We start from the raw sequence: 57,671 nt of genomic DNA on the forward strand, positions 1-57,671 counted from the left end.
CGTGCCACCAATATAAGAAATCCTTGTACAGTGTTCGATTTCCTGTAATAAACTAATTTTTAGAGATGCCCTTTAGTAAAAAACTGCAGTCTCCCTCCTTGTATTTTAGAAATTGCCCGGCAAAGTGTTATACTGAGCCTTCCAATCACCTAAACACGAAATCATGGCAGACGCGAAAGACATCGACGACAGTCTCGAATTCCTGAGGTATTTTGAAAAATACACGCAAAATCCCGATCTCGGGGTACTGGTGCAAGAAAAATTGAGCCTGGATAAAAAATGCCTCGATCTTGGCCACAATAAATTGCGGGAGGAAGATTTTAAAGCATTGGCGGCAATCGAACCCCTGTGTCGGTTGGAATCCCTGAATCTGAACCAAACGGGTTTGACCTCTGCCGGATTAAAACATCTGGTGGGAGCAAAAATATTTTCCAACCTGAAAATTCTTTCCCTGGCCAACAACAACCTGGACGACGAAGGAATTTTCTACCTTTCCAAATCGGCCCATTTATCTAACCTTTCAGAGCTCAGCTTGAACAGCAACGAGATCGGTATGCTGGGCGCAAAAGTTTTGTTCTCCTCTCCAGTGGTTAGCGGATTAACAAAACTGGACCTGTCGCATAATCGCATCGAGCCACTGGGAATCAAGGCTATTTCCGAAGCGCCGCAAAAACTGCCCTGGCGCACCCTCAACCTCCGAGACACCTGCCTGGGAGACGATGGCTTGAAGCAAATCGCCAAACACGTTTGCCTGGAGGAACTGGAAACCCTGGACCTGTCGGACAACTCCATCACTTTCGCAGGACTGGAAGCTCTGGCCCGGTCCAATCCGTTTCCAAAAATCAAACGCCTGATTCTCAACAACAACCCTGTGGGCGACGACGGAATTTATGCACTCGCCCAGTCAGACGCTTTTTCGACACTGCAGGAATTGACGCTCCTCAATGCTTCCCTGACCACCGACAGCGCCATTTCCCTGGCCGAATCCAAAACCATGACCGGCCTGAAACTGTTGGACCTGAACAACAACGATGTTCGCGCAGAAGGGGTGAAGGCCCTGGCGCAATCGGCCAATATGAAGGGGTTGGAAACTCTGGATCTGGGTGAAAATAAACTTGGCCCGGAAGGGGCCACCGCCCTGGCGGAAAGTGAACATTTTTCCAACCTGAAACATCTGCGTCTCAATAACAACAGTATTATGGATAAGGGAGCGATTGCCCTGGCCGGTTCCAAAACTCTTGTCCGCCTGGAGGCGCTTTTTCTGGAAAACGAAAATTGGATTCATGCTCCGGGAACCCAGGCTATCGCAAAATCTCAATCCCTGTCCAGCCTGCGGAAGTTGGTGCTGACACTGAATGCGATCGGCGATGAAGGCGCCCAGGCCCTGGCAAATTCCAGGACTCTCGCCGGTCTCGTCAACCTCAACGTCGCCGGAAACAAACTCAGCCCCAGCGGCGACAATGCCCTCATTCATTCGACCACCCTGGTCAATCTGAAAACTCTGGAGATCGTTTGAACCTGCGCAAAGGATAGAAAATAAAATTAAGGCGCTGTAGAGGAATTTACCTTATCAAGGAAAGATTTATTTTTGCGCGCGGCCTTTAAGTTGTTATTGACCGTTTCCAGACTGCGGGCCATTCCCTCTTTTTCAAAAATTGCTTGCGCCTTTTCAAAATATTCAATGGCCTGATCATATTCTTCCTTGGAGCTTAGTGCCGCTCCCAGATTGTTCAAATCACGCGCCACCTGCGCGTGAACCGGTCCCAGCGTTTTTTTATTGATGCTAAGGGCTTTTTCAAAGTTCACGATGGCCTGATCAAAATCCCCCTTTGCTCTTAGGGCCGAGCCTAAATTATTCCACAAGGCCGCCAGATTGGGGTGGTCTGGCCCATGAACGGCCACATAACTCTTGGCCGCCTTTTGGTAATACTCGATGGCCTTTTCACCATCACCTTTTTTGCGCCATATTTCACCAATCTGGCTGAGTCCAAAACCCACTTCCGAATGATTGAAACCGTAATTTTTCTGGTTTCTCTCTAAAGCTTTTTCAAAGTAATCCAGTGCCTTGTCCAGCTCGCCTTTCGCCAGCCAGGCGGAACCGAGGTAATTCCAATTTTCCGCAAGATCCGAATGATCCTCCCCTAAATGCCTGATGGCTCCCTGCACCGCCTTTTCCCAGTTCGCGATAGCCTCATCATGATCCCCGTTTCGGAATCGAACCAGACCGAGATGAGTCCATATCTGAGTGACCAACGGATGATCCGGTCCTACGGATTCCAGAAAACTGTCCCGCGCCTTTTCGTAATACTCAATGGCCTGCTTGTTGTCCCCCCGTTTCCGAGCCTCATCGCCAAGGTTATTCCAGTGATCCGCTATTTTAGGATGCTTGGTTTCGAGGGCTCGCAATTGGTTGCCAGGGGTTTTCTGAAGATATTGCGAAGCCTGATCAAAGTCTCCTAAAATTAACAAATACAAACCGGTTTCTCTCATATGAGTTGAATTATTTGGGGACAGCCGAACAGCGCTTTTATAATTGTCAAGTGCATTGCCGGAATCGAAATTTAGCTCATGAAACTGCGCTTTGATAAAATGGTCCTGCGCCCTGGCCACCGGGTCTTCGCCAACTTTCTGTCGATATAGAAACGCCAACGCCTCGTCAATCTTTCCATCGTCAATGAACTTCAGGGCTTCGGCACGATTCGTTCCCATTAATTCAGTTTGCAGGCGGCGGATCACCTCTTCAATGCGAATGACTTCCGCATCGGCAACCTGCCGGACTCTGGGGTCGGGCTCTGAACCCAGCAGTTGCTGACGCACCCAAAGATAAAGCGGGTCGCCGCGTCCCCAGGGTCTCGCCATTTGCGGATGACTTTTCATGAAACCCTGAGCCGTATGAAAATTGGCAACCGCTGAATCCTTTTCAACAATTTTTCCAATGGTCATGATTGGTACCATTTCGAAGCCCGAAGCGTAGTCTCCTGTTTCGCCCATGCTTTTAGGCTCAAATCTCTTTTCCCACCGGTCATTCAATGTAACTAGAAATTTTCTCAAACCCAGAGGGTCACCGCGCACAGAATTCGGGCAATGATGGGAAACAAAGTTGAGTAACCTCCCCCCTGAATTCGGCGTAGCGAGCAGGATGATATTTCTCAAGGGGGTCATATGATCGAGATGATGGTGCTCGCTCAATATAAACTCCCGGACCACGCCGCCGCCCAGACTGTGCGCCACAAATGAAATAGATTCATAACGATTTTTTTCCAACAACTCGTTCACCGTTTTCCGCAATTGCCTGGCAATTTTTGGAATCTCCAGTGGAGCGTCACAGTGACTCTTATATCCAAACGACAAAACATCCATTCCTTTTAAGGAGGAGTCTTCAAAAAGGCCCTGAGGCCAATAAAACTCCCCTTCTCCGTTTGTCCGTGTCCAGGTTTTGACAGAATCGCCCTCCAGGCCGTGAACAAAAATCACCAGTTTATCGGCGCGGGAATTTTCAAAATGCAGGGAACTTCTCGACGGCCCGACGGAATGAGGCTGGGAGGTGGCACAACCGAGAGAAATTAAAAGAACTGCGATTATTAAAAACCGAATTCTTTGCCATGGAAACAGGCGGAATGGATGGAAGCGCATGTGAGTTCCCATTTAATTCTTTGGAATGAGGGATTATCAAAAATCATATCACATTTGATGGGAACAGCAAGATCACATTGTGGAATGCTTTTTGGGGAACGATCAACCCGCAAACTGTGGCGGCCTTAATCGGCGATGCTTCTCTTTTGGGCCAGCAAATTGAAGGTATTTTGCGTGCCCAGCAGGTGGGTGGCCAGAAATGCAGGCAATCCGTAACGACGCGAGCAGTACTTTTCTACATCAATGATTTGCAAGCCTTCGGATTGCAACACGTCTATCAACCCGTTGGGGTCGATGCCTCCAAAGCGGCGCTGGTAATCGGACAAATCATAAGCCTCTTCAAACAGCGGAATCCTGCGGGCTTTCATTTCAAACTGGTACGCCGTCTCGTCTAAACGAGCGATTCTTTTATGCAAAAGATATCGGAATGGGGATGTTATCTCCTGCTGGAGCGGCTCAAAAAAGACCCAGAACAATCCGCCCGGCGGCAACTTCCTGCAAACTTTGCGGACCAGTGACTGGTAATCGTAAAGATGATGCAGGAGGGCGGACATGACGACAGCGTCGTAGGTTTCCACATCGGTTTCGACAAACTCCTCCACCGCCATGACGGAAAGGGACGACCGGCTCATCGATGCGACAGGAATTTTCCCCTTCAAGCCTGCGACCATTTCCTTGGAAAGGTCGACCCCCGTCATGCGATACCCTTCGGCCAGCAGTTTGAGATAGAGGTATCCCGTACCACAACCCAGATCGAGGATGCGAGATTCCTCATTGCCCAATCGAGCGCATAACTGATGGATGGATTTTCTTAAGATTCCGGTTTGAAAAAAATTGGTCTGTTCCGGGTGGCGGGAGAGATAAGACTCTCCTTCCAGTGCATGGACGCGGCGGTTTTCGGCAAGGACTTTTTCCTGCAAGTCATGGTTTTTTGCCAGATCTGCGGTCATTACAAAATTATCCTGATTCAAGCGTCGGCGCCCGGTGCAATGGCGTAGAAAAATCGTTTTGTTGTTTTGCCGGTTTCACATTCGTTGCAGTTTTTGCAGGTATCGGGAAATTCTCCGGAAAGGTGCTGTTCACGCAACTGTTCAATGGCACGTCCGCGCCATAAATCGGTCACGCGATCCTGCCAGGCATTGCCGAGAGCAAGTTCTGCGTTGTAGTCGACACAACAGGGGATCACCGTCCCGTCCCAGAGCACCACCAGCTTGCCATAATCCTTGCCGAAGGGTTCCGGGCATACGTCCTTTCTCGGACTTTGAATGAGCTTGGGTTGCTGGCGCACATGGTCGACGATGGTTTCCCAATGGGCGACATATTCCTCGACATCCTGCTGGGTATCCTCCTCCACCGTAAAGACCACGCCCATGCCCAACTCCGGCCTTCGCGATTCTTTCCTCTCCTTGAGCCTGAGAATGTTTTTTTCGATTTTATCCAGATTGACGCCGCGAATTTTTTTGAAGGTTTCCGCCGACCCGTCGATGGAAAAACGAATGATGCTCAACGGGCTGTCCACGATGTTATCGATCATCTTGTCTGTCAGCAACGTCCCGTTGGTGTTCATGACGATGTGCCGAACCCCGGCTCGATGGGCGTAATCGAACATGCGGAAAATATCTTTGTGCAGGAGCGGTTCGCCCCAGTTGTGCATGCACAGGTGTTCCAGGTCGGGGGAATCGTCGATCACCTTTTTAAAAAGATCGAAACTCATAAACCCTTCGTCACGGTTCATCCCTTCGGTCACAAAACAAAACGTGCACCGCAGGTTGCAGGTGTTGGTCGGTTCGATGATCAGGGAGGTCAGATTTTTTATTTCCATCAGTCGATCACCTTTTCAACTATATAGTCCGGTCGGTTTTGAATCTGCATATGCACGCGCCCCAGGTATTCCCCGAGAAACCCGATGGAAAGAAGCTGCACGCCTGCGAAAAAAGCGAACACCGCAGAGAGGACGACAAACCCCTCAATCAAAACTCCCTGAACGATCCGTTGGTAAAGCAGAAACATCATGACCGCAAAACCCAGCATCGCACCGAACAGCCCCATATAGGTCACCACCCGCAGAGGAAAATTGGAATAGCCGGTGATGAGATCCCAGGTGAGTTGAATCAAGTTCAAAATGGAATATTTGGTTTGCCCTTTTTGGCGAATATGATGTTCCACCTGGATTTCCACCGAAGGCAGGCCCATCCAGCTCATCAGCACCGCCATATAACGGGACTGGTCGCGACAGGCCTCCACTTTTTCTATCACGCTACGGCGCATCGCGCGGAAAGAGCTGAGATTCAACTTGAATGCGCCGCCAAAGAGAAGCTGTCCAAACCAATGCAAATATCGGGACCCTAAGACCCTGAACAACCCATCCCGCCGTTTCTCAGGAACCGTGGTCACCAGATCCACATCAGCGGTGAAGGCATTGAGTAGTTTGGGGATCTCTTCCGGCGGGTGTTGTAAATCCGAGTCGAGTTGCACCAAGATGTCGCCGCGACAGAGACGAAACCCGGCAAGCACCGCCGCCTGCTGACCGAAGTTGCGTGTGAATTTCAACAACCTGAGAGCGTCATTCTGTTTTTTTAATTCCCGAAGCGCCGCAAACGAGCCGTCGGTACTGCCGTCATCGACAAAAATAATTTCATAGGATTTTCCAAGCCCCGAACAAACGGTTGTCAGGCGAGAAACCAACTCCGGCAAAATCAGCGCTTCGTTATAGACAGGAATCACAATAGATAGTTCCACAGGCTGACTATTATCCATTGCAGTTTGGCTGCGCCACAAAATCTTTTCCGCCTACCTTTTTAAAAGTCTCGACCCCCGATTGAACCCGGATCATCTCCGGCCCCACACTCCCTATGTATTCCGACTGGCAGCAACCGAGACAACCGGGGAAAATCTTTTCCTTTTTCAAAAGACTGCGGAAGGCCTTCGCCTTTTTTGAATGCCAGGGAATGTTCCCGCCCGCATCACTGATATTGCCCAATCGGACATGCGGACAACTGAACACATCGCCATAGGCGGTCACCGCGACCTTGGACCAGGGAATATAGCATCGGTAATCTTTATAGGAACTTTCATTGGAATAGTAGCGGACGATCTCCTCCGGGGTGATGTAGTTCGGGGAAAACCGGAGTTTGGTCCGGTAATCACGGCTCCGGCTCGTCAACTTTGCCAGTTGTTCTCTGAGAACCACCGGCGATATCTCACCCACCGGTTTTGGCGAAACCCGCAAATGCTGGTCCTGATCGTAATCTTTTGCGTGCCAATAAGTCGCTGGATTATCCACAACAAAATTGCAGACATTCACCCCCAGGCTGTTGGCGTAATCGTAAAGCGGGACCAGATCCATGACGTTGGACCGGTTGATGACGCAGGTCAGGTGTACCAAAGGGTAACGGCTATTCAATTCCGTGCGCCTTTTTATGAACCGCTCCAGCCCTTCCGTAGTTTTTCGAAAAGAACCGGCAACCGTGGTGATTTGGTCGTGCAGGGCTTCATGCCCTTCCAGAGAAACTCCGAGATAGAAAAATCCCGAGCCCCACAAACTCTTCAGCCGCATGTCCAGCAGTTGTTCCACCGTCTGCTCGGTGAGCAGCGTCCCGTTGGTGATGGCGTGCACCTTGTGCCCGGAGGAAGCGAAACGTAAAATATCCATGAAATCGGTTTTCATGAACGCCTCCCCGCCGGTGAAAGTGACCAGGGTTTGTCTGGGAAGCGAGGCGACCGCCTGTTTCACTTCTTCGGCAGACATTTCGTTTTTATATTTTTTTTTGGATTCAGTATCTTCGATGATGCCGAGATAGTGGCACATGTCACAGCGCAGGTTGCACCGGTAGGTCACTTCAAAAAAAGCCTGGAAGGGCGGAAAAGACGATTCCGGCCGCAGATAAAACGGAATGAAAGAATAAATCCTGGGGATTATTTTCTGAAGAAATTTAAAATCCAGCATAGCCACTTTTTTTAAAACTTTAGAAATCCCTTTTTAAGACGTCTCCGGTTGGCAATCGCCGTCATTGGGGTTCACTCCGGTTAAAATCGCCTGGCTCTGCGCACCCATATTGAACAACAGGTCGATCACCGAAAGATGGGGAACAAAACCGGGATACCGTTGCTTATAAACCGGGTGCTGATAGTTCTGCGTCTCCAGAGTAATTCCGTTTTGGCGGAATTCCTCTTCCGAAAGATAATTCATCGCCGCATCCCCGGTCAAATAATGCGTCGCATCCAACTTCCGGCAGATGGCCAGTATTTTTTCCCCCTTGACGGCTTCCATTTCCATTTCCGAAGCCCTCATAATAAGCGTCTTTATATTTAACGCCGCCTGCAAGATCTGCAAAGTTTCAAAGCAGAGATCCAGCAGAAAATCCCATTGTTTATTATATACCGACTCCAGAGCGGGAAAATATAAATCGAAAAAAGGTGCCTGACCGTAATTGGCGCGGATGGCTTCTTTGTGTTTGCGTCGCCAGGGAACGGAATTATCGATCCGGGTTTCTTTCAGCGATTGTTTGAACTGGCTCTTTTGCAGAACCGGAACGGTGAGCCAAGCCCACCCCTCCCGCGTGCGGATCTTATTACGGTTACGCCAATCCCGCCGGGTGAACTGCACATCGTCTAAAAAAACAAACGTGTCGGCGCGGATCATCTGATCGAAAAACCCCAGCCACGGCAAATAGGACGGTTGCAGAATACTCAAACGCATCGAGGATCAATAACCAAAAATGCGTTCGATCATTTTGCGCCCCAGAGTTCCTTCATCCACAGAAACTTGCTCCACCATTTACGGTTGCCGGTATAAAAATCAACCGTGCGCTTGAGCCCTTCACCCAAAGATATTTTCGTCTCCCAGTCGAGCAGGCGTTTGGCTTTATCCGTACTGGAAATATGTCTGGAAACCTGTCCGGGGCGGTCGGTGACGTATTCAATCTGACTCTCCGGAACATCCAGAATATTCAGAATTTTTCTGGCGATCTCGTTGATGGACGTATCGATGCCGGTGCCCAGATTGATGGTTTCTCCAATTACCTTTTCCCTGTCCGCATGCAGGATGCGGGTCAAGGCCTCACAGGTATCTTCCACAAAGATCCAGTCACGGGTGCTTTCTCCCGATCCGTGCAGGGTCAACGGCTGTCCTTCGAGAGCGCTGACAATAAAGTTGGGGATCGCCTTTTCCAGATGCTGGCACGGGCCGTAGTTGTTGAACGGGCGCACGATGACCGCCGGAATATTATAAGTTTGCATATAAGAATAGACCAGCCGGTCGGCTCCCGCCTTGGCCGCCGCGTAAGGGCTCATCGGGTTGAGCGGATGCTCCTCATCCATCGGGCTGGCAACCGAAGTCCCGTAAACTTCCGAAGATGAAATGTGAACGAACAACTCCACAGGATGATTGACGATGGCATTTGCTAATACTTGTGTGCCGATGACATCGGTCTCAAAAAACAGGGAATTGTCGTAGATCGATCGGGTCACATGCGATTCCGCCGCGAAATGCACGACCATATCGCTTTTGGCGACCAGGGAATTGACGATATCCGGGTGGGTGACGTTGCCGTGATAAAACTGAAAATGGCCGTTTCCTTTGATGCCTTCGGCAATGCTGTCCAGATTACCGGCGTAGGTCAAGGCATCCAGCAGAAGGATTTTATAACCGGGATAATGCTTGTGCAGGTAGTTGATGAAGTTACTGCCGATAAACCCTGCGCCGCCGGTTACCAGGATAGTTTTTTCTCGGTCACTCATGATCGCTCGCGGGTAAGAGGAAAATCGACATAATCTACCATAACTCCTTAACGGAATTAGTGGAGTGGGCCATTAGCCCAGCGTGACGCTGGACCCAATATTAACGTGCTATGGATTTGGAGTTTTGACAAAAGTTTCTTTTTGAGATGCATATTAGTTTATCTATGCCATCGGTGGTTTTAATCACCCCTCCCAACCTCTTTTTAGCATTTATTCCCTTCCTTGCAAGGGAGGGGTTAGGGGAGGTCATATCATCCTGACCAGTTCCTTAACGCTTTTTTCGATGCCCTCGGCCACCTCCGAAATGCTCTGCCCCAGCATATAAGCGGGAGTCGATACGATTTTGTTTTCCTTATCCACCACAATATCCTGAACCGCGCAATCCTGATGATGACTGCCCATTTTCTCGATTTTTTCTGAGATGTCACGGTCGTTGCCGATGGTGAGGGTGGGATGCTGGGATTCTCCCTCGTAAATTTTCGCGAACAGGGCCGGAGCGATGCAGGCCACCCCTTGCGGCTTTTGCTTTTGGGCAAATTCTTTAACGAGGCGCATCACTTCCGGGTGCACATCGCAGTTTTCCCCTTTCACAGCGAAATTGCACAGGTTTTTAGCGGCGCCAAAGCCGCCGGGGAAAAACAACGCATCGATATCGTCCGCTTTCACCGTGGCGATGTCCACAATGTTGCCGCGGACAATGCGGGCCGCCTCCACCAGCACGTTTCGCGTTTCACCTTGCATTTCTTCACCGGTCAGGTGGTTGATCACATGCATCTGATCCACATCGGGAGCCATGCAGACAGCCTCCGCCCCCGCCCGGTCAATCGCCAGAAGGGTGATGACCGCCTCATGAATTTCAGCGCCATCGTAAACACCGCACCCAGACAACACCACGCCTATTTTCTTTTTCATAACATGCCCCCTGCCAATGAATTAACTTGTGGATTTTGTGGATGATTTTATCACAAAACTCCCGTGTCGGCGGGCTCTTCTCTCAGCCTTTAAAATGATTGGTGATCGGCAGTCGCCGGTCCTTGCCAAAAGCCTTGGGCGTGATCTTGATGCCAGGAGGCCCCTGCCGGCGTTTGTATTCATTCATGTCCACCATCCTCACGATCCGTTGCACCTCCTGGGATGAAAGCCCAAGCCCGAGCAATTCTTTCATGGACCGATCCTCTTCAATATAACGCGCCAATACCTTGTCCAGCAGAGGGTAAGGCGGCAGAGAGTCCGTGTCCTTCTGGTCGGGGCGCAATTCGGCTGTGGGTTCGCGGATGAGAATATTTTCCGGAATCACTAATTTTTGATCGCGCCTGTTGACCCACCGCCCCAGTTCATAAACCCAGGTTTTAGGCACGTCTTTTAAAATCGCAAAGCCCCCGGCCATATCTCCGTACAGGGTGCAATAGCCGACGCTGATTTCACTTTTATTGCCCGTGGTCAGCACCAGCCAGCCAAACTTGTTCGACAGGGCCATCAACAAATTTCCGCGAATCCGGGCCTGAATATTCTCCTCGGTGCTATCCGCCGATGCGCCCTGAAACACATCCGCCAAAATACGCTCATAAGCCTCCATCGCGGCTTCAATGGGTAACGTTAGCGTCTCGATATTCAGGTTCGCCGCCAGTTCCAGGGAATCGTTCACGCTCTCTTTGGATGTGTAGGGTGAGGACATCAAAACCCCCACGACATTTTCCGCCCCCAGCGCGTCTTTGGCAATCACCGCAGTCATGGCGGAATCCACCCCGCCGCTCAAACCGATGACCACTTTTTTGAATCCGTTCTTCGTTATGTAATCGCGGGTTCCGAGAACCAGGGCCTCGTACACTTCCTCTATTTCCTCCCGCCGCCTGAACTCCCGCGCAGGCAACGTTTTTTTGCAATGGCCCGGCTTATCCTTGAGAGCCGCCCGGTAAGTTTTTATGCCCGCAGGTTTCGCCTTGTTGCCCTTTTTCGTGCGACTTTTGGGTTGCACTTCCAAGTCAACGACCATCATCTCTTCCACGAATGAATTTCCGTGAGCGATCAATTTTCCCGATGGGCCGATCACCAGGCTTTGGCCGTCGAAAACCAGCTCATCCTGCCCCCCCACCAGATTCGCATAAACGACGAACGACTTATATTGTCGAGCGCGGGAGCGGATCATTTCCTCCCGGTACTGGCCTTTGCCCTTGTGGTAGGGGGACGATGAAATATTGAGCAGAACATCGACATTGCCTTCTCCGCACAGCCTTTTTCCCGGCCCGTCGGCGAACCAGATGTCCTCGCACACCGTCACCCCCAGCGTCACGCCTTTTTGCGTGAAGCGCACCAACCCCTCGCCTTCGTGAAAATAACGTTTCTCGTCAAAGACGCCATAATTAGGAAGACGGGTCTTGCGATAACTGCCCAGCAGTTTGCCGTCGGAAATCAGGGCGGCGGCATTATAGAGTTTGCCGCCGACAGGTTCGACGTAGCCAATGACGGCGGTGATGCCCTTAGTGTGAGGAATGAGCTTTTGCAGGGTGGCGAGGTTTTTCTGGACAAACCCTTCCTTGTGCAGAAGGTCTTCCGGCGGATACCCGGTCAGAATCAACTCGGGAAACAGGACGACATCAGCATCCATTTTGCGGGCCTGCTTGATCCCGGCCTTTACCTTGTCGGCGTTGGTCTTGAAATCCCCGACAATGGCATTGATTTGCGCGGTCGCCACCCTGAGGAGGATCGGCGAAGTTGAAGAGACGGATTTTTTTTGTTTGCTTGGTTTTTTTGCTTGCAATGTTCGGGACCCAAAATACGAAGTTCGATGCTCTGAAACCCTTAAGATTCAAATATAGAGCCCCATTTCATGGTTTTATTTGGGACGACTGCCGAGATTATACTACAATGGGGTAAACATCCATTCTCTTGAATTCACCTGCCGATTTATTGGCCGGATTAATTTTTCAGACTCATTAAAAATATTATGGAAAACACCGTAGAAGCCAGCATCAAACATTCGATCACCAAAAACGGCTTTCCGGAGAAAATCGTTCGACTGCCGTTCAAGCCGGTCTATCAGAGTTGCAAGACCCATGAAGCTTCCCTGACCACGGTTCTTAAGAATTTGGAACAGGAAAAAATTTTCGGGAAAATTGCAGGCGACCACATCGAATTCCGCTCTCCCGAAACCTTGCACATCCAGACTGAAAAACCAGTGGAAGACAACCCGATGGATCTTTCCGGCCTGTCGGGGGGCGCCCAGGGCGATCTCATGACCGCCGCCAGAAATTATATGGAAAATATGACGCCGGAACAAAAAGAAGAACTCCAGAAAAAAGTCGATGCCATGAGCGACGAAGAAAAAATGAACATCATGAAATTGATGTCCGAGCAGATCAACCCCCAATCTCCCTGAACCTGAAATTTAAAACCCACTCATGCTGATTTTCGCCAAAGACATTTCCAATAGAGATCATAAACATTCCAGGGAGCCGCAGGACCCTGAACTCAAGGCTTATATGGAGTACCAGCGCAAGCTGTTTCCCTACACCATCGTCCGCGCCGGGATCGATCTGGCTTACAAGGAGCTGGACGACATTCTGGCCTACATCGATAACGACTGCCAACCGCCGCCGGATTCTTCGCGCAAGGAATACCCCGCCGATACTCAACTGTGGTATCGCGCCCGGTTTCCCTGGGCGTCATCATTTTTAAAAATGGAAGACATGCATTTCGCCCTGGTCACGATGGTCAAGGCCATGGATTCGTTCCGCACTGAGGAAATCCCCAACGCCTACCATATGGCGATTCTTTATGATGCGGTGCATAACATCGTGACCGTCTACAACTCCCTATTGCAGGAAAACCCCAGTCAGGCGCGGGACATTCATCTGAGCAGTGACGTTCCAGTCAGCTTCGATGATTTTGTCAACAACTACTGGCCGCATCTGGATTTCATGATCCTGTCGCAACCGGACTTCCCGCACGCCGCTCACATGCAGCGCAACCGGGAAATTGAAGAGGAAATCAAAGACCTGATGGCCGACGGCATTGAGCCGCTGAAAGCGTTGGAACAAACAGCCGGGAAGTTTGATTTGCAATACACCACTCTGGCGTTGCTGAGTCGGGACACGGTAAAAACAGAATATCTGGACTTAAAGTCGGAGTTGCAACGCCAGGAGACTTACGCGGGGTTGTATAAAGATTCGGACGGAAAAGTTACAGTGATCGATGCGTCCTATCAGGGAAATTGTGAGCTGGCGAAAAAGACCAGCGGACCACTGGCATCAACCAGCATGACGCCGGACTCAACACTGACTTCCGGGCGTCCTTTATCGGACCCGGAGTGACAAAGCAAATACAGGCCTGTTGACGAAAAAAAGATTTATGGTTATCTCTAAAAATTAGTTATTTATCGGTGGCACGGGCTTTCCAGCCCGTGTGGACAGGCTGGAAAGGCGGAATTAAATTCCGCACTTCCGTATAACCTTTAAGGGCAGGTCGCCTGTCCTACTAAAAAAAAGCCGCCTCCTTAGATACCCTTATTTGAAAAAATTCCCGAACTGAGAACCCAACCAGCTGCTGGTTTGTTTTTGGCCTCGTTTCTGCTTTTGCCTTGGCTTTTGAACTATTGGGAGCGCCGCCGTATCGCCGACAGATTTCACCCGCGCATTTTTAAGCCGGGGTCGGGCCTTCCTCTTCCCAGCCTTTCTTTTTTTACTTCTCTCTTGCTTTAACTTGGCCTCTTCTCGCAACGATTCCCTGGAGGGTCGTTTGACCTGTTCGGTATTGGATGTTCCCAGCGGACCCCAGAAACTGGCAAACCCTCGCAAACCGGCATGCGCTCGACGCGACCCCTTGGCGACCTTGATGAGTGCAAAATTTTCATCGAACACATTGGTCACAAACGGTCCCGATTCGGGGCCGGACAACATTTGCGCCACCGTATTGCCCTTAGTGGGTGAGGGTTGATTGCCAAAGAAATAATTGTCCTTCAGAGTATTGGTGATGTTCACCGTTCTCTCGGTGGAAACCTCCGAGAGGGTTTTCCCAAATTCCGGCAGAAACAAACTTCCCGAATCCCGGTTAGTGAACGTCTTGGTCCCGTTGGCCGCAATGGCGTTGGTTTCCCCCGTCAAGGCTCCAAGAAAGGAAACGTTGATGTCTCCCGTTCCCGAATGGTTGATATTGACAATGTTCAGGCTGTCGGTTTCAAAGATATTGATTTCACCCAATCCGGTGTTGTTGATATCCACCGATGCGACTTTGGTTTCGATAGCGTTTGCGGTCGCTCCAAAGCCGGTGACGCTGTTAACCACGAGTCCGCCACTCGCCGCATCGATGTCCAGGTCTCCTGTCAAATCACCATCGAAAATTCCTCCTCCCGCACTGAGCGTGACCGCCGATGCCGATGCGCTTGATGTGAAGAGGCCGCCGGTGAGCGTGATGTCATTGCCTGCCGTCATGGTAATCGGTCCGCCAACGGTTTGATTTCCACTGACGATCAGCCCGTTGCCCCCGGCCACATTGACCGTCAACGTGCCGCCAATTGTGGAGCTTGCCAGAGTTAGCGCGTCATTGGTCACCACCGTTGCGTTGGCACCGGCATTCAAACTCACCGGCCCTCCGAAGGTGGATGCATTTGCAAACGTCACGTTAGACGTGGATTTCGTTGCGTTGAGCATCGTGGTGCCGGTGATTTTGGCGCTGTTCAACGCCGTGATGCCATCTACTGTTATATCGCCATTGGTCGCGTCGCCGACCACCAGATTGCCGGCTGTGATTTTCTGCAATTCTCCTCCATCAACAGTCAACCCTCCGGCGGTGGCTCCCAGCCCAATGGTGCCGTCGTTGGAGGCAAGCAAGGTCGTCGTACCTGTGCCGCTGTCGAGTGACCCGGTAAGAATCATGTCCTTACCTTTTATTGATAGAGCGTTGTTGCCCGTTGAAAGATTTCCAGAAACGGTCACATCGTCATCCGCATTAACCGTTAATGCATTAAACGTAGAATTGTTATTGAAGGTGGCTTTGGAACCGGTCTTGGTCGCGTTCAACGTCGTCGTTCCAGTGATGTTGGTGGCGGTAACTCCGTCCACGGTGATACTGCCGTTGGTGTTGTCACCGACAGTTAGGTTCCCCGCCGTGATCCTGCCAAGCTCACCGTCGTCGATGGAGAACGCACCTGCCCCGGCCCCCAACCCAATCGTACCGCCGTTGGAGGCAAGCAAGGTCGTCGTGCCTGTGCCGCTGTCGAGTGACCCGGTAAGAACGATATCGCCGCCGGTGATGGACAACGAATTGTTACCCGTCGAAACGGTCTTGCCAGTAGCGACTGTGAAATCTCCTGTTCCATCGTCATTGGAATCCGCATCAAAGGTTGCCGCTCCGGCGGAGGTAAAATTATTGTTCAAGCTGATGCCGGTCTCGGAACTCACCGCCACCGCGCCCTGGGCGGTGATGTCGCCCAAGGTCGTTGCCAGACTCAGTATGCCGCCGGAAGAAATATTGACGCCATTGGCCAGCGTGATTCCCGTTCCCGCAGTCAAACTCGCACTACCTGTGGAGTTCAGACTGCTGTTTAAAGTTAGACCGCCAGCAGTTGCGGTCAGAGTCGTTGCTCCTGTCCCGGTGATGCCGCCTGTTCCTCCATTCAACACCATGTTGCCCGTGTCCGCCGTCACCGTCGCATTGGCGGCAATGCCGTTTCCGGCGTTCACCGTCAGCGCATTAAACGTCGAGGCGTTGTTCGCAAAGGTCACTTTGGACGAAGATTTCGTCGCGTTCAGGGTTGTTGTCCCGGCGATGTTGTTGCTGTTGGCCGGCGTGACGTTGTCCACGGTGATATCACCATTGGTCGCATCGCCGACTACCAGATTACCTGCTGTGATCCTGCCAAGTTCAGCATCGCTGATAGAAAACGTACCTGTCCCGGCTCCCAACCCAATCGTGGTTCCGGCTTTTGAAGCCAGCAGTGTGGTCGTGCCCGTGCCGCTGTTTAGCGACCCGGTAAGGACGATATCGCCGCCGGTGATGGATAAAGAATTATTGCCCGTCGCTACCTTCTTGCCGGTCGCCACCGTGAAACTGCCCGTGCCGTCGTCATTGGAATCCGCATCGAACGTCGCCGCTCCGGCGGAGGTGAAATCGCTGTTTACCGTGATGCCGCTGGCGGAACTGACCGTCACCATACCCAGAGCATTGATAATACCCGAGGTCGTCGCCAGACTCAGCGTTCCACCGGACGAAACACTGATGCCATTAGCCAGAGTGATTCCCGTTCCCGCACTCAAGCTCGCATTGCCCGATGCGCTTAAATCAGCGTTTAGAGTGATCCCACTTGCCGCGTTCACATTCAGAGTTTTAAATGACGAACCGCTGTTGGCGAACGTCACCGAAGATCCTGCCTTCGTTCCATTCAACGTCACCGCTTCGGCAATGTTATTGCTGTTGGCCGCTGTGATGCCGTCCACGGTGATATTGCCGTTCGTACCGTCACCGATGACCAGATTCTTCGCCGTGATGGCTTGCAGTTCCGTGCCACTGATTGAGAACGTGCCACCCGTGGCCCCAAGACCAATGGTGCCGCCTGTGGAGGAGAGTACTGTGGTTGTGCCATTGACACTGCTCAGAGTGCCATTGAGAATCAGGTCCTGGCCCTTGAGGGTGATACTTCCCTCGCTGGATTCCAACGACCCAAGAGTCAGGTTGCCTCCGGTCGCGGTCAAATTGATGGCCCGGTTGGATCGAATTTTATCGTTGGTGTCGAGAAAGGTGATTCCTCCAATACCCGCTGTCATGGTGAGGGAACCACTGATGTTCAGATTGAGAACGTTGTCCGACAGGTTGTTCATCGTGATGGAGTTATCGGCCAGCAATTCGATATTGGTGTTGCCGGAGAGCGCTTCTAAAGTTTCTTCAAATACGATAGATGTTGTGATCGCCCCACTCGCTCCCCCCGAACCGTTTTTGATGGTTATATCGGTCGGGTCAAGGAGCAGGGTTCCCATCAAGCCATTTGCCGCCGAGGTGTCCGCCCAGCCGTCGAAAAATAATTCCTCTTTTCCCGATACCTCGATAAAGCCGCCGTTGCCCCGTTGTCTACCGCCGCGCGCATAGACCGAGCCGAAAAAGCGCATGCGCCGATCCGCCCAGAAGATACTGCGCCCCCCATCCCCTGACCAGAGCGCATCGTTAAATATAGAAACCCCGCGATCGACAAATACTTCCGATGCGGTGGGGGAATTGCCCTGCCCTTGATAATCGCCGCCCACCAACACCGTACCGCCGCCGCTGTATCCAGAAGCATCCAAAAGTGCGCTGCCAAATAACCCAATACTCTCACCAAACATATGAATCGTACCGCCGGTTTCCCCTTCATTCCTGCCAGATGCGTCCAGCGTTCCTGAAACATCGACCGCCCCCTCATCCCCGCCCCTAAGAATGATGGTGCCATTTTGGTCCTCTATGGTTCGGGCCTGGATGATTCCCGACATGTTGATCACCTGATCGACCACATCGCGGGCGGCATTGACATCCAACCGCACCCTGCCGCCATCGGCATAAATCGCGCCGCTGTTGGAAACTAAAGAAGATAAAACTTCCCCGTCTAAACCAGTAACCTGCTGAGTGATCTGGCTGTTCAGCCCCAGGTTGATCAGTTGATCGCCGTACAAATCCAGGGTGAAAGTATTTCCAGAAGCCAGGCTCACTCTTCCAAGACGCGCTTCGATAACGCCTTCGTTGAGCACGCCAGGGGCCACCAGTGCCACCAACCCACCCTGGGAGGCGGTGATCCGGCCCCGGTTGACGATAATGCCGCCCCGGTCCGATGGAATATTGAAATTTTAATTGCCGGCCATGAAATTTTCGTTGGTGATGTTACTGGTCGTGGCCACCAGCCCGTGCACGTCGATTCTCGACCCGGCGCCGAACAAAATGCCGTTCGGGTTGATCAGCATGAGATTGCCGTTTGAGGTCAGACTGCCGAAAATATCTGACCGCTCACTGCCAGTCACCCGGTTCAGGGTCACTCCGCTGGACGAGGGCAGTTGAAACTCGACCTGTTCGTTAGCACCTATTCCGAACGTGCGCCAGTCGATGATGGCTTTATCCGTTGACTGCTGAATGACCAGCGTATCTGGAGAAGGTTGATTGATAGCAGCTGACCCCGCCTGAACCGTGGGGTCTGAGGGCAGGGCATAGAGCATCGAAGGAAAAATTCCCAGCAAATATGTCATGAACGAGACCAGGAAGATCAGCACGTTGCCGGGCTTGCGTGGCGTCCCGAACACCAGACGGGAACGCCGGGGGGGAGGCCTGGGGCTGGTTTTTCCAGACGGTTTGAAAAGGTCCGGAAAGATCAGCTGGCTGTTTTTAAAAGTATTCATATAATTAACTCAATACCTTGCCGACAGACTGAAAAATACACGGGGGTCCTTGTTCCCCTCCGAGGCCACTTCACGGCCCAGGGGCTTGGCGACCTCCAGATAACCCGAAAGATATTCGTTTAAGTTGAACCGCGTGCCGATCCCTGTGGAGGTCAGATCCTGTTGCCGTGCCCCAGTAGACGTTGGAATCCGACTCCAGACGGCCCCATGGTCAATGAAAGCGTACGCTTGCAGATTGCGCAGAAATTTCATTTTCAACTGGAACGCCCGTTGCAGTTCCAGCTTGAAGGCCACTCCTTGATCCCCGGTGATTTCTGAAGGATCGAACGCCCTGCCAAAACCGGGACCACCGACGCCGAATTCTTCTGAGGCCAGAAGTTTTTCAAAGGCATATTGCCCTGTGGCGGAAAATAACAGCATCCATGCCGGAGCTAATTGCTGCAGACGTTGAATTTTTCCGGTAATTTTGGTGAAATCGCTTTTTCCCTGCGGACGAGACAGGTTGAGAGAACCGGGTTCAGTGGCATCCAGTAGATTCAACCCCTGGCTGATATCGAAACTGAACAGATTCACGCCGCGAAATCGATCGGCGTAATCGTAGACCGCTCCCAGTTGGACAACTCGCAGACGGTCCTCAGAATCCAAAGTGCCTAAAATATCTGTTTTGGTATTCCTATGGGTGTAGCTGAAGTGACCCCGTAAATTCTCGCCACGCGAACGAATGAAGGGATGCGTCAACCCTGTTGAAAAGGTAAAGGTCTCGCCTTCGACATCGAAAACTTCCAGACTCGAACCGGGCTGGGAGTTGCTGAAAGAGCCGGACAGATTGAACATGGTTCCCTCGTTGGTCACGGGAACTTCGTAAAACCCATTGATATAAAATAACTCACCCGGATCGCTAGTCGTCACACCCTGAACCCCAAGGCGTTCGTACCCTCCCATGAGAGAATTTTCAGATGCGCCCGCAAACAATTGAAAGGGACCGTTGAATTTTGTGCCGCGGTTATCCACACCGGCATGGACATCCACCGGCTTGTTTTCAACGATGAGGGTGAGATCGGATGTTCCCGGCTTGTCTTTAGAGGGTGTTAAAACGGATTTTACCGAGACTCCCGGCAAATCATCGATCAACAACAAATAGCGTTCCAGGTCTTTGGCGTGCAGAGGACGCGAGTTCAACAGGCGTTTGCGGTAGGCGTTCAACAGTGATTTCGGGCCCTTCACCTGGCCCTGCACCCACACGTTATCGATGCTCCCCTCCATGATATCCACCCGCACAATGCCGTCATCTATCTTCTGCGCCGGCACAATCGCCTTGCTCAAAATATAGCCGTCATTGCGATACTTCTTGGTGATCGCATCTGCAATGCGGTAGATATGCGCAAGTGTGGTCTGCTTTCCCAAAAACTGGCGATACAGAGGCAAAAACTGGCGATTCTTGTATACGGTAGAACCCCGAATCTGCAAATGTTTCAATTCAAATTTGACCTTTTCCAGTTCCTTTGGGAAAAGCGGGGCCAGTGTATCGGGTTCCACCTGTATCACCGTGGACTGAGGTTGCTCCTGTTTTTCCTGACTTTTTATGAACCGGTCCGGGGCCGCCTGTTTGAACACCCGATCCCGTCCTTCGGGACTGATCTGGGCGTTCGCGTCCATTGCAGACAAAAAAATCCCGACCACGGCGAGAAGAACCACAAAATTAATTTTCAAAAATCTCACTCGGCCTCTTTTTTTCTTTCAATCACTTTTCAATTTCTTATCGGACCCGATTATTCATTGCCAAACGCATTGTCTGCCCTGTTCGCCAAAGAAAATTTGCGGCAATACTCTCAATAGACAAGACATAACCTCTGCATTTCCGGGGCTTTTGTAACATATTGTGTGAATCTGCAATTCACCTGATTCCGGATGGATGAAACGCTGGGTTTCTTTCCGATCATTTACCTATCGGAATAGCGGGATATACTCTTGAGTGACTAAACCATTCAATAAAAAAGCGTTACCAACGGTTTTCCAGCATGTTGGAGCAAGGTCCGTGCCAAATAAGCACACAGCCTGGCACAGGTAAACTTACTATTTTTAAAGGCTTTATGAACCACTTCCCGACCCGTTGGCGAGAAACTTTCAGAAGTGAGGAAAATTGTTCCAACAAGATGAGGAAGAAATTGTCTTAATCCTATTAGAATTACATTTTATGAAAATTAATCAGTAACACCTTATGCATAAAATTCATTTCTGCTATAATAATCAATGACTTAAACAATATTCCTGTCACCTGAAGGGAGTCCCATCCATGGAAAATTTAAAAACCCTGAATATGTGCGATTTCTGCTCCAAAGAAATCACGGTCTGTGGTGCAAAAACCGTCCTGGCAAAAGAAATTGACACCGATCAAAGGCAGTTTACGGCTCTTCTGATGCGGTCATTGCCTGTGATGGATACGAAAGCCCCGTGGATATTTTGAAAAAACAGTTCCACTAAGACCCCCCTGACATCTCCTCTATTTTGTTGACAGACCTGTAACTTCAACTTAACGGGCACGTGATACCCGCCTCCTATACTCCTTGAATAACTTATGGGAATCTTTTGGAGAGCATCCCCAGAGATTCAAAATTTTCAATTTTCAGAGAGGGGTATCATGGCCAACGAAGAGGAATCTAAAAGAAAACTGGTCGAGTTCTTGTGGGTTGAAATCAACCGCGCCATAATCAACTCGGTGGAGGTGAAGTCCTGCATTAAAATCCTAAAGGATTTAGAACTGCTGGACCATATTGAGGATTACAACCTCGTGCTGGACGTCAAGGCTTTGATCGAATTGATTAAAAAGAAAGATGAAAAAGACGATGCGATTCCTTCGAGGGAGGACAAGGATGACGCGTCTCCAGAAACGGGTTCAGCAAAAGCCGAACAGAAAAAGCAACCTGCCAAGGGTTCTTCACAGAAAATCGACGGAAAAAGTTTGACCGAAAATGAAGTTCTGTTTCAAAAACATCTTGAGCGAAATTTCGACGAAAGTTTGTGGCTGAAAAAGGTGGGAATCCGGTTTCTTAATTAACCGTGATATAGACACGAGACTTTCGTCTTTGATATCGCAACCGCGCAATCCAGCCGGTTGCGCATGTCTTTGCCGACGCGCAGATAAAGCAGGGTGAGGAGAAAATCAATCGCCTGCCTTTTTCACATTATCGGCAATTAAAACCACACTGGTTTTGTTGATCGCCAGAAACTCAGCTTCAAACATAAGTTCTCCCGTGTTGACATGATAAACTTTGGCGGCGGTGACCGGAATGAAAGGCCCGCTGTCATGATTCAACATGTCCAGCAACCGATTTTGCGGCAATATAAAAATAGTTCCTTCAATTTTCTCGTTGGTTGTTCGGATGATTGCATCGATTTTTTCTTTTTTTACCACGGCCTTATAAGCCATAATCTTGTTTCCTCTAAAGTTTCCAGTTAGCAAACGACACAGAAAAACATGGGCAAAGTGTAACTGCCAATGATTTCAAAATCCACATAAACCTAGACTGAAAAAACAACAAGACTCGTTTCATCAGGTCAAAAACCGGAACAGTAAATTTACAAAATCAAACCTGTATGCTACGATTTCGCACGCTACAACTTGCACCCCGACTCTCAACAGGAAAACGGGTTTTATCTTTTTCATCGTTCAGCGTCTCCTCCTTGGAAATCAGGACAACACCCCATGAATAAAAAGCCACAACCTTTGAAACCACTTCCGCTCAGGCTCCAGGGAACGGACGGCATCCGCCGGGAAGTCCGGCGGGCTTCATCAAAAGAGTTCTCAGGATTGACCCCGCAACAGGTCTTTCTTGAACGCGGGTTCATCACTGAAGAATTCATGGAACTATATGCCTTTGCTTATGTGGATAACTTAATCAAAAAGGGTGAAGCCAAACCCGGCGACGGATTCGTGGTCGGCTGGGACCCCCGGGATGTAAAGGGAAACTTTACCGGGGCTGTGATTGAGGGAATAAGAAAGGCCAATGCGAACGCCTTGACAATAGGCATCGTCCCCACGCCTCTGGTGCCCAAATACATGCTTTACAAAGAAGCCCAGGGAGGCTTCATGGTCACCGCCTCCCACAACCCGAAAGACCAAAACGGGATCAAAACGTTTTGCGCCTATCGTGGCATGAAGCTGCTTCCAGATAACGATATCGAACTCACCCGCGCCATCCTTTCGATCGACTACCCGGCTTTAAAGAAAGCACCCCTGAAAGGAACTGAACAGGACTGCCGCAATGAAGCGCTGAATTTATTCGCAACGTTCTCCCTGCTCCCTGAAAACTCCTGGTCCGAGCCGCAACCGGGAAAACCCATTGCCTTCACCAACATCGTTCTTGTGGTCGATCCGGCCAAGGGATCGCTCTCCCAAATCGGGGCGGAGGTTTTTCGCAAGGCAGGGTTTGGCCAAGTGATTGAGGTCAATGCCACACTGGACGGCGATGTCAATCTTTGGAGCGGAGTGGCGGACCTTGAGGGACACTCACATATTTCATCGTCAATGATCGATAAACAGTCGGGACATTTTCGCAAGCACAAAGCCGTGTTAAAACTTTTTGAACTGGGCCGGAAACTCAAACCAAAGATTCTGGAAGGAACTAAACGAGTCGCGGGAGCTGTGTTCGATGCCGACGGCGATCGGTTTTACCGGCTGGAATACAACCCCTTTAAGGATGAATTGCTGGTAATGAGCGGCGATGAAACGGCATTCCTGCAGGCCATGTACCTGATAAAAAATGATCCCAGGCGCTACAAAAACACACTGTATATCAATACCGTTGAAAGCGATCTCAACGCGGCGGTTGCGGTAAAAAAACTGGGGCTCAAGCCCAAACTGACTGCTGTTGGAGATAAGTGGATACTCCTGCAAACCGCGCTCCTGCTCGTGGAAGCACGATTTAAAGCGCTGAAGAAAACCTCGGGATGCGCTCTTCCCGCAAGCCTGCAAAAAAAATGGGATACTGTGCGCAAATCGGCCACCCTCAATGTCGATGCGTTTCAGAAACTGGAAGCAACGATTGACGCTCTGGAGAAAAAAAATCCATCGGTAAAATCCGTCGATTATTCGCGCCTTCTAGCCTTTGCCGTGGGAAGCGAGGAAACCGGCCACAACATCACCTCAGGCAGGCTCAATCTGGAATCCGGAAAATCCATGCCGGTGTTTTTTGGCAACGGGCTCAAAAGTGCTCTCAACACCTTTGCCGCTACGGAATATCTTTTTGTGGGAAAAACGCCTCGCGCATATTTCTCCGGCATCCACAAACCGTTCAAACCCGGTTTCAAGGAAACGCTTTACGTTTATTATGTGCAACAAGAAATGTTCCATAAAGATTCCGCCATCTGGAAGCAGATCAAAAAATCCCTTCTGGCCGATGCAAAAACTGCAGGCTTTAGAGGCGGCATTGTGGAATTCCCTGAAGACCCTGACATGTTGTATATTTCCCTGAAACCCGGTTCCAGCAAAAATGCAACCGCTGGAATATTCGTGCGCAATTCAGGAACCGAAAACAAGATCAGCATCAACCTCAGGGGAGATCAAAAAGAAGCCCGCCTGCTGAAAAAAATCGGCGAAAGCGCCATTCGTCTGCTTTTAGGAACGCTCAAGGACACGGGCGACCATTTTTACAAACTGGAGTTGGATGTATTGAGCCAGGTGGCCATACAACCGATGCAGGAAGATGAGTTGGTCCTCGAAAAGCAGTCCCGAACCCGGATAATAGCTGAAATGGGAAAACAGAAGCTGATCGAATTGACCGCAAAAGGTTATCGTTTAACAGCAAGAGGAAAATGGTATATTGCCTCGAATCAAATCGCCTGAAAAATTCATAAACAAGACCCCATGATCGCAATTGAAAATTTTTTTGACCATTTAAAAGACTTCGCCCATGCAGAGATTTTTGCGGACAGCGAATGGGTGTGGGAACCTTTGAAAACCCTGGAGGAATCGATAGCCCGTCTGATCCGGGAAAAGTCGGAGAGCGCCCAGCGGTTGAATTCCCTGGAGGGGACTACGATTTCCGCACCTACCGACCACGGCAATGGCAAAATCGGTAAGAGCCTGTTCGTGAATCAATGGCTGGAAATAAAAGCTCCCATCCTGCTGGAAAATTTAGGAATCTGGATTGGTCGGGGAACCGTCCTTGAACCCTCGGCGATTCTCAAAGGTCCCATGATCATCGGCGAAAACTGCGAAATCCGGCAGGGCGCCTACATTCGCGGCAACGCCATCATTGGCAACCACTGCGTGATCGGGCACGCCACCGAAGTCAAGAACAGCATCATCATGAACCATAGCGAGGCGGGGCATTTCAATTATATCGGCGACAGCATTCTAGGCCGGCATGTGAACATGGGCGCCGGGTCGCAATTGGCCAATTTGCAATTCCGCACCGGGGCGGATAAAGACCGGGAAGAACAAATTTTCCCCGAAATTCCCGCTCTCATCGATGGTAAAGCCATTGCTACAGGCCTCAACAAATTTGGCTCCATCGTCGGGGACAATTCCGAACTGGGGTGCAACGCCGTTCTTTGCCCTGGGGCTCTGGTGGGCAAAGACAACTGGATTCTCCCCAACTCCGTGGTGGCCAAAGGTTATTACCCGCCAAACTCGATTTTGCCCTTCAAAAGCCGAAAATAAAAATTTTCGGAGAAATAATGAATAAATAACATTATAATGATTTCACTAGGAAATAATCCTGACCCAGATATCTAGAAAGTCCATATAATAAAAGCGTTTAGAGCGGGAGTGATGAAATTGGTAGACATGCGAGATTTAGGATCTCGTGCTTCACGGCGTGGGGGTTCGAGTCCCTCCTCCCGCACCAGCCTTCGGGCTGGAGCGACTTTGCTCACGATAGACATGCTACTTTGGCGCTCACTACGCTAAGGTGGTGGCACAGGCATTCTTGCCTGTGCTACTTAAAAACAAAAGCTTAACTTGCTGACTGTGTTTTCCATTTTCAGCAGCTTTTTGACATTAGGGCATCTCTAAAAATTGACAACGACGCCGAATCGCCAATTCAAAGAAGCGTCTTTTGTTTTAGTAGGACAGGCTTTCCAGCCTGTCCGCACGGGCTGGAAAGCCCGTGCCACTGATTTAAGAAACTTTTGCACACGATTCTATTTTCTGTAAAAACTAATTTTTAGAGATGCCCTTAAATAGATTTTGCGCAGCGGAAACCGATGGTGGGATTTTTCATGGCGGGGTAGACAACGTTCCTGAAAGAAATTTGCGCCATTTTTTTATCGCTTGCCCATCCTCCCCCTTTGACGATGCGCAGGGTTTGGGTTTCTGGCTCCTGGCTGGAAGGTGAGTAAGGTGTGCTGACCCATTCCCAGACATTTCCTGTCATGTCCAAAAGACCATAAGGACTGGCCCCTTGTGGGTAAGACCCGACCGGCGCGGCCAGAAAAGAACCGTCTTCGTTTCCCAAAAGGTTGGCCTTTTCGTTGGAAAATTGATTGCCCCAGGGCCAGAGATTGCCGGACTCGCCTGAGGCCGCGGCCACCCATTCCGCTTCCGTGGGCAAACGTTTTCCCGCCCACAGGCAGTATTGATGGGCGCTGACCCAGTCGATGCCCATCGCCGGGCAGTTGGGACAACTCCTGCCTTCGGTGAACGGGGTTTCGTCATACTTGCTGTCAAAATTTTTATATTGGCCGACGCTGATTTCCAGTTGATCCATATAAAATGCCGGAGGATTGATTGACCCGGAAGCGGTTTCGTCCGATCGAAGCGTTCCCCGTGGAAGATCCAGAAGGCTCATCCTGTTGGCGCCGGAACTGATAAGGACCATGAGGGCCCGGTCTTTGGCACTGGAGATGGTCGGCAGGACGATTTTATTACCAGAGACAGGAGGTGGATATCCGCTTTTGCGCGAATAATTTTGTTGGGCCGCCAATGTCACTTGCCCCCTGGGGTTTTTACTGGGTGCCTGGCGGGATGCGAGCGAGAGGGTGTTCCGCTTTTGGGAACGGACCTGCGTTTTCTTCTTCTCGGCGGATAGGCGTTTGCTAAATCCCGCTCCGAGAGGGGGCGGGTTGGAAGCGCAGCCTATATTCAGCAAAAATGCCAGACCAATAATTAAGAGGAGTCTCAACGTGTTTGCAAATCCTTTTCGACCAGGGAATCAAACTTCTTTTTCAGTTCCCGGTACCGTTGATATTCTATTTCAGATTCTTCCTTCATGCCCAATTGTTCATAAGTATAACCCAGGCTGTAATGGGCATTGTGATGCGTGGGATCGAGCTGAATCGCTACCTTGAAGGCCTGCTCGGCATCGTGGTGCATTTCCTTGAAGTTATAAATTCCACCCAACCCGTAATAGCCTTCCGGGTTTTTCGGATTTTTTTGAATGGCTTTCAAAAAGGATTGCACCGCTTCGTCATATTTTTGCTGGTTGGTGTATTCTATTCCCGCCTTGACATAGTCATCGGTTTCCTTTTCGGCGCAACTCGAAAACACCAGCGGTAGAAGCATAAGAAAAATTATTTTTAGAAATCGCACGGCAAAGGGCTCTGGGGCATAAGATCGTGGAAAGAAACCTAACTAACTCAATAATATAACATTGCCGTGCAGCAGTCACCATAATAACTGGAATTTTTCTGACAATTCGCTATAAAAACTCATGCCAGATTTTCTGCAATTAATTCTAGTGATTATTACCCTGGGCCTGACCGCAGGGACGGCGTTTGTTACGTTCAAAGGTTTTGGATTGATCAAAATCGGCTGGCTGAATTTTTCCCGGTTGAAGGATCTTGAAGAACAGACGCAGGGCACGAAAGACCCGCTCCGCAAAAAGGCTCTGCAAACGGTGATAGAACATTGCCAGATCTTGCGCGGCCAATGGATTCTTAAGGAGCCGGATTTAGAGATCGCCGGGAAAACCCTATATTTAGCGGAGGCAATCGCATCCATTTATCATCCCCAATCAGACGCTCCGCTCATGGAAGCGCGTCTGGGTAAACTTTTGGAAGCCTTTCTGGAACTGAAAAACAGAATTGTGGTCTTCAGTGAGCTGAAGGGCGTCCGCAACTTTACCCAGTTCCGTTTGCGCCAGGTTCATTATTTGTCCCGCGCCTGGAAGAAAAAAGAGCAATGGCAGAAATCCCCTGTCGGGCAGGTATTTTCCCGTTATAAAGGCCTGTTCAAATGGCTCTATTTTTTACTCCGCTGTATGGACCTTACTTTTTGGACGTTCAAGATGCTGGGTTATATCCTGCACGACATTGTCCTTAAAATTTTACTGATTCGCTGGTATCTGACCATCGGGGAACTGGTGATCGGGGTCTATTCGGAACGTTCTGAAGAGCCTGAGTTGCGGGCGGATGACCTGCTGGATCAACTGGGCTCCATTCCCGAGCAGGAACCCCCAACGGAGCTTCCCGCAGGGGTCCGTGAAATAGCAGACCGATCGAGAAAGGGTCTGATGTTCCAAATGAGTTCCCTGGAGTGGGAGCAGGCGAAGGAAATTTATTCTTGTCTGGTGCAGGATATTGCCGGCTATCATTTCCCGCAAGCGGAGGAGCCGCTTTATGAAGTCAAGCTGTACCCCTTGATGATGGCGGTCTCCCGCCTTTCCGATGAAGTGGCTTCGATACGCGATCAACCGGTTTTAAAGAAACTCTTAGGAGTCCGTGTCTCGCATCTCTTGTTGGCAAAAGACGCAGTGGATTTTGTCCGCGAAAGCGAGTTTGGGGGGTGGCTGAAAAAATATCCTGTGGGCCGGTTCCTGAAAGTTTCCCGGTTGCTGTATCAGACCTTCCAGAAAAAACATCCCGGTTTTCTGTTCAAAGATTTTGCCTTCTTTCTGGTCAAGGAAGCGGGAAAACGATGGATCTACGTTTATTTGCACAACCGAATAGCGCTGGAAACGAACCACGCGTATCAGGAAACCCCACTACGTGGGGAGGAAGATCGGGCCTGACGCTACGCGAGGCCCTAAACCATAAACTCATAGCTCGTTACTTGTGGATAACCGGTAGGAGACGCGGATGCCGCTGGAGTAGATATCCGACCAATGCGAATTCTGTTTCTGCTCTGGGGTGAACAGATCGTGGAATGAGCAGGAGCGGACACAGTATTCAGACCAATCCAGAAGAGCGTATTGAACGTTCAGTTGCTGAAACCAGATTTCCAGAAGCGCCCGGCTGGGCAAAGTTATCATGCTCAGGTCCTTGCCGCGATAGTCGAAGGATTCCGGCAGGCGGTAATCCTTTTTTTCCGGCTGGGTCAAAGAGACGATCATCAGGGGCAAGTCGAGCGTTTCATCCTTGATGCCTGGATAAACACTGGCGGCGTCTTTTCCCTGGACGGCGGCGTACCCGGCGGTGAAGGTATCGAGCAGGACAGTTTCCCTGGCGACACGGCGCATGAGTTTGAGCAAGCGCAAAGGCTCTGACGTGTAATAGAGCATCCCAAAACAGAACACCGTGTCAAAACTGTTTGCGGGGGTGGATTCGAGGAAATCGAACACGTCTCCGACCTCAAACTGGCAGGCGCTTTTTGGGATATTTTCGCCCTGAAACAAATTCATGCATTTTTCGACCATTTTATTTTCCACATCGATTCCCTGGATATAATGGGCTCCCATCCGGTGCGCCGCGTAGGCGAATGTTCCCATGTGGGACCCGACATCCAATATTTTTTTACCGGCGATCGCGTCTTTTTGCCGACCTAACAGGTTATCAATCCGGGCGTTCAAGCACTCATGATTGTACGGGACGGCCCAGCGATTTTTTCGTGTGTCGGTGGTTAAAAAATTGGAGTCTTCGGGAATGTAGTTTTGAATGGGTTTCAATTTATTTTTATTCTCCATTTTAAGATAGAAAATACCTTTCGTTCTAAATGGTGGGAATGCTATAATGCCGCTGATTCTATAAGGTTTATCTGGAATTGTTCATTCCTTTGAATGGAGCAAAAAACGATTTTAAAAGAAACTTTATCAGCTGTCACTCCCGTAATTTCACCGGAAGAGGAGGAGCTCAAGCTCAAGAGGCGGGACCTGGCTCAATTGGAGCAGGATCTGGCTGAAAAAGAGCTGGGGCTTTCCACCCTCAAGGGTGAGCTTCACCTTTTTGAACGGCGCTACCAGGTGGTAGTGGGCGCCAAGTATACCGAACTCGACGAGGTGAAAGCGCAAATTCTGGAGCTGGCTTCCCGACTCTACCCGCGTTCGGATGAATTTCGCTCTGGAGCGCAGTCTGCCAGAGAACGGGCCCAAAGCTCCGCTGATGAAACCGATGATCTTGAATCGGACTCGCCCCTGGAAGAAGAATTCAAACCCACTGAAAACCTAAAAAAACTGTTCCGCGACGTCGCCAAGAAAATCCACCCTGATTTAACCTCGGACGAGAAAGAAAAAATTCGTCGGCACGAACTGATGGCCCGATTGAACCAGGCTTATGATCGACTGGATGAAGACGCGATTCATGCCGTACTTCTGGATTGGGAAGCGGGACATCAATCGGAAAAAAAAGAAACCCTGGGAACACAGCTGGTTCGAGCCGTCCGGCAAGTTGCGCAGATAAAAAAGCGCTTACAGCGGATTGATGAAGAAATGGCTGAAATAAAAAAATCTGGAATGTATCAGTTGATGAAAAAAATGGCCTCGATTGGAAAAACAGGCGGTGATTTACTTGAGGAAATGGCCGCCGGTGTCGATGAAAAGATAGATTCGATCAAATCCAAAGTGAGAGATCTGGCAGGAGAGTTTGATTAATGAACATCCGGATTGATATTCAGCCCTATGAGTAAAAATGTAATTTCCGCACCTCCATCCCAAGCCGCTTCGGCGGAGTTTTCTCCCGGTAAATTTTCCAATATATCGCTTAAGGGTCTGGACTTCCTTGCCAAAGGGAGCGATGCAACCGACACCGAACTGACCTACCAGAAAACCGATGGTTCCCTCGATGCTATCAGCCCCAGGGACGCGGCGCGCTGGTTTAAAGATGCTGAAATGGGCAAGCCGCAGGCGCAATACAATGTCGGCGTGGTTTATTTCAAGGGCGTTGGCGTGGCGCGGAACAACAAGGAGGCGTTTAAATGGTTCCAGAAGGCGGCGGAAAAAGGTTCCGCCAATGGACAGGGCTTCCTCGGCATCATGTATGAAAATGGTTTGGGTGTCACTCAGGATGATGAAAAAAGTGTCCATTGGTACAAAAAGGCGGCAGAGCAGGGGGACCGCGTGGCCCAGTTCAATCTGGGGCGCATGTATTATTTTGGCAAGGGGGCTGCTAAAGCGCCTGAGGAGGCCGCCAAGTGGTTCTATGAAGTGGCTCAATCTGGGAACGATATCGCCCAGAATATGATGGGTATCCTGTTTGAAAAAGGCGAAGGGGTGCCAAAGGATCTGGACATTTCCGGCAAGTGGTTTCAGCAGGCGGCTTTGCGGGGAAATGAAGAAGCCCAGTTTAACCTCGGCGACCGTTACGAACACGGCAAGGGAATCGCCAAAAACCTGGAAAAGGCGGTGCGCTGGTATTACAAGGCGGCAGTCAAGGGCCTGGATCTGGCGCAATTCAAATTGGGCATGATGTATTTTAACGGTGAAGGCGTTGCTAGAGATACCACGGAAGCGGTTAAATGGCTGTGCAAGGCGGCGGAGCAGGGAAATGAAGAAGCTCAGGAATTTTTAGAAAAGAACAACGATCAGTCCCTTCCCAACGCGGAAGAATTTTTTGATAAAGGCCATTTCTTTTTTGAGCGTGAAGATTATGAAGAAGCGGTGTCCTGGTATCTTAAAGCGGCTCAGCACGATCATGCGGAAGCGCAATTTCGTCTGGGGCGATTGCATGATCGTGGTCGGGAAATTGTGCAGAATTTTGCGGAGGCCCAGCTATGGTATGGCAGGGCCGCAGAACTGGGGCATGCCGGGGCCCGGTATCATCTGGGAGTTCTTCATTTTCTGGGAGAAGGCGTTGCTCAGGATTATGAAAAAGCCGTTTCATTTTTTGAGGCGGCGGCCAGACAGGATATTCCGTCAGCGCAAGTGTTTCTGGGTATGCTGTGCGAAAAAGGCAAGGGTGTGCGGCAGGATTTTTCCGAGGCCGTCCACTGGTACCGTAAGGCGGCGGAGTCGGGGGATGATTCTGGTCAGCTTTATTTGGCCAGAATGTATTACCACGGTCAGGGAATAGCTCAGGATTTTGCGCAGGCCTTGAATTGGTCACAAAGTGCGGCGGCACAGGGTAATCCCAAGGCGCAGTACGATCTGGGGCGCTTGCATTATAACGGCCAGGGGGTGCGGCAGGATTATGTGCAAGCCGTTTACTGGTTTCGCAAAGGGGCGGATGAAGGGCATGACTACGCTCAATTTGCATTGGGAAAGGTGTATTACGACGGCAAGGGAGTGAATCAGAATTTTCAGGAAGCCTATTGCTGGATAGAAAAAGCCGCAGGTCAGGGCAATGCCGGGGCGCAGAATCATCTGGGAACCCTGTTTGAAAAAGGAGAAGGCGTTGCCAAGGATTTTTCCCAGGCGGCCAAGTGGTACGCCAAAGCGGCGGAGCAGGGCAACGCCCAGGCTCAGGATAATCTTGGGATGATGTATTTTGTCGGCAAGGGCGTGCCTCAGGATTATGAAAAAGCGGCGGAATGGTATCGAAAGGCGGCAAAGAAAGGGAGTGCGAGAACGAGCGAAGAACTGGATTTTCTGGATTCATCTGATGACCGCATGGACCCTGTCAAGGTCGTCAAATTCTTGCGCAAAGCCGCAAGGGAAGGTGTCGCCCGAGCGCAAAACCAATTGGGACTCCTGTATGAAAAAGGCGTTGGCGTCGAAAAAAGCTCAAAGCAAAGTGTGAGCTGGTACCTCCGCGCTGCAGAACAGGGCCACGAAGACGCTTTGTATAATATGGGACGGGTGTCCTGCCAGGGAACCTCTCCAGACTATAAAACCGCATTTGGCTGGTATTTAAAATCGGCTGAAGCGGGTAATGCGGAAGCCCAGTATCAATTGGGGAAATTGTATGAAAAAGGGCAAGGGGTTTCTTCCCAGGATTATTTAAAAGCATTTGACTGGTATCTGGTTGCGGCGGAAAAAGGGAACTCCAAGGCTCAATATGCTTTGGGTGTCCTGTATAAACAAGGTTGGGGCGTGGAAAAAAATGAAAAAAATGCTCGCCAATGGCTCCAGCGTGCGGCGGAGCAGGGGTCTTTGCTCGCCTGGGGAGCTCTGCAAAAAATGAAAACCTGCTCATGGATGTAACTCCCTCAAAAACTCATATTGCTGAAATGAGTTTTTCCTTCCGGTATTAGATAAATCCAAAATTTTTTGTCAGGTAATTAATACCAGTCCGACTTAAAACGGACTGGTATTATTAATTTACAGAGGCGGGTTTTTGTGCGCTTGACTATATTGATATATTTCTATATATGGATATAGTTGGAAGGTAGGCAATGAGCTCATTGGGAGATTCGATTGAAAAATTCGTTTTCTATTTATATATGCGCGGTTGTCCTCGGGCTTTTGGCTGGGGCCGCAGGTTCTTCAGCTGTCTATGCGCAAGAACGGACAACGAAAAAAATAACCATAGTGGGATCGACGACGCTTCTCCCCATCGCTACCCGGGCCGCTGAACAATTCGCGGCGAAAAACAATAGAACGGTTTCCATCACCGTCAATGGCGGCGGGTCGGGCGTTGGGGTGCAATCGACCGGAAGCGGCCGCGCGGATATCGGCATGGCATCGCGGGACATCACCTCCGCAGAAAAGCAACGGTTCCAGAAACCCGGATTGCGTATCCTGGTGGTGGGACGCGATGCGGTGGCTTGTGTGGTTTCCTCGGAAGTTTATTCCGCCGGTGTTCGGGCGTTGTCCAGGGAACAGATCGGCGGCATCTACCTGGGGAAAATAAAAAACTGGAAAGTGGTGGGCGGGCCGGACCGGGAAATCGTGGTGATTGATAAGGAGCGGCATCGGGGTACCCGGCATGTATTTATGAAATATGTATTTGGCGATGAAAAGGCCAGAGCTCCCGGCGCCCGTCTGGTCACCGGATCGAATAATGAAGAGCAAAGCAAAATTGCCCAGAGCGATTCCGCCATCGGCATGCTTTCCATCGCCTGGATCAATGCCGATGTGGTGGGGGTCGGAATTCGTGAGGGGGGTGAAATTATCGAGCCGACACTTGATAATGTTCGCGCCAATCGGTTTCCCATCTCCCGCGACCTGAATTTGGTCACTGTCGGCGAACCTATGGGCGTTGTCAAAGAGTTTTTAAACTTTGTTGTGAGCCCGGAAGGGCAGAAAATTGTTTCCGAGAGCGGTTATATCCCGGTTCATTCGCATTGATCGGGCATTTTAAATTTGGCGGGGAAGGTGGATTGCAGGTGAATCGTTTTTTCCGTTTGGACTTCTTTCGGGTGACCACAGCATTCATGGCTCTGGTTTCCCTGGGGTGCATTGCCGGGCTTTTTGCTTTTTTGGTCGTACAGAGTGTTCCCATCCTGGTGGAACAAAAATGGAATTTCCTGCTGGGTCAAGACTGGTGGGCGGGAGAGGTGTATGGTGCGTTGCCCATGGTCTACGGGTCCTGCATGGTGACGGGGCTGGCATTGTTGCTGGCCTTGCCCTTGGCGATCGGTGGCGCGGTTTTTACGTCTGAATTTTTGCCAGCGAAACGGCGCTTGTGGGTGAAGGCGCTGATGGAACTTTTTGCGGGTATTCCTGGAATCATTTATGGCCTGCTGGGGGTCGCTTTCCTGGCAGGCTGGGTGAAAGAAAGTTTTGGCCTGATCGACGGCAACACGATTCTGACCGCAGGGCTGTTGCTGGGAATCATGATTCTTCCCACCATCCTGACCTTATCGGAAGATGCTTTACATGCCGTCCCTGGGCAATACAGTGACACTGCTCTGAGTCTGGGATTGACAAAATTGCAGATGATAACCAGCGCCGTGCTTCCTGAGGCTCTGCCGGGAATCGCTGGCGCCATTTTTCTGGGCTTGGGTCGCGCAATGGGTGAGACCATAGCCGTCATGCTGGTCATAGGCGGGCTCGATAAAATTGCCGACCCCTGGTACGACCTGTTTGCTCCAGCTCAAAGTATCGCATCGAAACTGGGACGGGAAGCGGCGGAGGCCATCGGGACGGATTTGCAGTGGAGCGCCTTGATGGCTCTGGGGATGACCCTGTTTTTGATAGTGATGTTTTTTACCCTGATGGGCAACCTGTTGTTGAAAAGAGTACGATGATTCTGGATAATCTGCTGGAAAAAATGGTGCAGGGTTTATTGGGTTTGTTAACCCTTTTCACGATTTCAATTTTGATTCTTATACTGGGTGCGGTGTTGTGGAAAGGCGCTCCCGCTCTCGACTGGGAGTTTCTCAGCCAGGCGTCCACAAATTTTGGCGCCGGGGGGGGAATTTTTTATCAGATGGCAGGAACTCTGCTATTAATGGCCGGTGCGGTGATCGTCAGTTTGCCGGTCGCATTGGGGGCGGCCCTGTTTCAGACAGAGTATTTAAAATCCGAGCGGCTCAAAAAATTTTTTCGGAACCTGATTCACTCGCTCAATGGCATGCCGACAATTCTTTTTGGCTTGCTGGGCTATATGATTTTTGGGGTGACTCTGGAGACGGGCGTGTCCTGGCTGACAGGAGTTTTGATTTTGGCGGTGATGATCCTGCCGACCTTGCAGGTGAGTTTTCAGCAGGCGGTTGAAACGCTGCCGGAAAAATACCGGGATGCGGGGATGGCGCTGGGGTTGAGCCCTTGGGCGATGATCCGTTCCGTCATCATTCCCCAGAGTCTGTTTGGCATCGTCACCGGAGTGCTATTGGGGCTGGCGCGGGCGGCGGGGGAAACGGCGGCCATCATGTTCACCGCCACGACGTTTTCAGGGATTTTACTTCCCCGTACATGGACCGATCCGGTGCCCACTCTGCAGAGCCACATCCTTATACTTGCGCAGGAGGCCCTGAACCCGGAAGCGGTGGCCCATGCCTGGGGAGCGGGGTTGGTGTTATTGAGTCTGGCATTGCTATTGATTGCAGGTGCTCTATTCTGTCGAAGCAGGATGCTGATGGAGTCGGAACGATGAACAAATTATCACCTGCCATTGAAATACAGAAAGCCAGTATTTCTTATAACGGCAAACCGGTGCTTGCGGATCTTGATATGGTAGTCCCCGAAAAAACCGCCGTAGGGGTCATCGGTCCATCAGGCTCCGGTAAATCCACCTTGTTGCGCACGCTTTGCCGGATGAACGATCGGATTTTTGGGTTTCACGTCCAGGGTCGGATTCGGGTGGGCGGTGGTGACATTTACGAGAAGGGGGTCGATGTTTATCAATTACGGCGCAACGTTGGGATGGTGTTTCAAGCCCCTTGTGTGTTTCCCAAAAGTATATTTGAGAATGCTGTTTTTGCCTTGAAGCGTCTCAGCCCTCATCTCAAGAAAGAATTTCCGCAAATTGCGGAGCAAACGTTACGAGACGTATTTTTGTGGGAGGAGGTCAAGGACCGCTTGCATAAACCCGCTTCCACCCTGTCTCTCGGCCAGCAACAACGGCTGGTCATCGCCCGGTCCCTGACCATTCAGCCTGAAATTCTGTTGATGGACGAACCAACTTCCTCTCTCGACCCAAAATCCTCTGCGGCTATCGAGGCGTTGATCGTTTCTCTAAAATCCCGGCACACGATCGTGCTGGTAACCCACAATCTCTCCCAGGCACAACGGATCACCGATGATTTGATATTTCTGCATCAAGGAAGAATCCGGGAATCAGGAAGCACCGCCGAAATGTTTGAAAACCCTTCCTGTCCAGAAACCAGGGACTATCTGAATCGCCTTACGGATGTTGAATTTGTCTGAACATTAAATTCATTCCCTTTAAATTCCCCGCTTAAACATTTATAATCAGGGCATCCATCCATTATTCGGTCAGGGTCTTGAAAAATAGTAAAGTGAAAAAAAGCAAGGAAATCGATTCATCGCGATCGGGTTATGTTTCGCTGGCAGAGTTGGCCGACGAATTGCGCAAGAAGAACCCCGGCATGATGAAAAAAGTGGAAGCTTTGCAGGTTCCAGAAACATCTTTTTCGAAAATTATAGAAGATATTTATGATTTGCTCCCTTATTCCTGGAACGATTTGGAATCCTTTGAACATGGAGTGGAGCAAATTATTGCTGGAAATTTTGTGCTCGCGATTGATACGCTAAAAAACCTTGCACAGCAAAATCCCGATTGTTACCCGGCCCATCATCTCCTGGGGTTCGCTTTCGGGTGTCTGCAAAAATACAAACAGGAAATGGAATGTTATAGGAAGGCTGCAAGAATTCGCCCGGACTATCCCCAGGTTTATATTGACATGGCCATGTCCTACTGGGTGCAGGGGAAAGAAAAAAAATCTTTTTCCGAGTTCAAGCGAGTGATTCCTCTATCGCCGGATTTTTCAACCGTGGAGTTCTGGCTGCAATTAATTTTCGAACGGTTGGAGCGAAATAAAATTATAACCAGATCACGCAAAAGTGAGGAGCTGGAATCGAAACGGGCAATGGCTTATGGGAGTTGCTTGTTGGGCGTTGCCTATATTGAATATGGACAACACATCGCCGCGAGACACGCCTTCAAAAAAGCGGTTACCCTTTTGCCGGATTTTGCAGAAGCGCAATACCAGTTGGGGTCGATTCATATCAAAAGACTCCGCAACCCCAAACGGGCGGAGAAATACCTTGAACGGGCGGAACAGCTTTTTCTTCAGCAGGGGGATCTGCAACGAGCCAGCCTGGTTCATCAACTCGGCCAACCGGATGAAAAGGTTGCTGATAGCGGCAAGGCCGCTGAGGAATGGTTGAAGGAGGGATTGCGGCTTCAGCAATTGGAAAGGTATCAGGGCGCTGTGGACGCTTACAAGATGGCCATCAAGTATCAGCCTAATTTTGTGGACGCATTCTACAATTTAGGGGTCGCGTATGGCAGCCTCGAAGATTCCGGATTGGAATTGATCCATAAAGCCATCTGGGCGTTCAAGCAGGTGATTCAAATCAAACCGGATTTTATTCACGCCTATTCCGCTTTGGGTGCATCCTATATTAAGCAGAAGGAATATGATGAAGCTTTGAAAATTCTCACCAATGCCCTGGTTCTGGAACCAAAAGAATCGAGTATCTTTTATTATCTTGGGGTGGCAAGCCGCTTGACGGGAAACAATCAGGGGGCGGTGGGATATTTTAAAGATGCTGTCAACCTCAATCCCGGTTCGGTGCAGTCAAATTTTTATCTGGGTTTGACCTTGATGGAAGTGGAGAGATATGCGGAGGCTTGTGAGGTCTTCGAGGCATTGGTGCAGGTCAAGCCTGATTTTGCCGATGTCCATTTTATGCTGGGAAATTTATACACGGAAAAGATCAAAGACTCAGACAAGGCCGTTACCCACCTTAAAAAAGCGGAGAAGCTTTTTGTTAAATTGGACGACAATCCTCGTCTCTCCCATGTTCGGCAGATATTAGCCCACCATCATGTTTGATCGCCGTGCGTCATATGAAATTGAGGGACTCTCAATGGATCAAATAAAAAGATGACTAACCTATGGCAGTCAAAATCATTCAAGCTCACAGCCAGTGGTTTTGCGCTTGCATTTTTGTTGTTGATAGTATCCCTTGGGCGATCAACTGCGGCGACTGCCGTGGAAAAATTGGATCTGCAAAAAATGTCCGCCCATGAGATGGGGGAACAGGCGCTCACGGACTCGTTGTATTATAAATTCGATAAATGGTTTGACGTATTTGAAAGAGAAATCAGTCGCCTGGAAGGTTCCCCGGAGTCTCTGAGTAACCGGATGGAGTTGATGAAGTACAATTTTTATTACTCCGGTCTTTTGGGGGAACTCAGCCACACCCTGGCGTTCACCAGCAAATATAAAATAGAGGCGGTTGCATCTCGATTTATTTTGCACAGTTCACGCACTAAAGAGCTGGCTAAAGAAATTCTGGAATCTCCAGATTTAACGACCGGTCAACAGGCCGAGGCGTATTTGTATTTGGGAGGATCGGAAGGTTATATCGGCATTTTTGAATACGGAGCCGGCCACCTTTTAACGGCCCTGGTCAATGGGTTTCAGGCGGACACCCATTTGGCAAAAGCCCTTGCACTGGACCCCAATCAGGTGGATGCGCATTTTGGTTTGGGAGTTTACCGGTACGGAAACAGTCGCTTGGGCGGTGTGGGAAACTTCATCATGCAGGGGGGCCGTGACATGCGCCAAAAAGGGCTCGATCATATTGAACAGGCCATTCGTGAGAAGGCGCCCTCCATGCCTCTGGCTCTTAAAACGCTTGCCTGGTTTTACATTTCCGAGCAAGTCAACCCTGGTAACAGCGGAATCCCGGAGGGGCAGCAATTGTCTGTTTCCTTGTCCCGCGCCAAGGCGGTGGAGTTTATGGAAACGTTGGAATCGGAATATTTTGCCAATCCCCCCTACCCCGATTTCAAAGGCAACAAGGAACTAGCCATGATGCGGGCCCTGCAATTTATTCTGGATTCCGAATACGCTAAAGCCAAGGTAAAATTTCAAGAAGTTCTGGAGATTGCTGAAGACCTGAAGAAAAACCGGGGGTTTGCCATCAACCCGCAGTTAACCGATTCGATACAGGCGGGGGTCGAGTTTAGAGATCTCATGTTAATGGCTCCCGCAAAAAGTGATGAGGCCGGTGTTCGTTCTGCTTGTCTGAAAGTCACCGATCAACTGAATTTTTTGAACGGCGGGGGAGCCATGGTGGAGTATGATTCCAAAAAAATCCGTGGCGAACTTCATTCTCTTTTTGCCGGCAGGCTTGAGGGAATTTCCCGGCAGATGAATTGTTGACTCCTTTGCGTTAGTAAGACCCCACCTCCTGCCAGAGCCACTTTTTCCATAAATAGTTTTCTCCCCTTTTAGTTTTAAGGCAAGCTGTTGATATTTTGCATGAAATTTTGTCTGTAAGAAGTGTAAGGATTTTATGGACACCCCGACTTCATTTCGAACAGCGCCTTTTAAATCGAGTGCGGATTTTTATGACACCTTCTTTGAGGAGACCTATGTTTAGAATTGAATCGGTAGCGGAGGATGCGGCGGAAGGTAGCGTCAAGGCAATTTACGACGAGCTGAGAGATTCCATGGGCATTGTGCCCAACGTTTTGAAAGTTTTGAGCCTTTGGCCGGAGGGACTGGAATTATATACGGCGCTGGTAAAAACGACGATGCTGGCCAATACCAAACTGACCCGGGCCGTTAAAGAGATGATCGCGTCCACTGTCTCGAAGATAAACCAATGCGATTATTGTTTGGGACATCACAAAAATTTTATGACTCAATATGGAATTTCCTCTGAAATTTCAGAACAGATTGTGAACGATCCGCAAGCGGCGGAAATATCCGACGGAGAAAAAAAGTTGCTTGCCTATGTGGAAAAGGTCACTCGTCATGCCTACAAGGTTTCAGATGCGGACGTTGAGGAATTAAAAAAAATTGGCTGGACGCATGAACAAATTCTGGAGGCGACCTTGGTTGCCGCCTTGTTTAACGCCATCAACCGGTTTGCGGATGCCCTTGGAGTCCAGCCCGAAGCATGAAAAATTTCCTAGATGCAGGTACTAGCAATAAAGGGAGCGTTTTTATGTTTTTCCCTAAGAAATCAAACAAAGCCTTCTTCCTAAGAATAATTTTAGCGGCATGCGCGGTTTTTTTTCTTTCAGGGTTCGACTATTCCAGACACAGCATTCCCGTGAATGAAATATTTTCAGGCGGGCCTCCCAAAGACGGAATCCCTTCCCTCGATAAACCTCTGTTTACAACAGCCGATCAGGCTGAAGGTTATTTGCAGGATGAAGATCGTGTGCTGGGTTTGACAAGAAACGGTCAAGCCAAAGCCTATCCCATCAAAATCCTCAACTGGCATGAGATCGTTAATGATAAAATAGGCAAGCAGCCGGTCGTGGTTACGTTTTGCCCTTTATGCGGTACGGGCATGGTGTTCGACGCTAAAGTTAATGGACAGAGCCTGACCTTCGGCGTTTCCGGTTTACTCTACCAGAGCGATATGTTGCTTTACGACCGCAAGACTGAAAGTCTGTGGTCGCAAATCAAGACAGAAGCGGTGACCGGCCCGTTGACGGGCGCCCGGTTAAAACTTTTATCTTCCACACAAACCTCTTGGGGACAATGGAAGAAAAAATATCCGCAAACCCTTGTTCTTTCACAGAAGACGGGTTTTCACAGGGATTATGACCGTGACCCCTACCGGGGATATGCCATCAGCGAACAGCTGATGTTCAGGGTGAAAAACAGGAACAGCGACTTCCACCCCAAGGAGCGAGTGATTGGCGTGGATTTTGACGGGACCGTCAAGGCCTATCCGTTTTCAGAACTGGCAAAAGCCAAACAGCCGGTGCAGGATAAATTGAATGGCACTCCGGTAACGGTTACTTTCGATAAAAAATCGCAAACCGCCGTGATCCGGGATGCTAAAGGAAATGAAATTCCTTCCGTGGTCGGGTTTTGGTTCGCGTGGTTTACTTTTCACCCGGACACCGATATCTTCAGAAAAAGTCAGTGAGGGAAAAGTTATCGATATTACTTTTTCATCTTTCAGACGGATGAAGGAAAGCAGGTCACTCGCCCCGTAAAAAATAAGGCAGTTCCGTCCGCATCGACTCTTTTTTAAAATATGTAACAAAATCCACTCAGATAGTGGTCCTGCGTGGGTGGAAATCCTACCTTTTTAGTGATCTTCGCACTCTGTCAAATTCTTCAAACCATCAATAACCCTAATATTTAAAAGGTTAACCCTTTGCCTCTCTAATTTGGCAAGAAAATTGCTATTTCTATTTTGCCGGGATTTTCATCGGCGGTTATAGAAATCATTTACTACGGATTGGTTTATGGGAACTCGTTTTAATCTAAATTTACCTCTTAAAAATGCTTTCTCAGGCATGGGACGACAGATAGGATTTTTCATAATCCTCGTGTTGTCTTTTATGCTGGTCGGTTGGTATGTTTTCCAATCTGTTGAGAAGGAGATGAAAAGGAATCTTTCGAATCAACTCACGACTACCTTGTCGGCGAATGTTGAATCCCTCAGACATTGGGTCCGAGAAAAAAAACTGGATGCCGAGGTTCTGGCCAGCCAACCTGAGACCCGTGCAAAAATTCTTTCCTTGATTGAATTATCTAACCGGGAAAACTCAACAGTAAAAGTTCTCCAACAATCCGAGGAACTTCAATGGCTGAGAAAACATCTGGGGGAAGCTTGCAAAAAATATGAATATATCGGATTTGTGCTTCTTGATGATACGGGATTGCAGGTCGGAGCTTTATTGGAAGAACCTGTCGGCAAACGTCAATTGATTGAGCGTTCTGATTTTTTCTATCGCACCCTGCAAGGGGAAACAGTGTTATCCAACCCCTTTGCAGGCGAAGTGGACTTGCCTGACAGCCACGGGGTCTGGCAGAAAAATTGGCCCACTATGTTTGTATCCACACCCGTTCTGGATAATGCGGGTAAGAATGTGGGCGTGTTGGCATTTCGGATTCGGCCAGAGGTCAAATTTACTAAAATACTCGAAGTGAGTCGGTATGGAGATACGGGGGAAACCTATGCTTTTGATCGTGATGGAATCATGCTTTCTGACAGCCGGTTTAATGATCAATTAAAAAAGCTCGGTCTCATTCCTGATGGGCAAGGAATTTCCGCTATTCTCAATCTTGAAGTCCGCGATCCCGGCGGAAACCTGGCGAAAGGATTTGTTCCGGTTACCCCGCGTCACCAACAGCCGTTCACCCGTATGGCCGAAAGTGCGCTAAATGGGAAATCGGGAGTGGATGTGGAAGGGTACAGCGATTACCGGGGCGTTCCGGTTGTGGGAGCATGGACCTGGCTTCCGGAACTCTATTTGGGAATCACCACCGAAATCGATGTGACGGAGGCATTCGGCCCCCTTTATATAATCGCAAGGGGATTCAAGTCAATTATTGGCCTATTATTGTTTTCAACGGTGGTCGTCTTTGGGCAGGGATTGCGGCAATTTCGTGCGGAAAAAGAGCGTAACCTGGCAAAGGAAAAAACTGAACAAAGTGAAGCTAAAATTCGTGCGATTGTTGACAATGTGATTGATGGAATCGTTACCATTGACGAAAAAGGAATCATCCAGGTTTTCAACCCTGCGGCAGTGAAAATATTTGGGTATCGAGCCTCAGAAGTTTTAGGGAAAAGCATCAATATGCTGATGCCGGAACCTTATAAGAGTCAACACGATGAATATATAAAAAAATATGTGGCTAGCGGCAGGTCTGTAGCCATGGGAATGCAACGGGAACTGATTGGACTGCGTGAGGATGGCTCGTTTTTTCCCTTAGAGATCGCGCTCACTGAGTTGATCATTGAAGGAAAAAGATTGTTTACCGGGGTCATCCGGGATATTAGCGAATTGAAACAGCAAAAAGTGGAAATGGAACGAGTGATGAACCAGAACAAACTGATTCTGGATTCAGCAGGAGAGGGGATTTATGGCCTTGATTTGCAAGGAAACACGACCTTTGTCAATCCTGCCGCAGAAAAGATGCTGGGTTACTCGGTGGAAGAATTGCATGGCCAGCCTCAGCATTCCCTGATTCACCATTCTCATGCCGACGGAACCCCTTATCAGCGGGACGAGTGCCATATATACGCCGCTTTCAAGGATGGCAAGGTACGTAACGAAGTCAATGAAGTATTTTGGCGAAAAGATGGCAGTAGCTTTCCTGTTGAATATGTCAGTACACCCATCCATGAGGAAGGGATGATAGTCGGGGCGGTGGTTACCTTCAAAGATATTACAGTGAGGAAAAAAGCGGAAGAGGAACTCGTCCTGGCGAAAGAGAAAGCCGAACAGGCGGAAGCAGAGGCCAAATTGGCTAATGCTGCTAAAAGCGAATTTCTTGCCAATATGAGCCATGAAATTCGCACTCCCATGAATGCCATTATTGGCATGGGAGATTTGCTGGCTGAATCGAAATTAACTGAGGAACAAGAACAACGGGTCAACGTATTCCGTGGCGCTGGCGAAAATCTATTATTACTGATAAACGATATTCTTGATCTTTCCAAAATAGAGGCGGGTCAAATTGAGCTGGAACGAATCGAATTTGATCCTGTGCAATTATTGGAAAAAACCATTGAGATATTAGATCTGCGGGCGCAGGAAAAGGGATTAGAGTTGAATTATCATGTGTCCCCCGATGTTCCGAAATGCTTGTTGGGAGATGCTCATCGGCTCCGTCAGGTATTGATCAATCTGATCGGCAATGCCATAAAATTTACAGAGAAGGGAGAAGTTCTCGTTCATGTGGAAAAAAATCAAGAAACCGACGAGGCGGGGGGATTGTATTTTTCGGTGTCAGACACCGGGGTTGGTATTCCCTCGCAAAACCTGAAAACCATTTTTACCAGTTTTTCCCAGGCAGATTCCTCCATAACCAGAAAGTATGGCGGAACAGGACTTGGTCTGGCAATCTCTAAGAGACTGGTGGAATTGATGCAAGGACAAATTCGGGTGAGAAGTGAGATGGGTGAGGGGAGCCATTTTTCCTTTACGGTAAAGTTTGATGCTGATGCTCCGTCTGAAAAAGAACAACTGGTCATACCTGAAAGGTTGAAAAAAATGAAAGTTCTTCTGGTGGAGCATCGACCCTCCGTTCGTTCGATGATCAAGGACCATCTGTTGGACTGGGGGCTGTGGGTGGACGATGGGGACTGTGGGGAAATGGTTTTAGAGATTCTTCGGCGGTCCCAAATTAATGACGAGCCTTATTCATTGCTATTGGTAAATAGCCGTCTACCCGGAGTGGGAGGCTTTCGCTTACTTGAAAGAATCAGGAACGAGCTGAATATTCAAATTCCCGCTGTGATGATGATGCCGATTGACACGCGCAAAGGTGATTTACAACGTTGCAGAGAGATGGATATGGTGAGTTATGTGTCAAAATTTATCCATCCGAAAAAACTCCTCGAAAAAATTCTGGATACACTGGATAAAAAGGAACCTGTCGCCAAAAAAATGGTAGTAGAAGCGATCCAAAAAGAGAATACTCCTGTAAGGGAAGATGCATTGAGAATTCTTCTCGTTGAAGATTCAGCTGACAATCGATTGTTGATTCAACTGTATTTGAAAAAATCTCCGCATGAAGTGGACACTGCGGAAAATGGAGAGGAGGCAGTACAAAAATTTAACCCCGAGTCCTATGACCTGGTGCTTATGGATATGGCGATGCCGGTAATGGACGGCTACACCGCCACACAAATGATCCGGAAAATGGAAAAAACAAATAATTTACAGGAAACTCCGATTATCGCCTTAACAGCCCACGCCTTGAAAGGGGACCGGGAAAAATGTCTGGATGCCGGTTGCACCGACTATATGGCGAAACCGATCAAAAAAGCTAAGCTTCTCGAAGTCCTTCAGGATTATCAAAAAGAATTAGCCAATGGTAAGAAAAAATAAAGTCTAAATATCCGGATGTTTCTGCCAATCTCCTTTTCTCATATTTTTTAATAAACACTATCCGTCTCACCAAACTCCCCAATAAATTCCCGCATAGGTAAACAGTTAGCCACTTTTAGCGGTATAATACTTTTCAAATGTCTCTGCAGGGATGAAGACCTCGAGAAGATAAGTTTCCCAGGCAAAAAAAGATGTTTTACCACCCGAAGAAGCCATATGTGTTGAACCGAAGTAAATGCCCACCACATTGTCACAGGAGCCAATAATGAAAATCGGATTTGTAGGGCTGGGGAAAATGGGAGCCAATATGGTCGAACGTCTTCTCAAAGGCGGTCATGACGTGGTGGCCTATGATCCGTCAGCGGTGGCGGTGGATGCCGTCGTGGAAAAAGGCGCCACAGGTTTACAATCTCTCGCCGGACTTGTTGCAAATTTACCGGACCGGAAAGTGATCTGGTTGATGGTCCCGGCGGGAAAGCCGGTGGATGAAAATATCGCGGAACTGGCTTCACTGCTGAAAAAGGGCGGCATCATCATCGACGGGGGAAACTCCAACTGGAGGGAAACTCAAAACCGAGCAAAGGATCTGGAAGCTCAGGGAATTGATTTTATCGACTGCGGAACCAGCGGCGGCGTGTGGGGGCTGGAAAATGGATATTGTTTGATGGCGGGTGGCAAGGATTCGGCTTGCGGGGAAGTCGAACCGGTATTTAAAACCCTGGCTCCTCCTGAAGGGTATTTATACTGTGGACCCAGCGGCGCCGGGCATTTTGTGAAAATGATCCATAATGGCATTGAGTACGGCATGATGCAGGCATATGCGGAAGGTTTCGAGATTATGGAAAAGTCGCCTTTCGATCTGGATATTTTAGCCGTCACCAAAGTCTGGCAGAAGGGGAGTGTGGTGCGGTCGTGGTTATTGGAACTTGCCGAACTGGCGTTTACGGATGATCCCAAACTATCCAAAATCAAAAGTTATGTAGAGGACAGCGGTGAAGGGCGGTGGACGGTTCAGGCGGCAATGGATTTTGACGTGCCCGCCCCGGTGATCACGATGTCTCTTTTAGCCCGGTTTCAATCTCGGCAGCCGGACTCATTTGCCATGAAAGTTTTGGCGGCCCTCAGAAACCAGTTCGGCGGTCATTCAATTAAAAGGAAATAACATGAAAAAACCGGGTAACTGCATACTTGTCATTTTTGGCGCATCTGGGGATTTGAGCAGAAGAAAATTGATTCCTTCTTTGTTCGATTTGCATAAGCTTGGTTTTCTTCCGGAGAATTTTTCCGTACTGGGAGTGGGCCGGTCCAAACTTTCGGATAGCAAATTCCGTGACCTCATGGTGGAAAGCGTAGAGGAATTTTCCGAGAGCAAACCGGTTGATGAAGAAAAACTGCAGAACTTTCTGAAAAAATTTCATTTCCTTTCCATGGACTCTTCCAACGGTGAGGATTTTGCAAGATTAAAATCCAAGCTGGAGACTCTGGACAAGCGCTACAAAATCGGTGGAAACTATATTTATTATCTGGCGGTCCCACCCAGCACTTACGAACCCATCATTCAAAACCTCGGGTTTCAGGGGTTGCAAAAGGAAAATTCATACCCCGCGGGTTGGAAGCGTTTGATCATCGAAAAACCCTTCGGGTATGACCTGAAATCGGCTTTGCATCTGATGAAAACCATGACCCGGATATTTCGTGAACCGCAGATTTATCGGATCGATCATTACCTGGGAAAAGAAACCGTGCAGAACCTTCTGGTATTCAGATTCGCCAACGGTATTTTCGAACCCTTGTGGAACCGGAATTATATCCACCATGTCGAAATCACTGCCGCGGAAAGTATCGGCGTTGAAGGGCGCGGACAGTATTATGACGGCGCCGGGGCGCTTCGCGATATGGTGCAAAACCATTTGATGCAGATCATGGGAGTCGTCGCCATGGAATCTCCCTCTTCCTTTGACTCCACGGCGGTACGCAATGAAACCGTCAAGGTGTTTCAATCTCTCAGAGAAATTCCCCGTGAGGAAGTGAGTGAATTTGCGGTTCGGGGGCAATACACCACTTCCGTCATAGACGGCGAAATTATCCCCGGTTACCGCGAGGAAGAAGGTGTCCCCGATGATTCCAGGATCGATACCTTTGCCGCGGTTAAGGTATTTATCGATAACTGGCGCTGGGGAGGGGTTCCGTTTTACATCCGCGCCGGGAAGAGGTTGCCCACACGGGTGACGGAGGTGGCCATCCATTTCAAGCCCACTCCGCATTTCCTGTTTGCCAAGGAAAGCAAAGAAAGCGGCGGGCTCAACCAGTTGATCATGCGCATTCAGCCGAATGAAGGTATCGTCCTGAAATTCGCCTTGAAAGTGCCCGGCGCCGGTTTTCACGTGCAGAACGTGAACATGGATTTTCATTATTCCGAATTGTCAAATACAAGGGTTGCGTCCGCCTATGAACGGTTATTGCTCGACTGTATGCTGGGCGACTCCACCCTGTATGCGCGGGGAGATGCGGTGGAAGCCTGCTGGCGGTTTGTTGATCCTATTTTGCAGGAATGGCAAAACAATCCGGAACTCAAAGTGCATGGCTATCCGGCGGGGACCTGGGGGCCCAGAGAGGCCAATGCCTTGTTTCATGAGCATGGTGTCGAGTGGCGCTACCCTTGCAAAAACCTGGTGGACGATGGTCTTGTGTGTGAGTTTTAGGTGGGTGCCGAGATAAAATTATTTCCAGACGCGGTGGCGTTAGCAGAAGCCCTGGCTGAGGAGTTGCTAGCCGCCTCCTTGCAGGCTGGAAAGGCGGGGCGTTCGTTCAACCTGGTGCTGGCGGGCGGAAGTACCCCGCGCGCGGTGTACGAATATTTTTCCCGGTCCGAGTTTAAAAAATCTATCCCCTGGGATGTCATTCATTTTTTCTGGGGAGACGAGCGCTCAGTCCCTGCCGATCATGAAGACAGCAACTACCGCATGACCCGGCAGGCTCTGCTGGACCCCCTCGCCATTCACCCGGAGAACATTCACCGCATTCACGGTGAAAACGATGCAAGCGATGAAGCCACTCGCTACGCCGAAGAGATCAAACGTCATTGCCATTTATACAATGGAGAAATGCCGCAGTTTGACTGGATTCTTCTGGGGTTGGGAACCGATGGCCACACCGCCTCCCTGTTTCCCGGCGTGAAAGCGATTGAAGACCCGTCAGGCATCTGTGCCGTTGCCGTTCATCCCGGGAGCGGGCAAAAACGCATCACCCTCACTTTAAAAGTTTTGAATCATGCCAGGCGCGTGTCCTTCATTGTCACCGGACAGGGAAAAGCCGAAGTGGTAGCTGACATCCTCAACCAATCCCCGCAAAGTCAACACTACCCCGCCGCCCACGTCCATCCCGAGCAAGGAACCCTCGAATGGTTTCTGGATGAGGAAGCGGCATCTACGATCAAAAAGAAATCCTGATCAGGAAACCAACACTTCAATCCGGTGGATTCCAGAAGTGCCGTTGGGGAAGGGATCGCGGAGATCGTCCTGCTGGATGCCGCTGTACTGGTCGGCGGCGCGCACGGCGATGCGGCAGCTCCCCGCACTCGGAAAGGCGCAGGGAAACGACCAGAACACCCACGAGGTGGGAGACAGGGGTTTTTCGAGTTTGGCGAGAGACCAGGTTCTTTCGCCGTCGATGGAAACCTGCACGTATTGAATTCCCCGGTCGCCGGCAAAGGCGATTCCGCGAATTACAGTTTGGCGGGAACGCAATACTTCGTTATTCTCCGGCGTGTCTATGCGTGAAATTATTTTGACTTTCGCCTGTTTGGACCATCCTTTTTCATGCCAATATCCTTTAGGATGGTGATTAGCAACTTCGATTTCTTTAATCCACTTCATCTGCTTGATGCCGTAGAGGCCGGGGATCAATAAACGCAGGGGAAAGCCGTGATTCAAAGTCAAAGGTTGCCCGTTCATTTTAGTGGCGAGCAGGGCGGAGGGGTGTTTGGCTTTTTTGAGAGGAATACTTTCGTAATACCCGTCCTCGGCTCTTAAAATAAGGGTGCTGGAAAAAAAATGCGGATCGGCTTCGTCGATCAAGTCCTTCAACAAAACTCCTTCCCACTCGGCGTTGCCGATGGCGCGTCCCCCGACGGGGTTGCCGATGCAGTTAAGGGTGATGATGCGTTTCACCGAGGGCCGGGACAGGATTTGTTTGTAGTCTAGCGTCAGCGGGTGATCCACTTTGCCTTTGACGGTCAAGCGCCAGTCTTTAGATCCCTTCCGCAATGATTTCGGCGGGCCTGAGGTGTCCTCGACATAGAATTCTTCTACCGGCGTGATGGGTAAGGGGTGCTTCCGCGTTTTGAATACGCGCGGCACCATATCCGCCAGGACTTTGAAGGGAAGGGTGAGTAGAAAGAAGGCAGTAAAAAACAGAAACCGTAGAAACCGCGACCGGGTCATTTTCCAATGCAGGGGGAACGAGCCCCCATTATCCGCAACAGGAGTCGGCTTTTTCAGCCGGTGTTTCTGAATCCAGATCGGTGACGATGAAATGCGCCGCATAGGGAGAGGTTTGCATCAACTCCGCCTGATCGGCATCGATGTCCACGGTCACCCCTACGTGGTACGTGTTGCCACCATGCGAAATGGAATCGAAGGGACCGGCGTAGGTGGCGGTGTATTCACTGCAACAGGAAGCGGATTTGGATTCGTTCAGTTTGAACGCTTCCAGGGTATAAGAATAAAATTTGATCCCCTCCACAATTTTCCACAGGTAGTCTTTTTTGATCTGGAAGCCGTGAAAGCCGTGGGGCCGTGCGGCATCCAGAAATTCGCCCAAGGTCAAGGCGCCGGAAATGCACTCGCCCCATAACTCCTGATGATTGCGCATTTCCTGGGGAACTTCTTTTTCGGAAATGATATCGGCGATGACAAACCTGCCGCCGGGTTTTAAAATCCGGTTGATTTCCTCAAACACTGCTTTTTTATTGGTGGAAAGGTTGATCACGCAGTTGGAGGTGACAAGGTCCACCGACTGGTCTTGAAGAGGAATGGCTTCGAGAAAACCTTTTTTGAATTCGACATTATTATAACCAAGGTTCTCAGCCACTGGGATGGCATTTGTTTGTGCGACTTTGAGCATTTCATCGGTCATGTCGATTCCGAAAACTTTGCCGGATTCGCCGACGAGTTTTGCCGCGATGAAGCAATCGATGCCGCCGCCGGAGCCCAGGTCGACCACGGTTTCTCCGGGTCGGATACTGGCTCGATTTACCGGACTGCCGCACCCGTAGGAAATGGCGCGGACTTCTTCGGGGATGTGGGAGAGATCGGCAGCATCGTATTGTGTCGGACAGCACAGGCTTTCCTGGGCGGAGACAGCCGCTTTTGAGTAAAAATTACGGACATCTTCCCTGGAAACATCATCAGTTTCATCGGAATCACAACACGATCTTCTTTCGTTCATTTTCCAATCCTCTCCAAAAATTTAATAGCTCATTTTTAATGACGAGCTTCGATCATTTTTTTTATTTTATCTTTTGATTCCTGAGGTAGCGTCGCATCTTTTTTAACTGGAAAATCTTCTCGGCCCAGGTTTTTTGACAGCGCACTGATGGTTTCCAGCTGTCCCTTATAATACAGACAAACCCCACACAGGGCCAAATGGATTCTGATCTTCAACCGTTTGATAAAAGAAACCCGGTGATCCATCATTTCTGAAATCAGGGGAGAGGTGTCCTTGCATGTCAGGTTCAGCCACCCCAATATAAAATTCATCAGTTTTTCCATAATAGAACTATTCCGAATTTTTTCCATCAAACCAGTGGATTTCCAGACATTTCTTCAGTTGGTTCCGCGCCCGGTGCAGAATAACCCATAAGTTGGTCGGTTTAATGTTGAATTCATTACAAATTTCTTCTGTGCTCAGCCCTTCGATCTCTCTGAGAACGAAAACTTGCCGTAACTTATCCGGTAAATGATCCATACAGGTGGTCAGGGCTTCTGTAAGTGCTTGATTTTCCGCGGATTTTTCCGGGTCCAAGCCCCAATGCTGGGGGGTTTCCTTCCAGTGCCCTGAGGGGTCATACTCAAAAGGGTCTTTATCTTCCTCGGGAGCCAGATCAAATGTTCTGTTTTTCTTAATTTCCCGGAAGTGGTCTAGAATTTTATGCTTTAAAATTCCGAACAGCCAGCTTTTTTCCGAGGATCGCCCGGCAAACGTGTGGGTGGCTTGCAGGGCGGCGAAAAACGTGACCTGCACGATTTCCTCGGCGGTCGGCGCATCCTTGACACGGACAAGAGTATAGCGGTACATGAGGTCCCCATACCGGTCCACCCATTGACTGGCGTCAATTTCCTGTTTATTCATTTGTTGATTGTTGGAACAAAAGTAATATTGCCTTGATCGCCTGCGGTCCACCCCATATACTTAAAAAATAATGGAGACCATAGACTCAGATGAATGCGCAAAAATTTTAAAGGCTTTAGGTGACGAGTCGCGGTTGAGAATTTTCCGTCTGCTTCTCCAGGGCGAGAGGAGTGTCTCAGACATTGTCCGCTCGCTGGACATCGTGCAACCACAGGCCTCCCACCACCTCTCGATATTACGTTCCTCCGGCCTGGTTGGTACGCGTCGGGAGGGCAATAAAATTATCAATTTTATCCATCCCGGAAAATATCATCTCACAAAAAAAGAAATAGGCATCCAACTGGGCTGTTGTTCCCTGAGTTTTGATAACGCCCGAAAACCATCGGCTTAGCCGCTGGTTTTTATCTCCTCAACGCAACAATTTCTTCAACTCCCCGAATACTTCACTGGATAGTTTTATCCTACCAGCTTTTCTTTAATTTTGACTTCATAAACTTGTTTCAGGAAAGATTTGAGGACCCTGAACGGATTAAAGGAGATGTCCAGAGGGATTTCCGCCAATTGGAAATCGGACACTTTCAATGCGTCCAGATTGTTTTCTCCCAGAATCTCGATGGCATCCAGATCATAAGTTCCAAATTCTTTAAGCCGGGCGGCTTCCAGGGCGTAGACTTTTTCCGGCGGCACACCCACGATTTCCGTGAGAACCCGATCCAGGGCGGTCAAATCCTGTCCCGCCGCCAACACTCCCAGGGGATAGGGCGTCCCGTTCGCGGGGCCCTGGCCCTGCATGGCCTGAATGCCGTCTACTATAGTTAAGCTGGGGTTGACATGTTTGGCGATGTCCACCAGCATCTTCCCGAATTTCACCTTGTCGTTGTTCACCAAACAATGAAGCACGGGTTTTCTTTTGCCGATCACCAATCCGAAAAGGTTTTTTATCGACAACGTCAGGGTCATCTGGCAATGCGACTTGAACTTGGGCAAATTGATGATGTGATCGTAATTCTGCAAGTTCCCTGCAATTTTGAGATGGGGAATACTTTCCTCTGTCAGCAAAGCCACCGGGTCTGAGAGCGGGACGATGTGCACGCCATATTTTTTAGCAAGAGGACCATAACCGGCTTTGCGGGCCACGGCAGGTAGACTTCCAAGTGCCGGGCTGTCACTGATGGCGATATGGTTTATGGATCGATCCTTGAGCACCCGACAAACCGCTTCGAGAAGCACGGGATGGGTGGTGACGCAGCGATCGGGCTTGAAGGCCCGCAGTAAATTGGGTTTGAGCAGAACTTTTTGCCCGGAACGAAACGGACGATCCGCAGAGTCAAACTCGCTAAAGCTATCCCGGACGAACTGCTCGACCTCATTGAGGTCATAACGTTCAATTTTCTTTAAAAGAATTCTGGTTTTCATTTTGATAATTATACCGGGATGGAGGCAAGAAACAACAAGCTTTGAAGTGATTTCTTCGGGTCAGGGTTGACCGTACAGCTGTTTGTAAACTCCGTGGTTTCGCGAGACATGCTTCACGTAGCCCCTGGTTTCCGGATAAGGGATAGATTCGATAAAAACATCGGGATCTTTAATGTCACGGAACCGTTCGAGCCATTTTTTCAGGACATGCGGTCCGGCGTTATAGGAAATAAGGATGTGAGTGCCATTTTTTCCAAATTTTTTGTGCAATTGGCTCAGGTATTTGATTCCCAGTTGAATGTTGAGGTCGGGGTCGAACAGAAGTTCCTTGGTAAAAGGGGGGTCATATGGGTCGGAGGCATACAACCGTTTTCCCGTTTCCGGCATGATTTGCATGACCCCTCGGGCTCCTGCCGGGGACAGGGATTGCGCGTCGAACAAACTTTCCTGGCGAATCAGTCCTTTGACAAAATAGGGATCGATATCATACCTCAGGGAAGCCTCCTGGATGGTTTCGGCGTAGGCAAGTGGAAAAAAATATTTCCAGAATTGTTCCGAGAGATCCTTCTCTCCATATTTGGAATGATAGTCTCTATAAAGATGAAGCAGGTGAACCGATTCTGAAAAGGCTCTTGCTTCATTATAAAGACTGGAAAGCCACATCACACCCGCCAGATTTTTTCTTACAGATTTTTGCAGAGTGGAAATTTCCCATTTGGCGTTTTTATAAAAGCCCAATTGGATCATTTCTCTTGCCCTGGTATGATGAATCTTTTCCTGTGGGGTCAGTGGGCGATCCAATCGAACGGAAGGCGTGTTCTCATTCATCAAAGCGACTTTTTTAACGCTGTAAGGGATCTGTTTTTTAGAGGGGGCCAAAACGGAATCGGCACTCACCCGCTCTCTGGCTCTTATCCCGTAATATGTATAAGGGTAATCTTGTGCAACGTCCCTGTAAATTTTATGGGCTGCCTTTTTCTTTCCCAATCCTTCCAGGGATTTCCCCTGCCAGAATAAATTGTATTCTATGAAATCTCCTTCAGGAAAATGCCTGGCATTTTCCCTGAACTGATCATGGGCTTTTTGATATTGGTTGCTGAGATAATGGATCCACCCCATGCGCCAGGCCGCCCATTGGGAATATTCGGCGTTGCCGAACTGGGCAACCACATGGTTGTATTGCTTGAGGGCTTGTTGATTCTGTTTATTCTCTTCATAAATTCGACCAATAATAAATTGCGATTTGATCGAAACATTAGAAACTTTGTTTTTCGTGTTGGACTTTTTTAAAAAATCAATGGCCGCCTGATCCTTGCCCAGATTCCACAGGTTGCGTCCGATTTGATATTGGACTTCATCTGCGCGGCTGTGTGTCGGATACTGTTTTAATAACGCTTTAAGTGTTTGATTGGCTTCCGATCTTTTTTTAAGGCCCTGATAGGCACTGGCCAGATAAAAATAATAGTTCTCAGGCATTTTGGGGCCGGGTGGGTTCGATTCCTGAATCTCCTGGATCACTTGCTCATAACGAACCCCAGCCAGAAGATTTTTAATTCTGAGAGACCGTTCATCGAGGGTAAGCGGAACGGAGGCAACGTCTGGCAGAGCCCCAAAACGTTTCATCTCCGGAAGCGCCTGCAAGGTGACGGGATCGGCTGGATGATGGATAAAGAGCTTTCGGTATAGAGTGTACGCTTTGCTGTTTTGTTGCAGTTCCTGGTGGAGTTCTGCCTGTTGCGATATTATTTTCGGGAGCGACTTTTTAAATTCCTCGATAGCCGAATTGGCGGAAATCCATTGGGCCACCTGATCCAAAGCGCTGATGGCCTGTTCGGTTTTCCCCAGTTTTTTTAAAATGTCCGCGTGCAGGAGTTGCACCTGGGGATAGATAACGGTTTCGGGAAAGTTTTGCAGCAAATGCGTTACCTGTTTCAGAGCGGCTTCGTTTTCTTCTTGCCGTGAAAATGCCTGCGCCAGAGAAAAGCGAACATAATCTTCTATTTCCGGATACTCCATCAGGCTTTTCAGAAATAACTCGACCGCTTTTTTTGTATTATTTTTTTCGAGATTGATATGCGCCAGGAGATAATGAGACCGTTTGATATTCTCCGGGTTGGAACCCGAATTGATACCGGCAAGCAGATGGTTTTCCGCTTTGGAATAATGCCCGAGGGTGAATTGCTGAACTCCCTTTTGATAGGACGATAATTCCTCTGTTTGCCCCGAAGTGGGGAAAGCGAAGCACAATACGCAAGCCAGCATCAAGGCGACGGACTGGGGCAGACAGGACAGAATTTTATCTCTCAGGCTTTCCGGCCCATCTGCTTTTCCGGCAGGAATGGGAATGGTGTCGGGAACTTTTTTAAACCAGGTGATCTGCCGCTTGGCGTAATGGCGGGTATCCCGTTTGATTTCATACACCGCCCGGTCCAGAGGTATGGAACCTTCCAGATGATTGATCACCTGGGCATAACCAATGCTGTTAAACGGTTTTAAAGTTTTACAAAATCCCCGGTTCAGGAGTCCCTTCACTTCATCGATAAGACCCATCGTCATCATTGCGTCCACCCGTTTATCAATATTGTCATACAGCTCCTGACGATCCCATTGGAGCAGGAACGTTTTTATGGGAAATTCATAGGTCGCGGGAATTTCCTCGTTGTGAAACTCAGAAAATTTTCTTCCGGTTTGGCGGTAGACTCCGAGCGCCCGTTCGATCCTGATCGCATCGGTTGTTTGGATCGACGTCGCATACACAGGATCTATTGCTTTCAGTTCTTCGTGCATGAACTCGACGCCTTTTTCGCGGATTTCGGATTGAATCGCATTTTTTATGTCCGTGGAAATGGGAGCCGCGCAATCGAAATCCTGAGTCAGCACCTTGATGTAGAGACCGGTGCCTCCAACGACAATGGGTATTTTACCCCGCCCAATAATTTCCCGCACTGCTTTCAGCGCTCTTACTTTAAAATCAAAGGCATTAAAATCTTCATCCGGTTCCAGAATGTCGATGAGATGATGAACCACGCGTTGCCGGGCCTCCGGTGGGGGCTTAGCGGTTCCGATATCAAAGTATTTATAGACCTGCATTGAATCGGCGTTGATGATTTCCGTATTGAGCTTTTCAGCTAACGCCATTGCCGTATCGCTCTTTTTCGATGTGGTTGGACCGGTCAGTATGATTAAAGGAATCATAGATAGTTCGCATCTCTTCCGTGTATGAGTTGTCTGCTTTGCACAGGGTGAGCGGAGGTTCCACGGCGCAGTCCACCTGGCAACCCTTGACCCCTTCTACCAGAAAAATTTTAGCATCCGCACCGCTTGTGCCATGAATAAAACGCAGGCGCGAAGGAAACACTGCATACTGTTTCATTTCAGAGAGCACCTCCGTCAACCGGTGCGGGGGGTATGCCAAGGCGATTTTGCCTCCCGGTTTCAATAGAGAAGCGCTTTGTTTCAGAATCGATTGCAGATTGAGTGAAAGTTCATGTCTGGCAATGGCCTTTTCCTCGTTAGGGTTGGTGCGTCCGGTGTTGATCTTCCGGTACGGCGGATTGGAGATGGCCAGATCAAAGGTTTCATTTCCCATCGTTGCCGCCACTTGCAAAAAATCCCCGTGGATCACCTGAATATGGCTTGAAAGTCCATTTTCTGCCACATTTTGTCGAGCCAGGTCGTGGAGTGACTTCTGAACTTCAACGGCGGTGATTTTCAACCCAGGCTCCAGGGTCATCAGGAGAAGGGAGATGATCCCGCATCCGGTTCCCACATCCAAAACCTGAAACCCCGGTTGTACCCGTATGAAGTCCGCCAACAGAAAGGGTTCAACGGAATACCGGTAACCTTGTGCGCTTTGTTCAATGATCATGGAAAATATGATTTTAAAGACATCTTTTATTCACAGGAGAACCATATATCTCATTGTAAATTAGCATTTTATAGGATTTTTGCTGCTTTGGCAATGAAGTCTTCTTTCGTCCTGAAAGGCTGGAGGATGTTTTCAGCGAACCGGGAAAAGGCAGTACTTTTTATTCCATCCTGCTAAAAGTATAGCAATAAATATTAAAAACGAGCCGTAAAACCCTTGTTTTTCCGTTCACAAAGAAATCTTCTCCTGTCACCCTGTTTTTAGCAGGCCGATTCGCGATTGCCTCCATACAACTATTTGTTATATAATAGTTTAATTCTAATTAGCTAGGAACTTCGGGGTGTTCGCGCGTCGAGTTTTGTCCTTCATTGCATTCATAAAGAGGCGACCGGATGGATTTTTTGGCAGTCGAACAGATTTGGGGAGTCTTCATGTTTTTCCTGGGTGCAGGGGTGTTGAATTTGTGCAATCGTTGGGAACGCCAGGACGAGGAGTGGTTGAAGGACCCGAGAAACAAATATAGAAAATCCAGAAGAAAAAATGATTTTGCCATCCCCACCACGGTTCGCGGGACGCTCATGACAATCACAGGAAGCCTGCTGTCATTTTCAGGGATAACGATGTTCTTTCTTCATATTCCTTTTAACTCAACAACAGGTAAATTTTATTTCTGAATTTACATGGGAACTGATGAATGCAAAATTTAAGTATTACTTTTTTAATGATAATTGCGCACACCGTATTTCAAAAATTTTGGAACTTGCTACAGGGCTTAATCTATCGAGCTCACACGGATTTTGGTTGTTGCCTATGCAAGTCGTAAGAACCCTTGG

Annotated in this window: 48 protein-coding genes and 1 tRNA gene (1 of these 49 running past the window's edge); 26 read left to right on the top strand and 23 right to left on the bottom strand. The window is 49.4% G+C overall.

The features are described 5' to 3' along the window. Positions 1-163: 163 nt before the first annotated feature. Positions 164-1,516, top strand: coding sequence for a hypothetical protein (locus O3C58_05905; GenBank protein ID MDA0691395.1), 1,353 nt, complete (start codon positions 164-166; stop codon positions 1,514-1,516). A 26-nt stretch (positions 1,517-1,542) separates the two neighbouring features. Here O3C58_05905 and O3C58_05910 read toward each other — a convergent pair whose 3' ends face one another. The 9 genes from O3C58_05910 to O3C58_05950 all read right to left on the bottom strand — a co-directional run bounded on the left by O3C58_05910 (position 1,543) and on the right by O3C58_05950 (position 12,130). Beyond that, entirely contained in the window at positions 1,543-3,645 is a 2,103-nt protein-coding gene (locus O3C58_05910; GenBank protein ID MDA0691396.1) for a tetratricopeptide repeat protein, read from the bottom strand. 113 nt (positions 3,646-3,758) lie between these two features. Further along, positions 3,759-4,583 carry a class I SAM-dependent methyltransferase gene (locus O3C58_05915; protein ID MDA0691397.1) on the bottom strand — a complete coding sequence of 275 codons (825 nt, stop codon included), beginning with the start codon at positions 4,581-4,583 and terminating at the stop codon, positions 3,759-3,761. A 17-nt stretch (positions 4,584-4,600) separates the two neighbouring features. Further along, positions 4,601-5,455 (bottom strand): radical SAM/SPASM domain-containing protein, encoded by an 855-nt coding sequence (locus O3C58_05920; protein ID MDA0691398.1) that lies wholly within the window; start codon positions 5,453-5,455, stop codon positions 4,601-4,603. After that, positions 5,455-6,372 (bottom strand): glycosyltransferase family 2 protein, encoded by a 918-nt coding sequence (locus O3C58_05925; GenBank protein ID MDA0691399.1) that lies wholly within the window; start codon positions 6,370-6,372, stop codon positions 5,455-5,457. The genes O3C58_05920 and O3C58_05925 overlap by 1 nt, the downstream gene beginning before the upstream one ends. A gap of 10 nt (positions 6,373-6,382) precedes the next feature. Beyond that, positions 6,383-7,579, bottom strand: coding sequence for a radical SAM protein (locus O3C58_05930; GenBank protein ID MDA0691400.1), 1,197 nt, complete (start codon positions 7,577-7,579; stop codon positions 6,383-6,385). A gap of 33 nt (positions 7,580-7,612) precedes the next feature. Continuing rightward, entirely contained in the window at positions 7,613-8,332 is a 720-nt protein-coding gene (locus O3C58_05935) for a WbqC family protein (protein ID MDA0691401.1), read from the bottom strand. A 29-nt stretch (positions 8,333-8,361) separates the two neighbouring features. Then, on the bottom strand, positions 8,362-9,372 hold the full coding sequence (locus O3C58_05940; protein ID MDA0691402.1) for a GDP-mannose 4,6-dehydratase: 1,011 nt from the start codon (positions 9,370-9,372) through the stop codon (positions 8,362-8,364). Positions 9,373-9,618: 246 nt separating this feature from the next. Beyond that, positions 9,619-10,284, bottom strand: coding sequence for an isoprenoid biosynthesis glyoxalase ElbB (elbB, locus tag O3C58_05945; protein MDA0691403.1), 666 nt, complete (start codon positions 10,282-10,284; stop codon positions 9,619-9,621). Between the two features lie 82 nt (positions 10,285-10,366). Continuing rightward, positions 10,367-12,130 (bottom strand): NAD+ synthase, encoded by a 1,764-nt coding sequence (locus tag O3C58_05950; GenBank protein ID MDA0691404.1) that lies wholly within the window; start codon positions 12,128-12,130, stop codon positions 10,367-10,369. Positions 12,131-12,316: 186 nt separating this feature from the next. Here O3C58_05950 and O3C58_05955 point away from each other — a divergent pair, with 186 nt between their 5' ends. Next, complete coding sequence (locus O3C58_05955) at positions 12,317-12,748, top strand: hypothetical protein (protein MDA0691405.1); 432 nt, start codon at positions 12,317-12,319, stop codon at positions 12,746-12,748. A 22-nt stretch (positions 12,749-12,770) separates the two neighbouring features. Further along, a complete protein-coding gene (locus O3C58_05960; GenBank protein ID MDA0691406.1) occupies positions 12,771-13,682 on the top strand; it encodes a hypothetical protein in 912 nt (303 codons plus the stop codon). 192 nt (positions 13,683-13,874) lie between these two features. Here the strand turns inward: O3C58_05960 and O3C58_05965 are convergent, their stop codons facing one another. From O3C58_05965 to O3C58_05975, 3 genes are all read right to left on the bottom strand, one after another. Further along, a complete protein-coding gene (locus tag O3C58_05965; GenBank protein ID MDA0691407.1) occupies positions 13,875-18,101 on the bottom strand; it encodes a hypothetical protein in 4,227 nt (1,408 codons plus the stop codon). Between the two features lie 75 nt (positions 18,102-18,176). After that, positions 18,177-18,719 (bottom strand): filamentous hemagglutinin N-terminal domain-containing protein, encoded by a 543-nt coding sequence (locus O3C58_05970; GenBank protein MDA0691408.1) that lies wholly within the window; start codon positions 18,717-18,719, stop codon positions 18,177-18,179. 9 nt (positions 18,720-18,728) lie between these two features. Further along, entirely contained in the window at positions 18,729-20,429 is a 1,701-nt protein-coding gene (locus tag O3C58_05975) for a ShlB/FhaC/HecB family hemolysin secretion/activation protein (protein ID MDA0691409.1), read from the bottom strand. Between the two features lie 583 nt (positions 20,430-21,012). Here O3C58_05975 and O3C58_05980 point away from each other — a divergent pair. Both O3C58_05980 and O3C58_05985 read left to right on the top strand, forming a co-directional pair. Beyond that, complete coding sequence (locus O3C58_05980) at positions 21,013-21,183, top strand: hypothetical protein (protein ID MDA0691410.1); 171 nt, start codon at positions 21,013-21,015, stop codon at positions 21,181-21,183. A gap of 174 nt (positions 21,184-21,357) precedes the next feature. After that, positions 21,358-21,774: a hypothetical protein gene (locus tag O3C58_05985; protein MDA0691411.1), complete on the top strand. Its 417-nt coding sequence runs from the start codon at positions 21,358-21,360 to the stop codon at positions 21,772-21,774. Positions 21,775-21,879: 105 nt separating this feature from the next. Here the strand turns inward: O3C58_05985 and O3C58_05990 are convergent, their stop codons facing one another. Further along, complete coding sequence (locus tag O3C58_05990) at positions 21,880-22,146, bottom strand: hypothetical protein (protein MDA0691412.1); 267 nt, start codon at positions 22,144-22,146, stop codon at positions 21,880-21,882. 276 nt (positions 22,147-22,422) lie between these two features. Between O3C58_05990 and O3C58_05995 the strand changes: the two genes are divergently transcribed. The 3 genes from O3C58_05995 to O3C58_06005 all read left to right on the top strand — a co-directional run bounded on the left by O3C58_05995 (position 22,423) and on the right by O3C58_06005 (position 25,567). Next, positions 22,423-24,561 carry a hypothetical protein gene (locus O3C58_05995; GenBank protein MDA0691413.1) on the top strand — a complete coding sequence of 713 codons (2,139 nt, stop codon included), beginning with the start codon at positions 22,423-22,425 and terminating at the stop codon, positions 24,559-24,561. A 21-nt stretch (positions 24,562-24,582) separates the two neighbouring features. Continuing rightward, on the top strand, positions 24,583-25,380 hold the full coding sequence (locus tag O3C58_06000; protein MDA0691414.1) for a glucose-1-phosphate thymidylyltransferase: 798 nt from the start codon (positions 24,583-24,585) through the stop codon (positions 25,378-25,380). Positions 25,381-25,482: 102 nt separating this feature from the next. Continuing rightward, positions 25,483-25,567, top strand: a tRNA-Leu gene (locus O3C58_06005). A gap of 330 nt (positions 25,568-25,897) precedes the next feature. Here O3C58_06005 and O3C58_06010 read toward each other — a convergent pair. Beyond that, positions 25,898-26,842 (bottom strand): SUMF1/EgtB/PvdO family nonheme iron enzyme, encoded by a 945-nt coding sequence (locus O3C58_06010; protein ID MDA0691415.1) that lies wholly within the window; start codon positions 26,840-26,842, stop codon positions 25,898-25,900. Next, complete coding sequence (locus O3C58_06015; GenBank protein MDA0691416.1) at positions 26,839-27,222, bottom strand: tetratricopeptide repeat protein; 384 nt, start codon at positions 27,220-27,222, stop codon at positions 26,839-26,841. The genes O3C58_06010 and O3C58_06015 overlap by 4 nt, the downstream gene beginning before the upstream one ends. Before the next feature lie 148 nt (positions 27,223-27,370). Between O3C58_06015 and O3C58_06020 the strand changes: the two genes are divergently transcribed. After that, complete coding sequence (locus O3C58_06020; GenBank protein MDA0691417.1) at positions 27,371-28,669, top strand: hypothetical protein; 1,299 nt, start codon at positions 27,371-27,373, stop codon at positions 28,667-28,669. Between the two features lie 27 nt (positions 28,670-28,696). Here O3C58_06020 and O3C58_06025 read toward each other — a convergent pair whose 3' ends face one another. After that, positions 28,697-29,542 carry a class I SAM-dependent methyltransferase gene (locus O3C58_06025; GenBank protein ID MDA0691418.1) on the bottom strand — a complete coding sequence of 282 codons (846 nt, stop codon included), beginning with the start codon at positions 29,540-29,542 and terminating at the stop codon, positions 28,697-28,699. Between the two features lie 111 nt (positions 29,543-29,653). On the opposite strand from O3C58_06025, the gene O3C58_06030 reads away from it, so the two are divergent. The 14 genes from O3C58_06030 (at position 29,654) to pgl (ending at position 48,652) form a co-directional block, all read left to right on the top strand. Continuing rightward, positions 29,654-30,463 carry a hypothetical protein gene (locus tag O3C58_06030; protein MDA0691419.1) on the top strand — a complete coding sequence of 270 codons (810 nt, stop codon included), beginning with the start codon at positions 29,654-29,656 and terminating at the stop codon, positions 30,461-30,463. A gap of 27 nt (positions 30,464-30,490) precedes the next feature. Then, a complete protein-coding gene (locus tag O3C58_06035) occupies positions 30,491-32,950 on the top strand; it encodes an SEL1-like repeat protein (GenBank protein ID MDA0691420.1) in 2,460 nt (819 codons plus the stop codon). A gap of 213 nt (positions 32,951-33,163) precedes the next feature. Then, entirely contained in the window at positions 33,164-34,036 is an 873-nt protein-coding gene (locus O3C58_06040; protein ID MDA0691421.1) for a phosphate ABC transporter substrate-binding protein, read from the top strand. Between the two features lie 38 nt (positions 34,037-34,074). Continuing rightward, positions 34,075-34,938, top strand: coding sequence for a phosphate ABC transporter permease subunit PstC (gene pstC, locus O3C58_06045; protein ID MDA0691422.1), 864 nt, complete (start codon positions 34,075-34,077; stop codon positions 34,936-34,938). Then, entirely contained in the window at positions 34,935-35,786 is an 852-nt protein-coding gene (gene pstA / locus O3C58_06050; protein MDA0691423.1) for a phosphate ABC transporter permease PstA, read from the top strand. Before pstC ends, pstA begins: the two co-directional genes overlap by 4 nt. After that, positions 35,783-36,559 (top strand): phosphate ABC transporter ATP-binding protein, encoded by a 777-nt coding sequence (locus O3C58_06055; protein ID MDA0691424.1) that lies wholly within the window; start codon positions 35,783-35,785, stop codon positions 36,557-36,559. Before pstA ends, O3C58_06055 begins: the two co-directional genes overlap by 4 nt. A gap of 92 nt (positions 36,560-36,651) precedes the next feature. Further along, the gene (locus O3C58_06060; GenBank protein ID MDA0691425.1) at positions 36,652-38,214 is read left to right on the top strand and encodes a tetratricopeptide repeat protein; all 1,563 of its coding nucleotides are present in this window, start codon (positions 36,652-36,654) and stop codon (positions 38,212-38,214) included. Between the two features lie 51 nt (positions 38,215-38,265). Beyond that, complete coding sequence (locus tag O3C58_06065) at positions 38,266-39,552, top strand: hypothetical protein (GenBank protein MDA0691426.1); 1,287 nt, start codon at positions 38,266-38,268, stop codon at positions 39,550-39,552. Between the two features lie 212 nt (positions 39,553-39,764). Beyond that, positions 39,765-40,298, top strand: a complete 534-nt coding sequence (locus O3C58_06070; GenBank protein ID MDA0691427.1) for a peroxidase-related enzyme — start codon at positions 39,765-39,767, stop codon at positions 40,296-40,298. Between the two features lie 44 nt (positions 40,299-40,342). Further along, the gene (locus tag O3C58_06075) at positions 40,343-41,281 is read left to right on the top strand and encodes a DUF3179 domain-containing protein (protein MDA0691428.1); all 939 of its coding nucleotides are present in this window, start codon (positions 40,343-40,345) and stop codon (positions 41,279-41,281) included. 463 nt (positions 41,282-41,744) lie between these two features. After that, the gene (locus O3C58_06080; GenBank protein MDA0691429.1) at positions 41,745-45,203 is read left to right on the top strand and encodes a PAS domain S-box protein; all 3,459 of its coding nucleotides are present in this window, start codon (positions 41,745-41,747) and stop codon (positions 45,201-45,203) included. A 265-nt stretch (positions 45,204-45,468) separates the two neighbouring features. After that, a complete protein-coding gene (gene gnd, locus O3C58_06085; protein MDA0691430.1) occupies positions 45,469-46,365 on the top strand; it encodes a decarboxylating 6-phosphogluconate dehydrogenase in 897 nt (298 codons plus the stop codon). Position 46,366: 1 nt separating this feature from the next. Beyond that, on the top strand, positions 46,367-47,905 hold the full coding sequence (gene zwf / locus O3C58_06090; GenBank protein ID MDA0691431.1) for a glucose-6-phosphate dehydrogenase: 1,539 nt from the start codon (positions 46,367-46,369) through the stop codon (positions 47,903-47,905). Then, positions 47,906-48,652 (top strand): 6-phosphogluconolactonase, encoded by a 747-nt coding sequence (pgl, locus tag O3C58_06095; protein ID MDA0691432.1) that lies wholly within the window; start codon positions 47,906-47,908, stop codon positions 48,650-48,652. It begins immediately after the preceding gene. Here pgl and O3C58_06100 read toward each other — a convergent pair whose 3' ends face one another. From O3C58_06100 to O3C58_06115, 4 genes are read right to left on the bottom strand one after another with little or no spacing between them, the layout of a single operon-like run. Beyond that, positions 48,653-49,747: a molybdopterin-dependent oxidoreductase gene (locus tag O3C58_06100; GenBank protein ID MDA0691433.1), complete on the bottom strand. Its 1,095-nt coding sequence runs from the start codon at positions 49,745-49,747 to the stop codon at positions 48,653-48,655. It abuts the gene before it with no gap. Further along, positions 49,674-50,651, bottom strand: coding sequence for a methyltransferase domain-containing protein (locus tag O3C58_06105; GenBank protein ID MDA0691434.1), 978 nt, complete (start codon positions 50,649-50,651; stop codon positions 49,674-49,676). The genes O3C58_06100 and O3C58_06105 overlap by 74 nt, the downstream gene beginning before the upstream one ends. A 35-nt stretch (positions 50,652-50,686) precedes the next feature. Continuing rightward, the gene (locus tag O3C58_06110; protein MDA0691435.1) at positions 50,687-50,974 is read right to left on the bottom strand and encodes a hypothetical protein; all 288 of its coding nucleotides are present in this window, start codon (positions 50,972-50,974) and stop codon (positions 50,687-50,689) included. 7 nt (positions 50,975-50,981) lie between these two features. Beyond that, on the bottom strand, positions 50,982-51,554 hold the full coding sequence (locus O3C58_06115; GenBank protein MDA0691436.1) for a sigma-70 family RNA polymerase sigma factor: 573 nt from the start codon (positions 51,552-51,554) through the stop codon (positions 50,982-50,984). 70 nt (positions 51,555-51,624) lie between these two features. On the opposite strand from O3C58_06115, the gene O3C58_06120 reads away from it, so the two are divergent. Further along, the gene (locus O3C58_06120) at positions 51,625-51,945 is read left to right on the top strand and encodes a metalloregulator ArsR/SmtB family transcription factor (protein ID MDA0691437.1); all 321 of its coding nucleotides are present in this window, start codon (positions 51,625-51,627) and stop codon (positions 51,943-51,945) included. A gap of 65 nt (positions 51,946-52,010) precedes the next feature. Here O3C58_06120 and O3C58_06125 read toward each other — a convergent pair whose 3' ends face one another. From O3C58_06125 to O3C58_06135, 3 genes are read right to left on the bottom strand one after another with little or no spacing between them, the layout of a single operon-like run. Then, positions 52,011-52,970 (bottom strand): DUF362 domain-containing protein, encoded by a 960-nt coding sequence (locus tag O3C58_06125; GenBank protein MDA0691438.1) that lies wholly within the window; start codon positions 52,968-52,970, stop codon positions 52,011-52,013. Between the two features lie 60 nt (positions 52,971-53,030). Beyond that, on the bottom strand, positions 53,031-56,165 hold the full coding sequence (miaA, locus tag O3C58_06130) for a tRNA (adenosine(37)-N6)-dimethylallyltransferase MiaA (GenBank protein ID MDA0691439.1): 3,135 nt from the start codon (positions 56,163-56,165) through the stop codon (positions 53,031-53,033). Further along, a complete protein-coding gene (locus O3C58_06135) occupies positions 56,095-56,838 on the bottom strand; it encodes a tRNA1(Val) (adenine(37)-N6)-methyltransferase (GenBank protein ID MDA0691440.1) in 744 nt (247 codons plus the stop codon). Before O3C58_06135 ends, miaA begins: the two co-directional genes overlap by 71 nt. Before the next feature lie 392 nt (positions 56,839-57,230). Here O3C58_06135 and O3C58_06140 point away from each other — a divergent pair, with 392 nt between their 5' ends. Further along, positions 57,231-57,512: a hypothetical protein gene (locus O3C58_06140; GenBank protein MDA0691441.1), complete on the top strand. Its 282-nt coding sequence runs from the start codon at positions 57,231-57,233 to the stop codon at positions 57,510-57,512. A gap of 16 nt (positions 57,513-57,528) precedes the next feature. Beyond that, on the top strand, positions 57,529-57,671 hold the 5' end (the start) of the coding sequence (locus tag O3C58_06145) for a DUF4105 domain-containing protein (protein MDA0691442.1). 1,015 nt of this gene lie beyond the right edge of the window; the window shows 143 of its 1,158 coding nt (coding positions 1-143); it begins with the start codon at positions 57,529-57,531; its stop codon lies beyond the right edge, outside the window.

Source organism: Nitrospinota bacterium (genome assembly GCA_027619975.1).
In the GTDB taxonomy this organism is placed as follows: domain Bacteria; phylum Nitrospinota; class Nitrospinia; order Nitrospinales; family VA-1; genus JADFGI01.

Excerpts from the sequence above, each read along its gene's own strand:
- O3C58_05905 (MDA0691395.1), top strand. The coding sequence starts at position 164 with ATGGCAGACGCGAAAGACATCGACGACAGTCTCGAATTCCTGAGGTAT.
- O3C58_05910 (MDA0691396.1), bottom strand. The coding sequence starts at position 3,645 with ATGGGAACTCACATGCGCTTCCATCCATTCCGCCTGTTTCCATGGCAA.
- O3C58_05915 (MDA0691397.1), bottom strand. The coding sequence starts at position 4,583 with ATGACCGCAGATCTGGCAAAAAACCATGACTTGCAGGAAAAAGTCCTT.
- O3C58_05920 (MDA0691398.1), bottom strand. The coding sequence starts at position 5,455 with ATGGAAATAAAAAATCTGACCTCCCTGATCATCGAACCGACCAACACC.
- O3C58_05930 (MDA0691400.1), bottom strand. The coding sequence starts at position 7,579 with ATGCTGGATTTTAAATTTCTTCAGAAAATAATCCCCAGGATTTATTCT.
- O3C58_05935 (MDA0691401.1), bottom strand. The coding sequence starts at position 8,332 with ATGCGTTTGAGTATTCTGCAACCGTCCTATTTGCCGTGGCTGGGGTTT.
- O3C58_05940 (MDA0691402.1), bottom strand. The coding sequence starts at position 9,372 with ATGAGTGACCGAGAAAAAACTATCCTGGTAACCGGCGGCGCAGGGTTT.
- elbB (MDA0691403.1), bottom strand. The coding sequence starts at position 10,284 with ATGAAAAAGAAAATAGGCGTGGTGTTGTCTGGGTGCGGTGTTTACGAT.
- O3C58_05955 (MDA0691405.1), top strand. The coding sequence starts at position 12,317 with ATGGAAAACACCGTAGAAGCCAGCATCAAACATTCGATCACCAAAAAC.
- O3C58_05960 (MDA0691406.1), top strand. The coding sequence starts at position 12,771 with ATGCTGATTTTCGCCAAAGACATTTCCAATAGAGATCATAAACATTCC.
- O3C58_05970 (MDA0691408.1), bottom strand. The coding sequence starts at position 18,719 with ATGAATACTTTTAAAAACAGCCAGCTGATCTTTCCGGACCTTTTCAAA.
- O3C58_05980 (MDA0691410.1), top strand. The coding sequence starts at position 21,013 with ATGGAAAATTTAAAAACCCTGAATATGTGCGATTTCTGCTCCAAAGAA.
- O3C58_05985 (MDA0691411.1), top strand. The coding sequence starts at position 21,358 with ATGGCCAACGAAGAGGAATCTAAAAGAAAACTGGTCGAGTTCTTGTGG.
- O3C58_05990 (MDA0691412.1), bottom strand. The coding sequence starts at position 22,146 with ATGGCTTATAAGGCCGTGGTAAAAAAAGAAAAAATCGATGCAATCATC.
- O3C58_05995 (MDA0691413.1), top strand. The coding sequence starts at position 22,423 with ATGAATAAAAAGCCACAACCTTTGAAACCACTTCCGCTCAGGCTCCAG.
- O3C58_06000 (MDA0691414.1), top strand. The coding sequence starts at position 24,583 with ATGATCGCAATTGAAAATTTTTTTGACCATTTAAAAGACTTCGCCCAT.
- O3C58_06015 (MDA0691416.1), bottom strand. The coding sequence starts at position 27,222 with ATGCTTCTACCGCTGGTGTTTTCGAGTTGCGCCGAAAAGGAAACCGAT.
- O3C58_06020 (MDA0691417.1), top strand. The coding sequence starts at position 27,371 with ATGCCAGATTTTCTGCAATTAATTCTAGTGATTATTACCCTGGGCCTG.
- O3C58_06030 (MDA0691419.1), top strand. The coding sequence starts at position 29,654 with ATGGAGCAAAAAACGATTTTAAAAGAAACTTTATCAGCTGTCACTCCC.
- O3C58_06035 (MDA0691420.1), top strand. The coding sequence starts at position 30,491 with ATGAGTAAAAATGTAATTTCCGCACCTCCATCCCAAGCCGCTTCGGCG.
- pstA (MDA0691423.1), top strand. The coding sequence starts at position 34,935 with ATGATTCTGGATAATCTGCTGGAAAAAATGGTGCAGGGTTTATTGGGT.
- O3C58_06055 (MDA0691424.1), top strand. The coding sequence starts at position 35,783 with ATGAACAAATTATCACCTGCCATTGAAATACAGAAAGCCAGTATTTCT.
- O3C58_06065 (MDA0691426.1), top strand. The coding sequence starts at position 38,266 with ATGACTAACCTATGGCAGTCAAAATCATTCAAGCTCACAGCCAGTGGT.
- O3C58_06070 (MDA0691427.1), top strand. The coding sequence starts at position 39,765 with ATGTTTAGAATTGAATCGGTAGCGGAGGATGCGGCGGAAGGTAGCGTC.
- O3C58_06075 (MDA0691428.1), top strand. The coding sequence starts at position 40,343 with ATGTTTTTCCCTAAGAAATCAAACAAAGCCTTCTTCCTAAGAATAATT.
- O3C58_06080 (MDA0691429.1), top strand. The coding sequence starts at position 41,745 with ATGAAAAGGAATCTTTCGAATCAACTCACGACTACCTTGTCGGCGAAT.
- gnd (MDA0691430.1), top strand. The coding sequence starts at position 45,469 with ATGAAAATCGGATTTGTAGGGCTGGGGAAAATGGGAGCCAATATGGTC.
- zwf (MDA0691431.1), top strand. The coding sequence starts at position 46,367 with ATGAAAAAACCGGGTAACTGCATACTTGTCATTTTTGGCGCATCTGGG.
- O3C58_06100 (MDA0691433.1), bottom strand. The coding sequence starts at position 49,747 with ATGCGGCGCATTTCATCGTCACCGATCTGGATTCAGAAACACCGGCTG.
- O3C58_06105 (MDA0691434.1), bottom strand. The coding sequence starts at position 50,651 with ATGAACGAAAGAAGATCGTGTTGTGATTCCGATGAAACTGATGATGTT.
- O3C58_06110 (MDA0691435.1), bottom strand. The coding sequence starts at position 50,974 with ATGGAAAAACTGATGAATTTTATATTGGGGTGGCTGAACCTGACATGC.
- O3C58_06115 (MDA0691436.1), bottom strand. The coding sequence starts at position 51,554 with ATGAATAAACAGGAAATTGACGCCAGTCAATGGGTGGACCGGTATGGG.
- O3C58_06120 (MDA0691437.1), top strand. The coding sequence starts at position 51,625 with ATGGAGACCATAGACTCAGATGAATGCGCAAAAATTTTAAAGGCTTTA.
- O3C58_06125 (MDA0691438.1), bottom strand. The coding sequence starts at position 52,970 with ATGAAAACCAGAATTCTTTTAAAGAAAATTGAACGTTATGACCTCAAT.
- miaA (MDA0691439.1), bottom strand. The coding sequence starts at position 56,165 with ATGATTCCTTTAATCATACTGACCGGTCCAACCACATCGAAAAAGAGC.
- O3C58_06135 (MDA0691440.1), bottom strand. The coding sequence starts at position 56,838 with ATGATCATTGAACAAAGCGCACAAGGTTACCGGTATTCCGTTGAACCC.
- O3C58_06140 (MDA0691441.1), top strand. The coding sequence starts at position 57,231 with ATGGATTTTTTGGCAGTCGAACAGATTTGGGGAGTCTTCATGTTTTTC.